The following is a 57,671-nucleotide window of genomic DNA, read 5'->3' on the forward strand; positions in this document are numbered from 1 at the left end:
CGCCGCCCCGCGGTCTTCACGGCCTCGACGGTGCCGGTGGTGTACGCGGCGCCCGACCCGGCGTATCCGACGAGGCGCGAGGAGGAGGACGAGGCGCTCGCGGACACGGTGCTCGACGTGATCGTGCGCCGGCTGGAGGGCCAGGGCGTGCCGGCCCACCAGGTGTGGCTGCCGCCGCTGGACCAGGCTCCGTCGCTGGACCAGTTGCTGCCGGGGCTCGCGCGGACCGCGGACCGCGGTCTGACGGCGACCGAGTACACGCGGCCAGGTGGGCTGACGGTGCCGCTGGGCCTGATCGACAAGCCCTTCGAGCAGCGCCGGGAGGTGCTGTACCGGGACTTCTCCGGGGCGGCGGGGCACATGATGGTGGTCGGCGGTCCGCAGTCGGGCAAGTCGACGCTGATGCGGACGCTGATCGCGTCGTTCGCCCTCACCCACACGCCGGCCGAGGCGCAGTTCTACGTACTGGACTTCGGTGGTGGCGGCATGGTGTCGCTGGCCGACCTGCCGCATGTCGGCGGGGTCGCCTCCCGGCTGGACCCGGAGCGGGTGCGGCGGACGGTCGCGGAGGTGCTCGGCGTGCTCAACCGGCGCGAGGAGTTCTTCCGTTCACACGGCATCGACTCGATCGCCACCTACCGGCGCAAGCGGGCCGCGGGCGAACTCCCGGGCGAGGCATGGGGCGACGTGTTCCTGCTCGTCGACGGTTGGGGCGGTTTCCGCAACGACTACGACATGCTGGAGCCGGTGGTCTCGGACATCGCGGCCCGCGGTCTGGGCTACGGCATCCACGTGGTCATCACCGCGGCCCGGTACATGGAGGTGCGGGCCGCGCTCAAGGACCAGATGCTCGGACGTCTGGAGCTGCGGCTCGGTGACGTGATGGACTCCGAGTTCGACCGCAAGGTCGCGGCGAACGTCCCGCCGGGCGTGCCGGGCCGTGGTCAGGTCCCGGAGAAGCTGCATTTCATGGGCGCGCTGCCCCGGATCGACGGGGCGAGTTCGGCGGCGGACCTGTCGGACGGTACGGCGGCGTTCGTCCGGGCGGCGAAGAGCGCGTGGTCGGACGCGCCGGCCCCGGCCGTGAGGCTGTTGCCGCGGCGGCTTCCCGCGGAGCAGCTGCCGAAGGGCTTCGAGCACCCGCAGCAGGGCATCGCGATCGGCATCGACGAGACGAACCTGGAGCCGGTGTTCGTCGACTTCGAGACCGACCCGTTCTTCCTCGTCTTCGGTGAGAGCGAGTCCGGCAAGACGGCGCTGCTGCGCCTGATCGCGAAGCAGTTGTGCGAGCGGTACACACCGGAGCAGGCGCGCATCGTGGTCGGTGACTACCGGCGCACGATGCTGGAGGCGGTCGCGCCCTCGCACCTGCTGGAGTACGCGCCGATGGCGTCCGCGATGCAGATGCACATGGACGCGATCAACACGGTGATGACGAAGCGCGCCCCGAAACCGGACATCACGCCGCAGCAGCTGCGGGACCGGAGCTGGTGGACGGGCCCGCAGCTGTTCGTCCTGATCGACGACTTCGAGCTGGTGGCGACGAATTCGGGCAACCCGCTCCAGGTCCTCGTGGAGAACCTGCCGTTCGCGCGGGACGTCGGGATCCGCTTCATCGTGGCGCGCAGCGCCGCCGGCGCCTCGCGGGCCATGTACGAGCCCTTCATGCAGCGGGCGAAGGAACTGGGCGCGCAGGGCGTGATCCTCTCCGGCGATCCCGGCGAGGGCGACATCCTCGGCAACGTCCGTGCCCGCCCGATGCCTCCGGGCCGCGGCACCTTCGTCTCGCGCAAGCGGGGCACTCCGCTGGTCCAGCTGGGCTGGCTGCCGGACCGGACATAGGGCGGACCCGGCCGCCGCTCCGTCGTGGTGCGGAGCGGCGCCGGCCGGGGCGGAGCGGCCCGTTCGAGTGATCCGCCGGGGTGGGGTGCTTGCCCTAGGCTGGCGGGGCAGCTCGTTCGTACGACCGCGAGGGGACCCATCATGGCCGACGCCGCAGAGAAGGAACGTCAGAAGGAAGCGCTCTACGCGCTCGACATCTCCGGGGTCGAGTGGCTCGGTGCGCCCGGGACGAGTCCGGACGAGGAGCGGGTGGAGATCGCCTACCTGCCCGAGGGGGCCGTGGCCATGCGGTCGTCGCTCGACAAGGAGACCGTGCTCCGGTACACGAAGGCCGAATGGGACGCCTTCGTCCTGGGGGCCAGGGACGGCGAGTTCGACCTCACCTGAGTCCCGACGAGGTGTACGCGTGAGGGGGTGGCCCGTCGAACGGGCCACCCCCTCACGGGTGTCGGGCGGGTGCTCAGCCCATGTTCATGCGGAACCGGGCTGCGTTGCCCTTGTCGGTGTCCTGGTACCCGATGACCGACTCGTCCAGCAGCCGAGCGATGCGCATCAGGTCCTGGTTCATGCCCGCCATGTCCCGGGTGAGGCGGTCCTGGCTCTCGCGGTACGCGATCTTCGCCTCACCTTCCCAGTTGGAGGCGACCCGGTTGACCTCGGTCATGAGGTCTTCGAGCTTCTGGCTGAGCTGGGTGGAGGTCAGGCGGACGTCGCCCGCCGCCTGCGTCACGGTGTCGTAATTGACGGCAGTCGTCATGATGATGGCTCCTGGTGTGAGTGACGGGAGAGGAAGTGGCCGGGCCCGGAGCCTCAGGCCATGCCGAGGATGGCGCTCTGGCCCTGCGCGGTGTCGTCCATCTTCCGGAAGCCGCGGATGCGGTCCTCCTCCTCACGCGTGAAGCCGTCGGCGCTCATGCGCATGACCTCTTCGAGCTTCACGAGCTCGACACGCATGTTCTTCAGACGCAGGTTGAGGTCGTTCTGGACCCGGTCGTACTCCTTGCTGGCCGCGCCCTGCCAGCCCGCCTGGATGCGGTCGACGACGCCGTTGAGCGAGGTGATGCGGGCCTGAAGCTCGTCGTGGAAGTCCTGGATCCGGCCGGCGAGCTTGGTCTGCTCGGCACTGGTTACGTTCAGATTCTTCGACATCTTGCCCCTTCTTCCTTCGGTGGCCTCGACGGACGAACCGTCCGGCCTGCCGGTGCTGATGCGGACGGGTATCTCCTGATGCCGCCCCCGTGCTGGGTCACCGCACTGCCGTGCCCACGACGGTCACTCTAACCAGTTGGTACGACAGTTCCAACTGCAAAGCAATGGGACGGCACTTGGCGGTCCGGATCACCGGGCGCCTCCGCGGCGACCCCTGCTGTCACGGATCACGACGGCGGTCGTGGCGACCACCGCGACCAGGACGCCACCGATGCCGAGGGCGTAGGTGGCGAGTCGTTCCGTCCGCTCCTGCGGCGTCTCCGTCAGGGCGAGATGGGCGGGTTCGGGCGCGGGCGGCTTGGGCGGGCCGGGGTCCGGGAGGGGCCGCGACTGTCGTTCGGCACCGTCGGCGAGCGCGCGGACCGGGTCCACGACACCCCAGCCCACGTGGTTGTCACGGCCGTTGACGGACCGTACGGCCGTCTGCTCGATGCGCGCCACGATCTCGGCGGCCGTCCAGTCCCGGTGCTCGGCCCGCAACAGGGCGGCGACGCCGGAGACGTACGGGGCGGAGAAGCTGGTGCCGTTGTCGACGCACTGGCCGCCGCCGGGGACGGTCGAGACGATGTCGACGCCGGGCGCCGCCACGCCGACGAAGGTGCCGGACTGGGAGAACGGGGCACGTTCGTTGTTGCGGTCGGAGGAGGCGACGGCCAGTACCCCGGGGAAGGCGGCGGGGTAGGTGCTCTTGAGCGTGCCGTCCATGCCGTCGTTGCCCGCGGAGGCGACGACCACGATGTTCTTCGCCAGCGCCCTGGCCACCGCCTTGCCCATGTCGGAGTCGGGGCTGAGCGGCTGGGTGGTGTCCTGCGAGATGTTGATGACGTGGGCGCCCTTGGCGACCGCGTGGTCGATCGCGAGCGCCATCGTGTCGGACTTGCCGCTGTTCCGCTCGTCGTTCTGGCGGATCGGGATGATCGTCGCCTCGGGCGCGAGCCCGACGAAACCGGTGCCCGGACGGGGGCGGGCGGCGATGATCCCGGCGACCTTGGTGCCGTGACCGACCTCGTCGACCGTGCCGTCCGTCCTGCCGCGCGTCTCGTCGCCGGGTCCGGGGTTGTCCTTGTCCGGCTTGAGGTAGTCCTTGCCGGCCGAGGCGTCCACCGCGGTCTTCAGCTGCGGGTTGACGTCGTCGACGCCGGTGTCGATGACAGCGACCCGGATGCCCTTGCCCTTGGTGTCCTGCCAGAGCTCGTCCAGGAGTACCCGCTGGAGCGGCCAGGGGATGCCCTCGATCTGCTTCTTCATCGGAAAGGTGCACTCGCCGCTGCCGTCGAGACCGCCGGCGGAGAAGCCGGCTCCGTCTCCGCCGTCCCGCGTCGCGGCGGCGGCCTCGGCGCAGGCGGCCGGGGCCAGCACGAGGAGTCCCACCAGGGCCGTGGCGGCCGACAGGGCCGCGCCTCGGTACGTCGTCAACGCTGCCACCCCTTCTACGAGCCCTGCGGCTGGCGGGCGCTGTTGGTGTCGAGCCGCGGCCCCTTGGAAAGGAACTCCGACCAGGCCATCGGGACCAGCACCGGCGTCACCTTCTCGTAGCCGAGACGACTCTGCGCCTCGCTCGCTTCCGGACGTCCGTCCGTCTGCCCGCCCTGACCTCCGGCGCCGATGTCGGAGCGGGCGGCGTCGCTGTCGCCGTTCGCCTGGACCGCGTAGCGCAGCCCGGTGTCGGTCACCAGGAAGAGCGAGCCGTCCGGCTTGGCCTGGTTGCCCTGGACCTGGGTGTAGAGCAGCCCGCTGCCGGGGGTGACGTACGTGCTGGTGCCGCCGGCCGTGATCTCGGCCGGGTACCGGGTACCGGCCCAGGTGGTCAGCGTCGTACGGCCCTTGTCGTCGACCTTGTCGAGGACGCTGCACACCGTGTCGCGGGCGCCCGCGCCGCTCGTGGCGTTGACCTGGGCGGACTTGCGGGAGGGCCAGCGCAGGTCGGCGGCGAAGGCGGCGGAGTCGGGGGTGAAGGAAGCCGCGTCGACGGCGGTCGCGCGGCCGTCCATGTCGAGAGCGTCGGTCTGCGGGGAGTTGATGAGCAGCCAGGCCGTGAACTCCGAGACCGGCTGGACCTTGCCCGGCAGGACCACGTAGTGCTGCGGCCCGGAACCGGTCTGGGCGAGCAGGACCATTCCCACCCGGTCCTCGGTCTGGCTCAGTCCGCTCCCGGCGTCGCCGCCGATGCCGGCCGCGGTGCCGACCTCGCCGGGGATGCGCGGGAACTCGACGGGGCTGCCGGTGTGCAGGGTGGCGAGCCAGTCGTCGGTGACCGGCTGCGGCTGCCGGTTGAGGCCGACCAGCGCGGTGGCGAGTCCGGCGGACCGGGCCGGGTCACCGGGGATCAGGTACTTCGTGCCGGTGTGGTCGACGAGGTAACGGGCGTTGTCCTTCTGGCCCTTGACGTACAGGATCTGCCCGTCGACGAGCTTCTCGCCCTTGCCCTCGGTGCGCCTGAAGTCCCGGTCGGCGAAGACGAAGGTCGCCTTCTGCACGCTGGCCCCCTTGCCGCCGCCGGGCTGTTCGCAGACGGCCCAGCGCTTGGCCCGGCCGGCCTCGTCGGCGCTGGGCAGTCGGTCGGGCGCGTAGGGGATGCCGAGGATCGGGCCACGCGGCGGCTTACCCGCGTCGAGGACCGTGTCGTCGACCTGGATGACCGAGAACTCCTGCGGGGTGAGCAGGAGTCGGGCGGAGGCGAGGTTGAGCACGGGGTGGAGGAGTGTCTTGCCGCCCTCGCCCTTGCCGGTGGTGAGCACGACGTACCGGGTGGTCGACTGCTTGCCGACGATGACCTTGGTGCCGGGCTTGTCCCACCCCTTGGGGGCCTTGGGGCTGAACATGCCCCAGGCACCGAAGCCGGCGAGCACCAGCGCGCCGACGATCAGGCCGGGGACGACCGCGCGCAGCGGCTTCGGCGCCCCCTCCTCCGTACCCGAGGGAGAGGGTTGGAGAAATGCGGCCACCGTGCGCTTCTTCGCAAAGGTGTACGCGTTGAGCTCGTCCCGCCGTGATGCCATGAGTCCCCATTTTCGTCAGGCGCAGTCTTCACCGACGGGTCCGGGGAGCATGGCACCCGGGCCCCGGCTGTCGGACCGGCCCCCTACTATGCCTGCTGTCCGGCGGCGCGTGTGGGGCGGGTAGGGTGATCCAGCCGCCAATGCCCCGGCGGACCACGGGTGATCGGGACGAATGGGGGGGATTCTCCGTGATGGCATCCGCGACGCGGACACGGTCCACGGCGGGAGCACCCTCCGCGGCGTCTCCGGCGCGGCCGACGGCAGCGGACACCGGAACCTCGGCACCGGTCGCCCCGCGTCTGCGCGGGCGCCCGGGACACTTCGGGTCGTTCCGATTGCAACAGCTCGTGCTGATCGAGATCGCGGCGGCTTCGCTCCTCGTGGCCTGGGTCGTCGAACCCCTGCTGCTGGTCCCCGCGGGCGTGTTCGCGACCCTGCTGGTCCTGCTCGCCCTGGTGCGCAGGCACCGGCGCTCGATGCCGGAGTGGCTGACCACCTTCCTGGCACTGCGCGCACGGACCCGCCGGGCGGCCTCCCTCACCGTCCCGGAGGGCACGGAACCGGGTCTGGCGCCGCTCGTGGAGTGCGATCCGGCCCTGCGGACCTACGCGTACAGCGACCGGGACCGCCGGCCGGTCGGGATGATCGGCGACGGAACCTTCCTGACGGCGCTGGTGCGCGTCGAGTCCGAGGGCACGGCGCTGCGCCCGGACCGGGCGGCCCGGCCGCTGCCGGTGGCGCTCGTCCGGGACGTGCTGGAGGTCGACGGCATCCGGCTGGAGTCCGCCCAGATCGTGCAGCACACCCAGCCCGCGCCCGCCCCGCACCTGCCGGAGCAGTCGATGGCCGCGCGCAACTACGCGCCGCTGCAGGCCCAGACGGGGTCGCCGGCCCTGCGCATCACGTGGATCGCGCTGAAACTCGACCCCGAGCTGTGCCCGGAGGCGGTCGCCGCGCGCGGGGACGGCCTGGAGGGCGCGCAGAAATGCGTGGTGCGAGCGGCGGACCAGTTGGCCAGCCGACTGGCCGGTGCCGGGTTCCGGGCGACGGTGCTGACCGAGCAGGAGCTGATCGCCGCGCTCGCGACCTCGAGCTGTGCGAGCCCGATGGCCATCGCCCAGGCGGGACGGGGGCAGGCGCAGGCGCGCAGGACCCAGGAGACCGCACGGACCTGGCGGATCGACGACCGCCGGCACACCACGTACTGGGTGGGCCGCTGGCCCCAGTTGGGCGGCGCGGGAGGCGCGGGCGCCTCGATGCCCCAGCTCGTCGCGCTGCTGACGTCCCTTCCGGCGCTGGCGACGACGTTCAGCCTGACGCTGAGCGGCGGCGACCGCCAGGAGGTGACGGTCGCCGGACACGTACGGATCACCGGGCGCAGCGACGAGGAGCTGGTGGCGGCGCGGCACGAACTGGAGCGGGCGGCACGCGGGGTGCGGACCGGTCTGGTCCGGCTGGACCGTGAGCAGGTTCCGGGCATGCTGGCCTCGCTGCCGCTCGGAGGTGCGCGCTGATGTCCTTCTCCTCTCCTTCGCCCTACTCGTCCTCTTCGGCCGGCTCCGCGCCGTCCACGCGCGGCGGGAGCTCCCGCGCCGGCTCCGGCCGGCGGGCGGGGCGTCCGGCGACGCCCCGGTTCGGCTTCGGGCTGGTGGGCCCGCGTCGCGACCGTCACGCCGTGCCGCTGGAGCAACTCGGCGCGCTGGCCCTGCCGGTCGGCGACGACGGCATGGTCATCGGCGTGGACGCCGAGAGCCGGCCGGCCGTCCTGGGCATCAACCGCCCCACCCCGTACGACATCACCCTCATCGGCGGGCTGTGGACCGCTCAGATCATGGCGCTGCGGGCCGCCGCGACCGGGGCCCGCGTCGCGGTGGAGACCGGTCGGGCACCGGCGTGGACGGCCCTCGCGCAGGCGGCCGGGGGTGGCCAGCCGTGCATCACGCTGCACGATGTCGGCCGGGTACCGCCGCAGGGCGCCTCCGCGGGCAGCCCGGTGGTGGTGGTGCGGGACTGCGGCATGCGCCCCCCGCGCGGCCGGGTCGTGTCCGGCCCCTGGCAGTCGGTGGTGACGCTGCTGCCGTATCTGAGCCCGGTGGCGCCCAGGTTGCTGGAGAAATCGTCGCTCGTCGGCGTACAGCGGGTGTCCCCGGACGAGGCCGCGCAGATCGGTCGGATCATGGGATTGCCGCTCGCCGAGTCGGAGGCCCTGTCCACGCTCGCCGACGGGGTGACCCTGTGGTGTACGTCGGGTGACCGGCAGTTCGTGATGACACAGGCGACCGACGCCGAGACCGGATTGTTGGGCAGCGCCCGCCGTATGGACTGAGAACGCGCCACCCTTCAACTCGTCCGACTCTGTACCGTTTTGGAGCACCGTCCGATCGCCGGGGTGTGCGCTCGGCGAGGCGGGCGGGGCACGTGAGGACGGACGTGACCGCGGGTACGGGTGCGGGGCGGGCCGACGGCCTGCCCCGACGACGAGGATGGCGATTAGGGTGGGAAGGGCCCGCCCACGACGGCACACAAGGGTGCGCGACCACACCAGGAGGCAAAGTGAACGGCGATCGGGACGAGAGCCGCGGGGGCTGGAATCCGCCCGTCGACGATCAGTCCGACGCGGATCCCGCCGAGATGACGGGTGAGTTCACCATCGACTACACCCCTCCGGCCTGGTACACCCGGAACGCCACGGGAGGTACCACGACCGGAGGCGCGACGGCGCCGCCGCCGACCGGCGCGCCCGTGGCCGTTCCGGGACCGCCCGCGGGCAGCGGTTTCGAACCGACGTGGGGCCCCGTGCGACAGGCACCCGGGGCGCCCGTCCCGGCGACGTCCGAAGCGTCCGGTGCGCCCGTCCCTCCGGTACCCGGGACGCAGGGGCCGGTGCCGCCTTCCGCCGCGCCCGCGCAGGTACCCGAGCACTCCACCGCGCAGACTCCGGACGCACCGGCGCCGGTGGCGCGGCAGGAGCCCGCCGACGGAGGTTCCTTCGGGGGCGGAGACCTGGAGAGCGGTGCGACGATGCGCTTCTCCCCCGCCGCGCTCCGGCGCGAGATGGCGGAGATCACCGAGCGGGCGGAGAACTTCCGTTCCGAGGCGCGGCAGGCCGCGTCCGGCATGGACGCTGCGGCCGGTGCCACCCCCACGGGACCCGGCGACACCCGCGACACCGGCGACTTCCTCATGGCCGGTCCGGGCGAAGCCGCGACGGGTACGGGTGTGGGCGCGGATCGTGGCACGGAGCCGCACGGCCCGGACACGGACACGACCGCACCGGCCGCCCCGACGGCAGGTGCACCGGAACAGGATCCGTCGGGCGGGTCGTCGGACGCTCCCGGGGACCAGGAGTCCGGCGGGGCGGCCGAGGTGTCCGACGGACTCGCCGTCGATGCCCCGGGCGCTGGTCCGGAGGCCGCCGCCGCGTCCGGCGAGCAGCCTCCCGCCACGCCGTCCACCCCGGAGGCGACCGAGCCCGGCGCGCAGACGGCTGGTGCCCGGACTCCCGGTGCGCAGACGGCTGCTGAGCAGGTGCCCGTACGCGATGCCGACGATGCCGCCGCAGCGGCGGCCGAGGCCACGCCCGTGACGGACGCGGCTCCGGGGGCGGCGCTTCCCGGACCGGCGGACGCCGCGTTGGCGCCGGCTCCGGAGACGTGGGGCCCGAACGCGCCGCGGGGTGGCGCCGGACTCCCTCCGCTGCCGCCGTCGTTCCAGCCGGCCGCGCCGGCCTCCGCGCCGCAGTGGCCCATCCCGTCTCCGGAGGACAGCGGGCCCACGCCACAGCAGGGCGCACCGCTGCCCGCCGCCGCGTCCTGGCCCGCGGCCATGCCGCCGAACGCCCAGGCTCCCGCACAGCCCCAGACCCCGCAGGGCGGTTACGGCTTCCCCCACCCCGGCGCCCAACCACCCGCCACACCCCACCAACCGGCCATCCCCGCACAGCCCCAGACCCCACACGGCGGATACGGCTTCCCCCACCCCGGCGCCCAACCACCCGCCACACCCCACCAACCGGCCGCCCCCGCACAGCCCCAGACCCCACACGGCGGATACGGCTTCCCCCACCCCGGCGCCCAACCACCCGCCACACCCCACCAACCGGCCGCCCCCGCACAGCCCCAGACCCCACACGGCGGATACGGCTTCCCCCACCCCGGCGCCCAACCACCCGCCACACCCCACCAACCGGCCATCCCCGCACAGCCCGAGCCCGCGCAGCACCCGGTCGACCCGCGGACCGGTGCGGCCTGGCCCATGGCGCTCACGCACGACCAGCGCGAGCGTTCCGTGCCAGGTGCGCCGCTCGGGTACACCGCGGCCGTGGAGCTGTCCTCGGACCGACTGCTGCGCAACAACAAGCAGAAGGCCAAGTCGAGCCGGAATCCCGGTGCCTCGGCCCGGTTCAAGCTCGGTGGCAAGAAGGAGGAGGCGGAGCGGCAGCGGAAACTCGAGCTGATCCGCACGCCCGTCCTGTCCTGCTACCGGATCGCGGTCATCTCACTCAAGGGCGGTGTCGGCAAGACCACGACGACCACCGCCCTGGGCTCGACCCTGGCGACCGAGCGTCAGGACAAGATCCTCGCGATCGACGCCAACCCGGACGCGGGCACGCTCGGCCGGCGGGTCCGGCGTGAGACCGGGGCCACGATCCGCGACCTCGTCCAGGCGATCCCGTACCTGAACTCGTACATGGACATCCGCCGCTTCACCTCGCAGGCGCCCTCCGGTCTGGAGATCATCGCCAACGACGTGGACCCGGCGGTGTCGACGACGTTCAACGACGAGGACTACCGGCGGGCGATCGACATCCTGGGCAAGCAGTACCCGATCATCCTTACGGACTCGGGCACCGGTCTGCTCTACAGCGCGATGCGCGGCGTGCTCGACCTCGCCGACCAGTTGATCATCATCTCGACGCCGTCCGTCGACGGCGCCTCCAGCGCGTCGACCACGCTGGACTGGCTCTCGGCGCACGGCTACGCGGAACTCGTCCAGCGCTCGATCACCGTCATCTCGGGTGTCCGCGAGACAGGAAAGATGATCAAGGTCGACGACATCGTGCAGCACTTCCAGACGCGCTGCCGCGGGGTCGTCGTGGTGCCCTTCGACGAGCACCTCTCGGCGGGCGCCGAGGTGGACCTCGACATGATGCGGCCGAAGACCCGGGAGGCGTACTTCAACCTGTCGGCGATGGTCGCGGAGGACTTCGTACGGGCGCAGCAGGCGCAGGGGCTGTGGACCGGTGACAACCAGGGCGGTCTCCCGCCGCACATGGCCCCGCCGATGCCGGGTCAGCCGCAGGCGTACCCCGGGCAACCGGGCCCTTCGGCCCCGCAGCAGCCCTATCCGCCGCACCCGGGACACCCAGGACAGCCCGGCCTGCAGCAGGGGTACGCCCCACAGGCCCCGCAGCCGTACCCGCCGCACCCCGGTCAGCCCGGACACACCGGCGGGCAGCCCTACCCGCCGCAGCCCTACCCGCCCCAGCAGGGACAGCCGGGCATGCCGCAGGGCTGGCAGCAGCCGCCCGCGCCACCGGAGGGCGAGCAGCCCCCGGGCTCCGTGCCGCCCGCCGGATGGCCACAGCAGCCGCCGCAGGCGCCGCCGACCTCTCGGCAGTAGGGCGTCGGAGGAGTGAACCCACGAGGCTCCGTACCGGTTGTCCGGTACGGAGCCTCATCGCGTTCCCCGCAGCAGCCCACGGTGGCTTCCAAGCAGTCTTGCTCGACGCCCGAGGGCACGGCCCATGGACACGGCCACGAAGGTTCCGCCCGTCCGGTCGCTCCGGGCGGACCCATCCGCCTCCACCTCACGGCCGGTATCAGCGCCACGGCGCTCGTGGTCACCCCCGGGCCGCCCCGGAATCCGGCGGCGGGAGCGGCGGCGGGAGGCCACTCGACAGGCGCTCAGCCGCGGTCGTAGGACTCCGTCAGCTCGCGGCAGCGCTTGACGTCGGCGGCCATGGCCACCAGCAGGTCGTCGAGCGTGTCGAACTTCGACATCCCACGGACGTAGACGAGGAAGTCCACGGCCACGTGAAGGCCGTACAGGTCCAGGCCCTCGCGATCGATCGCGTACGCCTCGACGGTCCGCTCCGTGCCGTCGAACTGAGGGTTCGTCCCGACCGAGATCGCCGCCGGCATCCGCTCGCCGTCCGCCGTGAGCCAGCCCGCGTACACGCCGTCCGCCGGAATCGCCGTGTGCGGCAGCGTCTCGACGTTCGCTGTCGGGAAGCCGAGTTCGCGGCCTCGCTGCGCGCCCCGCACGACGACACCCTCGACGCGGTGCGGCCGGCCGAGGATCTCGGCGGCACCGGTCATGTCGCCCTCGGCGACCAGCCGGCGAGTGAGGGTGGAGGAGAACGGCTTTCCGCCGCCGGCCACACCGCTCACGTACAGGTCGATGACCTCGACCTCGTAGTCGTAGGTCGCTCCGAGTTCCCGCAGGAAGTCGACGTTCCCGGCCGCCCGGTGCCCGAAGCGGAAGTTGGGGCCCTCGATGACGGCCTTCGCGTGCAGCTTGTCGACCAGGACCTTCACGATGAAGTCGGCCGGGGACAGCTGGGAGAACGCGGCCGTGAACGGCAGGACCAGCACCGCGTCCACTCCCAGCTCCGCCATCAGCTCGGCGCGACGGTGGTGCGGCGCGAGCAGCGGCGGGTGACTGCCCGGTCGCACGACCTCGGAGGGGTGCGGGTCGAAGGTGACGACGACGACGGGGGCGTCGAGCTCGCGGGCCCGCTCCACGGCCCGCCCGATGATCAGCTGGTGTCCGCGGTGCACACCGTCGTAGGAGCCGATGGTGACGACGCTGCGCCCCCAGTCCTGGGGGATGTCCTCCAAGCCACGCCAGCGCTGCACTGTGACCGCTCCTCGTCCGCCTGTTCGCCGATTACGCAGGTCTAAGACTGCCATGCTCCCGGCCGTCCGTTCGCATCGGCATGGAACTGCCGAGGCTCACCACCGTACGACGGGTACTCGGGCCGACGACCACGGCCCAGTCGTCGGGGGCGGACTGGAGCCAGCCCGCCATCAGCGCGGCGAAGCGGGGGACTTCGCGCGCCAGCTCACTGAGCCGCCGGTCGAAGCGGGTGGCGCCCGCCGGGGTGCGGACGAGGAGCAGCCCGGTGCGGCGGACCAGGTCGCGGGTGCGGATCTCGGTCCGCCGGTCGCAGTCGGCGGCGGCGGCGCGCAGCAGGGCGTCGAGGAGCCGCGGATCGCCGGACCGGTCCTGTTCGTGGCGCAGCAGCACGTCGAGGAGCTCGGTGCGCAGGAGCCGGGAGGCGCCGGTGCCGGGCGCGGCGACGACGGGTGCCAGGGCGCACCGGACCTCCCCGGGCGAGCGCAGGAGCAGGTCCGTGGCGAGGGGGAAGAGGACGGCGCGGGCGGCGGGGCCGTGTTCGAGGCGCCGGTCGACGAAGGCGGCCACCCGTTCGGCGTCCTCGGGGTGACGGCTCGCGTGGTCGCGGACAAGTGCGGCGGCCTGTCGGGCGAGCGCGGGTGTGGTGACCTCGGCCAGCGCGCGCAGCACCTCACCCGCCCTCTCCGGACCGCTGTCGAGTCGTTCACGGAGGGCGGTGATCACCGGCTCGGGGTCGGTGACGAGGGCGGCGGCGAGCGCGTCCGCGGGGACGCTCGGCTCGGCCAGCGCGCGCGGAAGATGGCGGCCACGGGTCAGCGGGTCGCGCACGAGGAGACCGAGCGCGGGGCCGTGTGGTCCGGGGTCGGCGTGGCGGGCCAGCAGGGCGAGCGCGGCGTAGCGCAGCAGCTCGCGGTCGGGTCCGGCGGTGACGTGTCGGGCGACGAGTGCGCCGTACCGCGCCGCCGCGGCCCGCCGGTCGGGACGGGTGTCGTCGTGCGCCCAGCGATCGACCGCCCGGCAGAGGGCGGACGGCTCGTCCTCGGCGAGCGCGGTGAGGAGTCCTTCGGCGAGCGGGTGGGCGGTGGCGATCAGGGCCTCACAGAGGTCGTCGACGGCGAGGCTGCGATGGGTGTGCAGCAGCGCCTGGGCGGCGGTCGCGACGGTGGCGTGCGGGGCGGCGGCCAGCGGTCTGCCGTCGCCGAACCAGCGGCACAGCAGGGGCTGCACGTCGCGGGGCCGCGCGGCCAGCCTCGCGGCCACCGTGTCGAGGTAGCGGGCCGGACGCTCCGGTCCGCCGCACGGGGGGTCGGTGGTCACCAGGCGCCGCAGCAGGTCCACGCGCTCGTCCTCACGGACGCGCAGGGCCTCCCAGAACGAGGGGCCGAAGCGGGCGAACGCCGCCGGGACGCCGGGCCGTCGTCCGGTGCCGTCCGCCGGGCGGGCCTCGGGCCGGGAGCCGGCCGCCGGGCGTCCGTGGGGGCCGCGCGGCTGGGGGACGGTGGGTGCGTCCGGGTCCCCTTCGGGGCGTTCCGGCCGCCTGCGGCCGATGAGGTCGGCCAGCAGACGCAGGACCGGGAGGCACGGCCTGGGGTCGGGAAGCGCGAGGAGGGTGCCGGCGAGCAGGCGCGCCGCCCACCACGCCTCGTCACTTCCGGAGCGGTCCGCGTCCGCGTACCGGTCCAGCGCCCGCGCCAGGCCCTCCAGCCGGGGCAGCAGGGCCTCGGGGCCGCGGTCGCGGGCGAGCAGCAGCAGGGCCTGGAGGACGGGGCCGACGCGGTGGCGCGGGACGGGCGGCGTGGCCCGCTCCGTCCCCGGGCCGGCCGGCCCGGGGACGGCGAGGTGGCGCAGGGCGGCGTCGACGTCCAGGTGGGCGCCCTGGAGCCAGTCGGCGACTTCCTCGTGGCCGAACCGGTAACCGTCCCCGGCCGGGACGACGATTCCCTCGGTCAGCACGGCCCGCGCCCAGCCGTCGCGCCAGGGAAAGAGTTCCTCGAAGGACTCCCGGTCGAGCGCGCCCTGGCCGGGTCCGAGACTGCGGCGGGCGGCCTCGTGGACCCGCCCGGAGACCTTCGCCGCGAGCCGGCGGACGGCGGCGCCCCGCGGGGCGGCCGGGGAGCCGGCGGCGATCCGCACGGCGGTCCGCAGGCACTTCAGGTCCAGGTAGGCGGTGAGGATCTCGTCCCGGCCGGGCCGCCCCGGCACCTCGCCGGGAAGTGCCCGGCGCACCTCGGCGAGCAGCCGCAGCGCGAGCGGGTGCCGGGCGTCCTCGGCGGCCAGGCCGGCGTCGCCCAGTCCGTACCGTCGTCGCGCGGTCCGCGCCTCCGCCTCGGTCAGGTCGCCGAGCGGGACGGGGTCGTCGACGCTTCCCGGCGGGTAGAGCGGGCGGGCCTGTTCCCAGTGCTCCGGCCGGCAGCCGAGTACCAGGCGGGCGCCGTGCGCGCGCAGCCATCGTCCGGTCCCGGTCGTCCACACGGTGAGCCGCTGGGCGAGGCCGGGCGGCATCTCCTCGGGGCCGTCGAGGACGATCAGCAGGGGCCGGCCGGCCTCGCGGGCCAGGGCGGCCACCCGCTGGGGCGTGGCCGTGGTGACGTCGCCGGGCGCGCCGGAGGCGGCGACGACGCGGCTCGCGCGGCCCAGGGCGCGGCCGACGGCGTCGGCCACCGAGTCGTCCCCGTCGCGCAGGTCGGCGCCGCGCAGCCAGACGGTGGGGGCCGGTGTTCCCCGGGCGCGGCGGGCACAGTGCGCGGCGAGGGCGGTGGTCCGGCCGCTGCCGGGAACGCCGACGACGGCGAGGACGAGGGCCGGGCCGTCCGTGAAGCGGGCGAGGCGCCGCGCGCACTCGGCCCGTTCGACCGGTGCGGGGCACGTCGTGGCGGGGGCGGCGGGGCCGGGCGGCTCGGCAGAGCCGGCGAGGTCGGCGGGATCGGCGAAATCGGCGGGATCGGGCGGGAAGGCGTCGCAGTCGGTGGCGGCGGCCGTGGCCGTGGCCGTGAGCTCCAGGACCCCTGCGAGGTTCAGGTCGCGGCCGTGGCAGGGGACGGTGGCGGCGTTGTGGCGGAGCAGTTCGCTGAGGGGCTCCGCCGTCGCCAGGGGCACCGCGTATCCGGCGGCCGGCCGCTCGCCGCGCAGTGTGGTGCCGAGGACGGCGAGCACCGCCCCGGTGGCGGGGTCCAGGACGGGTCCGCCCGCGGCGCCTCCCCCGGGCAGCAGCGCTTCGGCGCCCTCGGTGCCGAGGGCGAGTCCCAGCGCGTCCCGGAGCACATGGAGGTGTCCGCCGGTCCGGTAGGTGACGGAGACGGGTCCCTGGACGCGGGCCTCGCGCCAGCCGTGCGCGGCGATCCGGACGTAGCCGCCGGGCCGGGGCTCGGCCGGGCGGGCGATGGGCAGCGGAGGTACGCCGAGCCCCTCCGTGCGGATGAGTGCCAGACCGTGTGCGGGCAGGGACGTGATGGCGTCCGGGCCGGCGGGGCAGGCACGGCCTCCGGGGGCGTGGACCGCGCATGCGGCGAGTCCGTCGACGGTCTCGTGGCTGGTGACGACCGTTCCCCGGTCGTCGGCGAGGAAGCCGGTCCCGCGGGTCCGGCCCGCCGGATCACAGATCCGCACCAGTGTCGCCAGGTCCCCGCGTGCCATGGTGTCGACGGTAGGTCCGCGGTGATCACCACGAGAAGCACGCGAGGCGAACGCGCCCCCGCACACTCCCCTGGTTCGCTCCGAGCGCCCGCCCGAAGGGGTGAGTGGCGGCGACCGGAGTGGAAAGACAGTCCACGGGGAGGGGCCGTGGGGTGGGCACGCGTGCGTGCCCACCCCACGTTGACCGCCCGCGGACCCGCACGCCGGTGCCCCGGGGGTCGACGTGCCCGCGACGGATCCTCACGGCCTGTCGGCCGAAGGCCACCCGGCAGGCTCTCAGCCGAAGACGGCCAGGCTCCTGGCCTTGCCCTTCTGGTCCTCGACCAGGGCGAGCAGCCGACCGTCGGGACCGAAGACGGCCACCGGACCCGCCGGGTAGGCCGGCATCTCCAGGCGGACGCCGTTCAGCAACAGCCGGGCCCGCCTCTCGTCGACGTCCCAGCGGGGGAACGCCGCCGCGGCGGCGTCGGCGACCGGCATGACCGTGAGCTCCTCCTGGAGCCGCTCCAGGGTCTTCGCCGCGTCCAGTCCGTACGGACCGACCCGGGTCCGGCGCAGCGCGGTCAGGTGACCGCCCACACCGAGTCCGGCGCCGAGGTCGCGGGCGAGGGCCCGGATGTACGTCCCGGAGGAGCAGACCACCGAGACGACGAGGTCGACGACGGGCGTACCGTCCTCGGCGACGGCCTCCCGGACGTCGTACACACGGAACGAGGAGACGGTGACCGGCCGGGCCGGGATCTCGAAGTCCTCGCCGCCGCGGACGCGCGCGTACGAGCGCTTGCCGTCGATCTTGATGGCGGAGACCTTCGACGGCACCTGCATGAGGGCGCCGGTCAGCTCGGCCACGCCGGCGTCGATGCCCTCGCGGGTCACCCCGGAGGCGTCCGCGGAGGCGGTGATCTCACCCTCGGCGTCGTCGGTGACGGTGCTCTGGCCGAGCCGGATCGTGCCGAGGTACTCCTTCTCGGTCAGCGCCAGGTGACCGAGCAGCTTGGTCGCCCGTTCCACACCGAGCACGAGGACGCCCGTCGCCATGGGGTCGAGGGTGCCGGCGTGGCCGACACGACGGGTCCTGGCGATCCCGCGCATCTTGGCCACGACGTCGTGCGAGGTGAAGCCCGACGGCTTGTCGACGATGACGAGGCCGGACAGGGGGCCCCTCCCGGCGGAGGCCGGGGGGGTCTCGTTCTGCTTGCTCATTCGGCGGTCGTGCCGTCCTCGTCCTCGTCCTCGCCCGGCTTGCGGTACGGGTCCGCCCCGCCCGCGTAGGCGGCGCCGGAGGACGCCTCCCGCACCCTGGCGTCCGAGGCCCGCGCCTTGTCGAGCAGGTCCTCGATGGTCTTGGCGGTCTCCGGAAGGGCGTCCGCGACGAAGGTCAGCGTCGGCGTGAACTTCGTCCCGGCGGCGGCACCGACGGCGGAGCGCAGGATGCCCTTGGCGCTCTCCAGGCCGGCCGCGGCGCTGGCCCGCTCCTCGTCGTCCCCGTAGACCGTGTAGAAGACCGTGGCCTCCCGCAGGTCGCCGGTGACGCGGGTGTCCGTGATGGTCACGTGCGTGCCCAGGCGCGGGTCCTTGATGCCGCGCTGCAGCTTCTCGGCGACCACCTCCCGGATGAGGTCCGCCAGCTTCTTCGCCCGCGCGTTGTCGGCCACTGGTCCTTCTCCTCTTTCGTACTTCTCGTACGACTCGTACGTCTCTTGACGCTCTGATTCAGTCTTCGTCGTTGTGGAGCCCGCGTCGAACCGACAGCAGTTCCACCTCCGGCCGGGCGGCGACCAGGCGCTCGCACCGGTCGAGTACGCCGCTGAGGTGCCCGGGGTCCCCCGAGACCATCGCGACGCCGATCCGGGCCCGTCGGTGGAGGTTCTGATCGCCGACCTCCGCCACGCTCAGCCCGAACTTCCGCTGGAGTTCGGCGACGATCGGCTTGACGACGGAGCGCTTCTCCTTCAGCGAACGTACGTCACCGAGGAGCAGATCGAAGGACAGCGTCCCCACATACATGTGTGCCCGGATGTCCCGCCGGTTCGGGTTCAGTGGCCCCGCCGACGACTCGGCAGAGGCTTCGAAACCGACCGTACACGCAACGGCCGGGGCCGATCGACGGAATAGTTTCCGCCGACCGGCCCCGGCTCACTGCGATCAGGCGCGCGGCTTCTCGCGCATCTCGTACGTCGCGATGACGTCGTCGATCTTGATGTCGTTGTAGTTTCCGAGGTTGATACCGCCCTCGAAGCCTTCACGAATCTCGGTGACGTCGTCCTTGAAGCGGCGCAGACCGTGGATGGTGAGGTCCTCCGCGATGACCTTGCCGTCGCGGATGAGGCGCGCCTTGGTGTTGCGCTTGACCTCGCCGGAGCGGATGAGGACACCCGCGATGTTGCCCAGCTTGGACGAGCGGAAGACCTCGCGGATCTCCGCCGTACCGAGCTCGACCTCTTCGTACTCCGGCTTGAGGAGGCCCTTGAGCGCCGCCTCGATCTCCTCGATGGCCTGGTAGATCACCGAGTAGTACCGGACGTCGACACCCTCGCGCTCCGCCATCTGCGCGGCACGGCCGGCCGCACGGACGTTGTAGCCGATGACGATGGCGTCGGAGCCCATCGCCAGGTCGATGTCGGACTCGGTGACCGCACCCACACCACGGTGCAGGACCCGGATGTCGACCTCTTCACCGACGTCGAGCTGGAGCAGCGAGGACTCGAGAGCCTCGACCGCACCGGACGCGTCGCCCTTGATGATGAGGTTGAGTTCCTGGACCAGACCGGCCTTGAGCACCTTGTCGAGGTCCTCGAGGGACACCCGGCGGACGCGCTTGGCGAAGGCGGCGTTACGCTCCCGCGCCGCGCGCTTCTCGGCGATCTGACGGGCCGTACGGTCCTCGTCGACGACCAGCAGGTTGTCGCCGGCACCCGGGACGTTGGTGAGACCCAGGACCAGGACGGGAGTCGACGGGGTCGCCTCCTCGACGTTGTTGCCCTTGTCGTCGAGCATGGCCCGGACGCGGCCGTAGGCGTCGCCGACCACCACGGTGTCGCCGATGCGCAGCGTTCCGCGCTGGACCAGGACGGTCGAGACGGCACCACGACCGCGGTCGAGGTGGGACTCGATCGCGATGCCCTGCGCGTCCTGGTCCGGGTTGGCCCGCAGGTCGAGCGAGGCGTCCGCGGTGAGGACCACGGCCTCCAGCAGAGAGTCGATGTGCAGACCCTGCTTGGCGGAGATGTCGACGAACATCGTGTCGCCGCCGTACTCCTCGGCCACCAGACCGAACTCGGTCAGCTGACCGCGGACCTTGGTCGGGTCCGCGCCCTCGACGTCGATCTTGTTGACCGCGACGACGATCGGGACGCCGGCGGCCTTGGCGTGGTTGAGCGCCTCGATCGTCTGCGGCATCACGCCGTCGTTGGCCGCGACCACGAGGATCGCGATGTCGGTCGACTTCGCACCACGGGCACGCATGGCGGTGAACGCCTCGTGACCCGGGGTGTCGATGAAGGTGATGCGACGCTCTTCACCGTTGACCTCGGTACCCACCTGGTAGGCACCGATGTGCTGGGTGATGCCGCCGGCCTCGCCCGCGACGACGTTGGTCTTGCGGATGGCGTCGAGCAGCCGGGTCTTTCCGTGGTCGACGTGACCCATGACGGTGACGACCGGCGGGCGGGAGACCAGGGCCTCTTCGCCGCCCTCGTCCTCGCCGAACTCGATGTCGAAGGACTCGAGCAGCTCGCGGTCCTCCTCCTCGGGACTCACGATCTGAACGGTGTAGTTCATCTCGTCGCCGAGCATCTGCAGGGTGTCGTCGGAGACGGACTGCGTCGCCGTGACCATCTCGCCGAGGTTCATCATCACCGCGACGAGCGACGCCGGGTTGGCGCCGATCTTCTCGGCGAAGTCGGTGAGGGAGGCACCGCGCGACAGGCGAATGGTCTCGCCGCCGCCGCGGGGCAGCATCACACCGCCGACCGACGGGGCCTGCATGGCCTCGTACTCCTGGCGCCTCTGCCGCTTCGACTTGCGACCACGACGCGCGGGACCGCCGGGACGACCGAAGGCGCCCTGCGTGCCACCACGGCCACCCGGGCCGCCGGGACGACCACCGAAGCCGCCGGGACGACCACCGAAGCCGCCGCCGGGACCACCGGGACGACCGCCGCCGCCACCACCGGGACCACCGGGACGGCCGGCGAAGCCGCCGCCACCGCCACCAGGACCGGCCGGACGGCCGGCGAAGCCGCCGCCACCGGGACGACCACCGCCGCCGCCACCGGGACGACCACCGGGGCCGCCGCCGGGACCACGACCGCCGGGGCCGGGACGCGGGCCGGCAGCGGGACGCTGCGGCATCATGCCCGGGTTCGGACGGTTACCGCCGGGCGCGCCGCCCGGACGGGGGGCCTGCGGACGCGGCATGCCACCGGGGGTGGGACGCGCGCCGCCCTGGCCCTGCGGGCGCGGGGCGCCACCGGGGCCACCCTGCGGACGCGGGGCACCCGGAGCGGCACCGGGGCCGCCGGGACGCGGGGCGCCGCCACCCGGACGGGGCGACTGCGGGCGCGCCATGCCGGTGGAGCCACCCGAGGTGAACGGGTTGTTGCCCGGACGGGGACCGGACGGACGGCCACCGGGACGCGGAGCGCCCTGACCACCCTGCGGACGCTGGCCCTGCTGCCCCGGACGGGGAGCCTGCTGGCCGGGACGCGGAGCGCCCTGACCACCCTGCGGACGCTGGCCCTGCTGCCCCGGACGCGGACCGGCGGCCGGAGCCGCCGTGAACTCGGGGGCGGCCGGGGCCGGGGTGGCCGGCTTGGGCGCGGGCTTCGGGCCCGGGCGGGGGCCCGAGGCGGCCGGAGCCGGGGAAGGGGCGCTGCTCGCCGGGGTGACCGGAGCCGAAGGCGCGGCGGGGGCCGGCTTCGGGGCCGGGGCACCGGGCTTCGGGGCAGCGGGACGTGCCGCGGCGGCCGGAGACGGCGCCGCGGGCTTCGAGGGGGCGGCCTTACGAGGCGCGCCCGGCTTGGCAGCGGACTTGCCGGCGTTGCCGCCGGGCCCCTGCAGTGCATCAGTCAACTTGCGCACGACCGGCGCCTCGATCGTCGAGGACGCCGAACGGACGAATTCACCGAGTTCTTGGAGCTTGGCCATGACGACCTTGCTCTCCACACCGAACTCCTTGGCGAGTTCGTATACCCGGACCTTAGCCACTTCGCTCCTTTTAGGTCCGGTTACCGCCGGACCGTCGCTACTTCATGGGCGTACTCATCGCGTACTCATCGAGTGCTCATCGCAATCTCGACCTACTTCCAACTCGCGAGGTACCTGACCGCACGGTGTTCCGTGCCGTACTTCTTCCTACAGTGGTGCCGCCTGCTCCACGAACCGTCGGACCGACGCCGACTCGAGCGGTTCCCGGACCTTGAAGGCCCTGGAGAACGCCTTGCGGCGGACCGCCAGGTCGAGACAGACCGAGGCGGGGTGCACGTAAGCACCCCGGCCGGGCAGCGTACCGCGCTGGTCGGGGACACATTCACCCTCGACCGCCACGATGCGCAGCAGATCGCTCTTGGCCGCTCGCTCCCGGCATCCCACACAGGTTCGCTCAGGGCATGAGCGGGCAGGCGTCCGGCCAGACACGTTCAAGTCTACCTCCCCGTAACGACCCAACCCGTTGGGGGGAAAGATCGAACGGCTGTTTGTCGTGATCTCACCGTGGCACAACGTCACCTCGGCGCGATCTGTTCCCTCGGAAGGACGTCAGTCCCGGTCGCGACGGTCGGGCCGCTCGGCCCCCGGCTGCTCCGTGTCGGGCCGGATGTCGATGCGCCAGCCGGTGAGCCGGGCGGCCAGCCGGGCGTTCTGGCCCTCCTTGCCGATGGCGAGGGAGAGCTGGTAGTCGGGCACGGTCACCCGGGCCGAACGGGCGGCGAGGTCGACGACCTCGACCTTGGACACCCGGGCCGGGGACAGCGCGTTGGCCACCATCTCCGCCGGGTCGTCCGACCAGTCGACGATGTCGATCTTCTCGCCGAGCAGCTCCGCCATGACGTTGCGGACCCGGCCGCCCATCGGGCCGATGCAGGCGCCCTTGGCGTTCAGACCCGAACGGGTGGCCCGGACGGCGATCTTGGTGCGGTGACCGGCCTCACGCGCGATCGCCGCGATCTCGACCGAACCGTCGGCGATCTCGGGGACCTCCAGCGCGAAGAGCTTCTTCACCAGATTGGGATGGGTGCGCGACAGGGTGACGGACGGGCCGCGGACGCCCTTGGCGACCCGGACGACGTACGTCCGCAGCCGCAGACCGTGCGTGTAGTCCTCGCCCGGCACCTGCTCCTGCACCGGAAGGATGGCCTCGAGCTTGTCGTCCAGCTTCACCAGGACGTTCTTCGGGTCCTTGCCCTGCTGCACCTGGCCGGCGACGACATCGCCCTCACGGCGCGCGTACTCGCCGAAGGTGACGTCGTGCTCGGCGTCCCGCAGCCGCTGCTGGATGACCTGGCGGGCGGTGCTCGCCGCGATCCGGCCGAAGTCCGACGGCGTGTCGTCGAAGTCCTTCGGCTCCTGGCCCTCCTCCAGCTCGGCCGGGTCCTCCTTGGCCCACACGGTCACGTGGCCGGTGTGCCGGTCCAGCTCCACGCGTGCGTGGCGCCGGGCGGAGGGGGTGCGGTGGTAGGCGATGAGGAGGGCCGACTCGATCGCCTCGACCAGCAGGTCGAAGGAGATCTCCTTCTCTTGTGCCAAGCCCTTCAGGAGCTTCACGTCGATGTCCACGGCTACGCCTCCTCTTCCTTCTTGTCCTTGCGGTTGAACTCGATCTCGACACGCGCCTTGGCGATCTCGGCGAACTCCACGCGCCGGGCGGTGGGCTTGCGCCCCTTCACACCGGGCACCTCGAGGTCGAGGCCGTCGTCGTCCACGGTCAGGATCCGCGCGACGACCTCGCCACCGCCGGCGGCGTCCGTCAGCCTCAGCTTGACCAGACGGCCGGTGGCGCGCACGTAGTGGCGGGTCTGCGTCAGGGGGCGGTCGGCGCCGGGTGAGCTGACTTCCAGGACGTACTCGCCCTCGCCCATCGCGTCCGTCTCGTCGAGCTTCTCGGAGATGGCGCGGCTCAGCTCGGCACAGGCGTCCAGCTCCACGCCCTCGTCGCTGTCGACGATGACCCTCAGCAGTCCCCGGCGACCGGCCCGGGACACTTCGATCTCCTCGAGATCGAGGTCCTTCGCGTGGACGAGCGGCTCCAGGAGTCCGCGCAGCCTGTCGCTCTGGGTGGTGCTCATCCGGGTGACTCCTCGGCCGCGTGTGCTGTTGTGGGTTCGTCGCGTGTCAGACCAAAGGGTATCCGGTCCCAGGGGGTGTTGCCGTCCACGCTCCCGGGGCCCACGGGTACGCTCGCCTGCGGTGATCTTCGATCGAGGCCGGAGGAGTGAACGTGGGGCGCACGGGGACGGTGGGCAGGCGTGCGCTGCTGCTGGCCGGGGCGGCGGCGCTCGGCGGCTGCACCGCCGCGCCGGCCCGGGACGCCGGCCCGAAGCCGCTCACCGCGACGGAACGCGCGGCACGCGCCGAAGCGGAGCTGCGGCGGCGGTCGGCGACGGCCGGGCGGGCCCTGCTGGAACGGTACGACCGGGTGCTCGCCGCGCACCCTTCGCTCGCCGCCCGGCTGACGCCGCTGCGGACATCGGCCGCGGCCCACGCGCGGGCGCTGGCCGAGGGGGTGCCCGCCGCGGGTGCCGGTCCGGCCGGCCCCTCCCCCGTGCCCGCCGCGTCCGGCGCCACCGGGCCGGTGACCACCGGACCGACGGGCGCCCCCACGCCCGCCACGGCCACCCCGCCGGTCACCGCGTCACCGGCACCGCCCCCCGTGCCCACCGACCCGGCCGCGGCCCTGCGCGAGCTCGCCGCGGACATACGGCGGACCGCAGAGGCGCACACGGCCGCCCTGCTCGACGCCCCGCCCGAGTACGCCCGGCTGCTCGCCTCGGTGGCGGCGGCCGGCGCGGCGCACGTCTATCTGCTGACCGAGGGAGGCCGGCCGTGAGCGACCAGGACACCGCGCTCGCCGCCGCCCAGGCCGCGCTCGCCGCGGAACACGCGGCGGTCTACGGATACGGTGTCGTCGGCGGCCGGATCGGCCTCGGACGGCGGCCGGAGGCCACCGCGGCCCACACCGGCCACCGGGCCCGCCGGGACGTGTTGCGGCGGACCGTACGGGACCTGGGCGGCGAGCCGGTCGCCGCGGCGGCCGGCTACGCCCTGCCGTTCCCGGTGCCCGACGCCGACGCCGCGGTCCGGCTCGCGACCGCTCTGGAGGACGGTGTCGCCGGGGCGTACGCCGATCTCGTGCGGGCCTCGACGGGACCGCTGCGACGGGACGCGGCGGCGGCGCTCGGCGAGGCCGCGGTCCGGGCCGTCCGCTGGCGCGGCAGCGACGTAACCTTTCCTGGGCTCGCCGAGCGGGTCTGAGCCGCTCGGCCCCGACCGGACTTCTCCGAACTGCGAAGGAACAACGCACGCATGGCTTTCGAACCGCCGCAGCGACTCGTGCGGGCGCTGGGCGAGACGTACGGGGAGGCCGTCGCGGCCGAGTGGCTCGGGAGACTCCCCGGACTCGCCCACAGCGCGGTGGAGCACTCCGCCACGGAGGTCGAGCGGACGGTGGCCCCCGGCGGACGGGGCAGCCTGGTGCTGCTCGTCCGGCGGCCGGACGGCACCCCCGCGGCGCTGAAGATCGCGCCCTCCGCCGCCCGGCCGGACGCCGAGGCCCGGGCGCTGGCGCACTGGGACGGCTGGGGCGCCGTCCGGCTGCTCGACACGGCCGACGACGGCTCACTCGTACTCGAACGGCTGCACCCGGAGGTGTCCCTGCGCTCCCTTCCCGAGGCGAAGGCGCTGCTGGAGGCAGCCGGGATCGTGCGGCGGCTCTGGGTCGAGCCGCCCGCGGAGCACGGCTTCGAGACGGTCGCCGACCGTACGTCCGCGCAGGCCACGGCCATGGAGCCGCACCGCGCCGATCCAGCGGCCGGCGCCCTGACGGAAACGGCGCTGGAGACGCGCGCCGCACTGGTCGCCCACTCCCCCGAGACCCTGCTGCTGCACGGTTGCTTCCGGCAGGGCAAGGTCCTGGCGGGTGACCGGGCGCCCTGGCTGGCCGTCGGCCCCGAACCCCTGGTCGGTGAGCGCGCCTACGACCTGGCGCGCCTGGCGAGGGACCGGGTCGAGGACCTGGTGGCGGCCTCGGCGGGGGCCTCGGCGGCCCGTCGGCGGGTGAACCGGCTGGCGGACTCGCTGGAGGTGGACCGCGAGCGGCTGCGGGGCTGGACCCTGTTCCGGGCGGTCGAGTCGGGCACCCGGGCCCTGACGGCGGGGCGGAGGCAGGACGCCGAGTTGCTGCTGGAGTTCGCCGGCTGGCTGTGACCGGGGCGGTTCGGCCGGGCCCGGAGTCCGGGTGGCGAGGGCGCTTTCCGGGGCCCTCCACAGGGGAATAACCTGGATGTAATGCTCGAATCGGACGCCCGTCAGGGGGTCGTGATGATCGAAGTGCTGTTGACGGTGGCAGCGGTGGTGGCCGCCACGGCGGCGGTGTACACGGCCGCGGCGCTGCGTGTGGTGAAGCAGTACGAACGAGGCGTCGTGTTCCGTCTCGGGCGGCTCGCGGACACGGTGCGGACCCCCGGCCTGACCATGATCGTCCCGGTGGTCGACCGCCTGCACAAGGTGAACCTCCAGATCGTCACGCTGCCGGTGCCGGCCCAGGAGGGCATCACCCGGGACAACGTGACCGTGCGGGTGGACGCGGTGGTGTACTTCAAGGTGGTCGACGCGGCGGACGCGCTCGTCCGCGTGGAGGACTACCGGTTCGCGGTCTCCCAGATGGCACAGACCTCGCTGCGGTCCATCATCGGCAAGAGCGATCTGGACGACCTGCTGTCCAACCGCGAGAAGCTCAACCAGGGCCTCGAACTGATGCTGGACAGTCCCGCCATGGGCTGGGGCGTCGCCATCGACCGCGTCGAGATCAAGGACGTTTCGCTGCCGGAGACGATGAAACGTTCGATGGCCCGGCAGGCGGAGGCGGACCGTGAGCGCCGCGCCCGGGTGATCAACGCGGACGCGGAGCTGCAGGCATCGAAGAAGCTCGCGGAGGCGGCGGCGGTGATGTCGGACCAGCCGGCGGCGCTGCAGCTGCGGCTGCTGCAGACGGTGGTGGCGGTGGCGGCCGAGAAGAACTCGACGCTGGTGCTGCCGTTCCCGGTGGAGCTGCTGCGCTTCCTGGAACGCGCCTCGCAGAGCCAGCCCGCCGCGGGGCCCGTACAGGAGCCCCTGCCGGGTGTGGCCCCCGCGTCGCCCCCGGAGGGGCTCGCGGACGCCCTGGGCTCCGGCGGAGGCAGCAGCCTGACCGCGCGGCCCGGGGGCGGCCCGGACGTCGTGGGCGCCGACGGCGCGGCGCACGTCACCCGGGTCGAGGATCTGGCGGGCGCGCCGGTCGACCCGGCGCCGCCGGAGGGCTGACGCGGACCGCACGGACGCAGGGCGGTGCGGACGGGGCCGTCGCCCCGTCCGCACCGCCCTGCGGTGTCCGGTCCGTCAGGCGCTCAGGCGCGCGATCGCCTCGTCGACGGTCAGCTCCTCGCGCTCGCCGGTGCGGCGGTCCTTGAGCTCGACGACGCCCTCGGCCGAGCGGCGGCCGGCGACGAGGATCTTCGGGACGCCGATGAGTTCGGCGTCGGTGAACTTCACACCCGGGGAGACGCCCGCACGGTCGTCGACCAGGACGCGCAGACCGGCGGCCTTCAGCTTCTCGGAGACCTCCAGCGCCAGCTCGGTCTGGAGCGCCTTGCCGGCCGCGACGACGTGGACGTCGGCCGGGGCGACCTCGGCCGGCCAGCACAGGCCCTTGTCGTCGGCGTGCTGCTCGGCGAGGGCCGCGACGGCGCGCGAGACGCCGATGCCGTACGAGCCCATGGTCACGCGGACAGGCTTGCCGTTCTGGCCCAGCACGTCGAGCTGGAAGGCGTCGGCGTACTTGCGGCCGAGCTGGAAGATGTGGCCGATCTCGATCGCGCGGTCCATCTTCAGGCCGGTGCCGCAGGCGGGGCACGGGTCGCCCTCTTCGACCACGACGACGTCGAGGTAGTCGTCGACCTCGAAGTCACGGCCGGCGACGACGTTGCGGGCGTGCCTTCCCTCCTGGTTGGCACCGGTGATCCAGGCGGTGCCGGGGGCGATGCGCGGGTCGGCGATGAAGCGGACCTTCTCCAGTCCCTGGGGGCCGACGTAGCCCTTGACCAGGTCGGGACGGCCGACGAAGTCCTCGGCGGTGACGAGCTCGACGACGGCCGGGGCCAGGTGGTCCTCCAGCTTGCCGAGGTCCACCTCGCGGTCGCCCGGGACGCCGATGCCGACGATCTCTCCGTCGACCTTGACCAGCAGGTTCTTCAGCGTCTCGGACGCCTGGACACCGAGGTGCGCGGCGAGCGTCTCGATGGTCGGGGTGTCAGGGGTGTCCAGCACCTCGACCGGGGCGTGCGCGGAGCCGTCCGCGGCCTCGGCGGAGAAGGTGACGGCCTCGGTGTTCGCGGCGTAGGCGCAGTTCGGGCAGTACACGAAGGTGTCCTCCCCGGCCGCGGCCGGGGCGAGGAACTCCTCGGAGGCCGAGCCGCCCATGGCACCGGAGATCGCGGAGACGATCTTGTGCTCCAGGCCGAGTCGCTCGAAGATCCGGACGTACGCCTGGCGGTGCAGGGCGTATGCCTCGGCCAGCCCCTCGTCAGTGGTGTCGAAGGAGTAGGAGTCCTTCATCTGGAACTCACGGCCGCGCAGGATGCCCGAGCGCGGGCGTGCCTCGTCGCGGTACTTCGTCTGGATCTGGTACAGGATGACCGGCAGGTCCTTGTAGGACGTGCACTGGTCCTTGACGAGCTGGGTGAAGATCTCCTCGTGGGTGGGGCCCAGGAGGTAGTCGCCGCCCTTGCGGTCCTGGAGGCGGAACAGCTCGGCGCCGTACTCCTCCCAGCGGCCGGACGCCTCGTAGGGCTCCTTCGGCAGCAGGGCGGGCAGCAGGACCTCCTGGCCGCCGATCTCGTCCATCTCCTCGCGGACGACACGGCTGACGTTCTCCAGCACCTTCTTGCCGAGCGGCAGCCAGGACCAGATGCCCGCGGCGTTGCGGCGGACGTAGCCGGCGCGGACGAGCAGTTTGTGGCTGAGCGTCTCGGCGTCCGCCGGGTCGTCGCGCAGTGTCTTGACCATCAACCGGGACATGCGCTGGACCTGGGCCATGGGGAACTCTCCTGCGGTGAAAAGTGTGATGGCTAGGAGGTTAGCCGGGTGGCCCCGGGTGGGTGAAATCAGTTCCGGCGCGGAAGCGGCAGCGGCGCGCCCATCACGGCGTAGGGACGGGGCGCGCTCGGGAAGTGGACCTGCCGGGCGAGGTCGGTGTAGCCGAGGGACCGGTAGAGGCCGCGGGCCGGGCTCTCGGTGTCGATGGCGGAGAGGATCGAGCGGGGCTGGAGGGCGCCGTCGGTGAGGGTGGTGATCAGGGCGCGGCCCACGCCCCGGCCCTGGAAGCCGGGGTGGACGTGGAGTTCGGTGATGACGAAGGAGTCGTCGAGCCAGTCCGCGGTGCCCGTGGCGCGCAGGTAGGGCTCGACGATGGAGGACCACCAGTGGGCGCGGTCGTTGGGCATTCCGTAGACGAAGCCGACGAGGCGGCCGCCGCGGGTGGTGGCGCCGTAGGCCCTGGCGCCTGGGCTGAGCAGGTGGCGGAGGACGATGTGCCGGCGTACGACGATCTCGTCCTCGCTGAGCCCGAAGGCGACGGCCTGGACGGTGAGGGCGTCGTCCACGCGTGCGGCGAGATCGACCGGTCCGATCATGACGTCGTCATCCATGCGCGCACCTTACAAGTGGATCAGAAGAGCACGCTCATGAAGGCGCCGACCTCGCGGAAGCCGACGCGGCGGTAGGCGGCCCTGGCGGGGGCGTTGTAGTCGTTGACGTACAGGCTGACCAGGGGGGCGACGTCGGCGAGGGCGAGGCGGAGCACAGCGGCCATACCGGTCTCGGACAGGCCCTTGCCGCGGTGTTCGGGAGCGACCCAGACGCCCTGGATCTGGCAGGCCCGGGAGGTGGCGGCCCCGATCTCGGCCTTGAAGACGACCCTGCCGTCCTCGATGCGGGCGAAGGAGCGGCCGGTGCCGACGAGCTCGGCGACCCGGGCCTGGTAGAGCAGTCCGCCGTCGCCGGACATCGGGGAGACGCCGACCTCCTCGGTGAACATCGACACGCAGGCGGGCATGATCACGTCCATCTCGTGCCTGCCGACGCGACGGACCAGGGGGTCGGGTTCGATCTCGGCGGAGGGGGCGTCGGCGACCATCAGCGGCTGGTGGGCGCGGACGTCGCGGGCGGGGCCCCAGCCGGGCTCCAGGAGGCGCCAGAGCCGGGCGGTGGGTTCGGCGGGGCCGACGATGGAGGAGCAGCGCCGTCCGGCGCGGCGGGCCCGGTCGGCGAAGGCCCGGACGGCCTCCGGGGTGGCGCAGAGCGGGACCAGGTTGGCGCCGGAGTAGCACAGCGAGCGCAGCCGGCCGTCGGCGTACCAGCCCCACATCTCGCCGCCGAGGCGCCAGGGGTCGAGCCCGGCGGCCTTGACACGGGCGGTGACGAAGGCGTTCTCGACGGGGGCGCTCTCCAGGACGGCGAGCGCGGCGTCGAGGTCGGCGGGTTCGAGGACCCGGGTGGTGGTCTGCGTCAACACGAGGGGGCCTCACCGTACGGTCTGCTGATTCTCCGCACTGTACCCGGCCGGTCGCGCGGGTGTCGGGCGGGCGGACGAACCTCGCCAGGGGAACGCCGGAGCCCCTGCCGTCCGGGGACGGGCAGGGGCCCGGGGTGGTTTCCGCGTGGTCAGCCCGCGACGGCGACGGTGGGCTCGCCGCTGGTCACACCGTCCTTCTCCATCTGCTCGGCGATCTTCATCGCCTCTTCGATCAGGGTCTCGACGATCTTCGACTCCGGGACGGTCTTGATGACCTCGCCCTTCACGAAGATCTGGCCCTTGCCGTTGCCGGAGGCGACTCCGAGGTCGGCTTCGCGGGCCTCGCCCGGACCGTTGACGACGCAGCCCATGACCGCGACCCGCAGCGGGACCTCCATGCCGTCCAGGCCCGCGGTGACCTCTTCGGCGAGCTTGTACACGTCGACCTGGGCACGGCCGCAGGACGGGCAGGAGACGATCTCCAGGCGGCGCTGGCGGAGGTTCAGCGACTCCAGGATCTGGATGCCGACCTTGATCTCCTCGGCCGGCGGGGCCGACAGGGAGACGCGGATGGTGTCGCCGATGCCCTCGGCGAGCAGTGCGCCGAAGGCGACGGCCGACTTGATCGTGCCCTGGAACGCCGGGCCGGCCTCGGTGACGCCGAGGTGCAGCGGGTAGTCGCACTGGGCGGCGAGCTGACGGTAGGCGTTGACCATCACGACCGGGTCGTTGTGCTTGACCGAGATCTTGATGTCGCGGAAGCCGTGCTCCTCGAAGAGGGACGCCTCCCACAGGGCGGACTCGACGAGCGCCTCGGGGGTGGCCTTGCCGTACTTCTTGAGCAGGCGGGCGTCGAGCGAACCGGCGTTGACGCCGATCCGGATCGGGGTGCCGGCCTCGGAGGCCGCCTTGGCGATCTCCTTGACCTTGTCGTCGAACTGCTTGATGTTGCCCGGGTTGACCCGGACCGCCGCGCAGCCGGCGTCGATGGCCGCGAACACGTACTTCGGCTGGAAGTGGATGTCCGCGATGACCGGGATCTGGGACTTCTTCGCGATCACCGCGAGGGCGTCCGCGTCGTCCTGCGTGGGGCACGCCACCCGGACGATCTGGCAGCCCGAGGCGGTCAGCTCGGCGATCTGCTGCAGCGTGGCGCCGATGTCGGAGGTACGGGTCGTCGTCATCGACTGCACCGAGACGGGTGCGTCACCGCCGACGGCGACGGTGCCGACCTGGATCTGGCGGCTCTTGCGCCGCTCGGCGAGCCGGGTCGGAACGGTCGGGATACCGAGAGAAATCGCGGTCATCTGAAGTGCAACCTCGAGGTTGTGCGTCGGCGGGCTCGGGTCTCCGAGGTTACCGCCCTCGGGGGAAGGGGCCGGACACCGGCGGTGTCCGGCCCTTCACGGGTCAGGTCAGCTTCACCGGGTTGACGATGTCGGCGGCGAGGACGAGCAGGGTGAAGCAGACGAAGACACCCGCCACCACGTAGGCGGCCGGCATCAGCTTGGCCACGTCGAACGGCCCCGGGTCGGGGCGCTTGAAGATCCGGGCGGCCTGGCGGCGTACGGACTCCCACAGGGCGCCCGCGATGTGGCCGCCGTCGAGCGGCAGCAGCGGGAGCATGTTGAAGAGGAACAGCGAGACGTTGAACATGACCAGTACGTTCATGAACATCACGAGGATCCGCTCCGGCGGGGCCTCGACGGTCATGAGCTCTCCGGTGAGCCGGGCGGCGCCGAAGACGCCGACCGGGGAGTCCGCGGCCCGTTCGCCGTCGCCGAAGGTGGCGTTCCAGAGACCGGGGATCTTGCCGGGCAGGGCGAGGACCGAGTGGACGCCGTTCGCCATCAGGTCGGTCATCCGGTCGGTGGTCTCGCCGAAGGTGAGGGGCGCGACCTCCGTCTGGGAGGCGAAGCCGAGGTAGCCGGCCTTCACGTACTGCACGGGCTGGACGACCCGGCCGTCCTCGTCCTTCTTGAGGACCTCGTTGGCGACGAGGTTCGCGTTCAGGTCGAGGCGTCGGCCGTCCCGCTCCACGGTGACGGTGGCGGGGCCGATGGTGTCGCGGATCCGGTCGGAGAGCGTGTTCCAGTCGTCCACCGGGGTTCCGTCGAAGGCGACGATCCGGTCGCCCTGCGCGAGTCCCGCCTGGTGGGCCGGGGACTCCGGGTCTCCGGACCGGCAGCTGTCGCGCTTCTCGCTCTGGTCGATGACGCACTTCTGGACGCCGGCGACCTTCGTCGTCTGGCCCTCGATGCCCAGGGTCATCATCGAGCCGAAGAAGAGCGCCGCCGCCAGGACCAGGTTCATGAAGGGTCCGGCGAACATGACGATCACGCGCTTCCACGGCTTGCGCGTGTAGAAGAGCCGGTCCTCGTCGCCGGGCTGGAGCTCCTCGAACGACGCCTCGCGGGCGTCCTCGATCATGGACCGCCAGGGCGAGGTGGAGCGGGCCTCGATCCGGCCGTCGTCGCCGGGCGGGAACATCCCGATCATGCGGATGTAGCCGCCGGCCGGGATGGCCTTGATGCCGTACTCGGTCTCGCCCCGCCTCCTCGACCAGAGGGTGGGGCCGAATCCGACCATGTACTGCGGCACGCGGATGCCGAACAGCTTGGCCGTGGACAGGTGGCCGAGTTCGTGCCACGCGATGGAGACGAGCAGTCCCAGCGCGAACAGCGCGATGCCGAGGATGTACAGGAGTACGGTCATGCGCGCGCCTCCGCGGTCGCCTTCGCTGCGAGTGGTGCCAGTTCGCGGGCCCGGGCGCGGGCCCAGGTCTCCGCTTCGAGGACGTCGGACACCGTCAGGGAGGTTCCCCGGGCGGGGGTGCCGTGTTCGGTGACGACTGCCGTGACCGTATCCATGATTCCGGTGAAGGGCAGCCGTCCGGCGAGAAACGCGGCGACGCACTCCTCGTTCGCGGCGTTGAAGACGGCCGGTGCGGTGCCGCCGAGTCCGCCGACGTGCCGGGCGAGTCCGACCGACGGGAATGCCTCCGTGTCGAGCGGGAAGAACTCCCAGGTGGAGGCTCGGGACCAGTCGAAGGCGGGCGCCGCGTCCGGGACGCGCTCGGGCCAGCCGATGCCGACGGCGATCGGCCCGCGCATGTCCGGCGGGGTGGCCTGGGCGAGCGTGGAGCCGTCCGTGAACTCGACCATCGAGTGGACGTACGACTGGGGGTGGACGACGACCTCGATCCGCTCGAAGGGGATGTCGTAGAGGAGGTGTGCCTCGATGACCTCCAGGCCCTTGTTGACCAGCGTGGCGCTGTTGACCGTGATGACCGGTCCCATGGCCCAGGTCGGGTGCGCGAGCGCGTCCTCACGGGTGACGTGCGCCAGCTCCGCGCGCGTACGGCCGCGGAAGGGGCCACCGGAGGCCGTGACCACCAGCTTGCGGACATCGGCCCGGGTGCCGGCCGCCAGTGCCTGGAAGAGGGCGGCGTGCTCGGAGTCGACGGGGATGATCTGGCCGGGCCTGGCCACCGCCTTCACCAGCGGGCCGCCGACGATCAGCGACTCCTTGTTGGCGAGGGCGAGCGTGCGGCCGGCCTCGAGCGCGGCGAGGGTCGGTGCGAGGCCGATGGAGCCGGTGATGCCGTTGAGCACCGTGTGGCACGGCGAGGCGGCGAGAGCGGTGGCCGCGTCGGGCCCGGCGAGGATCTCGGGGAGCGGCTCGGAGCCGTACCGCCCCGCGAGCGCCTCGCGGAGCTCCGGCACCACGTCTTCGCGGGCGACGGCGACCCGGGCGACCCTCAGCCGGTGCGCCTGCTCGGCGAGCAGGCCGACCCGCCCGCCGGAGGCGGCGAGGGCGGTGACGCGGAAGCGGTCGGGGTTGCGCAGGACCAGGTCGATGGCCTGCGTGCCGATGGACCCGGTGGAGCCGAGGACGACGATGTCCCGGCGGCCTTCGGCTGGATCGAAGGCGATGTGCGGGTCGGCGAGAGGAGAGGGGCGGTCGCTCATGCCCCCCATTCTTGCCCCAAAGGCCGGACGGTCCGACAGCGCGTCCGCCCCGGACCGTACGCGACCTTCCCGGCGCGGTCCCTCGGGACCCCGCGCCGGGAGAGTCGCGCGCGCTCCCCGTGTCGGCCGGCGGGGCTTGTCGGCGTCCCGCGCACCGGCTCGGGCGGGCCCGGTCAGACGCCGCCGCGGAACTCCTCGAACACGCGGTGGAACTCGGGGAAGGTCTTGCGCACACAGCCCGGGTCGTCGAAGGTGACGCCGGGCGCGCGCAGCCCGGTGACCGCGAAGGACATCACGATCCGGTGGTCACCGTGGGTGGCGATCTCGACGCCCGCTCCGTCGGGGGTGCCGGGCCAGATCTCGATCCAGTCGGGCCCGGTGGCGACGTCGACACCCATCCGGCGCAGGTTCTCCGCGCAGGCGTCGAGACGGTCGCACTCCTTGACGCGGGTGTTGGCGACGTCCTCGATGCGGACCGGTCCGTCGGCGAAGGGCGCGATCGCGGCCAGCGTCGGCATGGTGTCGGAGATGTCGCGCATGTTGACGGTGAGGCCGCGCAGGGTGCCGGTGCCCCGGACGGTGGTGCCGGACGCGGTCACGTCCACCTCCGCGCCCATCCGGCGCAGGACGTCGACGAAGCCGAGGTCGCCCTGGAGCGCGCCGGTGCCGAGGCCGGGGACGGTGACGGCACGGCCGGCTTCGAGGGCTGCGGCGGCGAAGAAGTAGCTGGAGGTGGAGGCGTCCGGCTCGATGGCGTAGGTGGTGGCGCGGTAGCCGGTGGGGGCGACACGGTAGGTGCGGTCCTCGCGGGTCACCTCGGCGCCGAAGGCTCGCATCATGGCGAGGGTGATCTCGACGTACGGCTCCGAGACGAGGTCGGTGACGGTGATGTCGAGGCCCTCGGCGGTGAGCGGGCCGAGCATGAGAAGCGCGGTGAGGTACTGGGAGGACTGGCCCGCGTCCAGGGTGAGCGCGCCGCCCTTGATGCCGTCGGCGTGGACCGTGACGGGGTGGTGGCCCTCGGCCAGCGGATGGCGCAGGTCCACACCGAGGGTGCGCAGCGCGGTGGTGAGGGGCCCGAGCGGGCGGCGGCGCATCTGCGCGGAGGCGTCGAAGCGGAAGGTGCCGTGGCCCGCGGCGGCGAGGGTGGGCAGGAAACGGGCGGTGGTGGCGCCGTCGCGGCAGTACACGTCCGCGTCCTCCGCTCCGGGTCCTTCGGGGCGGCCTTCGATGTGCCAGGCCCCCGCTTCCCGGCGGACCTCGTAGCCGAGGGCACTCAGCCCCTCGGCGAAGCCCTCGGTGTCGTCCGAGACGAGGGGCTTGAGGAGGGTGGTCGTCCCGTGCGCCGCCGCGGCGAGGAAGAGCGCGCGGGCGGTGACGGACTTGGAGCCGGGGATGTCGATGACGGTCACGGCACCATGGTGCCGTGCGCGGGGGCGTCTCGGGGGCGAAGTCCGCCGTTCGGACAGGACCCGGCCCGCCCGGGGCGGCCCCGGGGGCGCCCCGGGCGCCCAGGGGCCCTCGCCGGTTCGGAGCCTGTCGGATGGCCTCCGCCCCGGCGGCGAAGGTCATCCGACGGGCCCTGAGCTCAAGCTCAGCCGATGCGCCGGTGGACGTTCTCGTGGAGGGAGGGTCCCGGCGGGGTGTCCGCGATCCAGGGGGCGTCGCCGCTCGGGTCGACGATCCCGGCCTCCAGCCACTCGTACGCGCCCGCGAGGACACCGTCCACCATGGCCCGGTCGACCTCGTCGGTGTTGGACCACAAGCGGCCGAAGAGCTCGTCCACCCGCAGTCGGGCCTGCCGGCAGAAGGTGTCCGCGAGCCGGTGGGCCTCCCGTCCGTGGTCTCCGGTGGACCGCAGGAGTTCCGCCCGGACACACGCGGCGCTCATCGCGAAGAGCTCCGCGCCGATGTCCACGATCCGGCCGAGGAACGCCTGCTTGAGTTCCATCCGGCCCTGCCACCGCGACATCGCGTAGAAGGTCGAACGGGCCAGCTTCCTCGACGTCCGCTCGACGTACCGCAGATGTGTGGCGAGGTCGCCGAATTCCCGGTAGGCACCGGGTACCTGCCCGGGGCCCGCGACGAGCCGTGGCAGCCAGCGGGCGTAGAAGCCGCCCGCCCGTGCTCCCGCCCTGGCCTTCTCGGCGGCCGTCCTGTCCGGGTCGATGATGTCGCCGGCGACGGCGAGGTGGGCGTCCACGGCCTCGCGGGCGATGAGCAGGTGCATGATCTCGGTCGAGCCCTCGAAGATGCGGTTGATGCGCAGATCGCGCAGGAGTTGCTCGGCCGGCACCGCCCGTTCGCCGCGCGCGGCCAGTGAGTCGGCCGTCTCGTATCCGCGTCCGCCGCGGATCTGGACCAGTTCGTCGGCGATGAGACAGGCCATCTCCGAACCGTAGAGCTTGGCGAGGGCGGCCTCGATGCGGATGTCGTTGCGGTCCTCGTCGGCCATCTGCGACGCGAGGTCGACGACCGCCTCCAGGGCGAAGGTGGTCGCCGCGATGAAGGAGATCTTCGTGCCGACCGCCTCGTGCCGGGCGACGGGCTTGCCCCACTGCTCCCGCACGGAGGCCCATTCGCGGGCGATCTTCAGCGACCACTTCCCGGCGCCGACGCACATCGCGGGCAGCGAGAGACGGCCGGTGTTCAGGGTGGTCAGGGCGATCTTGAGCCCGGCGCCCTCGGGACCGATCCGGTTCTCCGCCGGCACCCGGACCCGGTGGAAGCGGGTGACGCCGTTCTCCAGACCGCGCAGCCCCATGAAGGCGTTGCGGTGCTCGACGGTGATGCCAGGCGAGTCGGCCTCGACGACGAAGGCGGTGATGCCGCCCGGGTGCCCCTCGGACGCGGGCACCCGCGCCATGACGACGAGGAGGTCGGCGACGACACCGTTGGTCGTCCAGAGCTTCACGCCGTCCAGCACGTAGGCGTCACCGTCCGGGACCGCCGCGGTGGCGAGCCGGGCCGGGTCGGAGCCGACGTCGGGTTCGGTGAGCAGGAAGGCCGAGAGGTCGGTCCGGGCCAGCCGGGGCAGGAAGGCGTCCTTCTGCTCGCGGGTGCCGAAGGTCTTCAGCGGCTGCGGTACGCCGATCGACTGATGGGCGGAGAGCAGCGCGCCGACGGCGGGGCTGGCGGTGCCGATGAGGGCGAGCGCGCGGTTGTAGTACACCTGGGTGAGTCCGAGACCGCCGTACTCGGGGTCGATCTTCATGCCGAGTGCGCCGAGTTCCTTGAGGCCGGTGACGACCTCGTCGGGGATGCGGGCCTCGCGTTCGATGCGGCGGCCGTCGATCCGGTGCTCGCAGAACTCCCGGAGCCGGGCGAGGAAGTCCTCGCCGCGCCGCACGTCCTCGTCGGCGGGCAGCGGGTGCGGGTGGATGAGGTCGAGCCGGAAACGGCCGAGGAAGAGTTCCTTGGCGAAGCTCGGTTTGCGCCAGTCCTGCTCGCGCGCGGCCTCGGCGACCTGCCGGGCCTCGCGTTCGGTGACCTTGGGCGGTGCGGAGGACGGGGCCCGGTCGCCGCTTCGCGTGCCGGGGGGCTGCTCGGGGTCCTGGGGTGTGCGGGGCTTGTGGGTGGGGGCCGGCATGAAGGGCTCACCTCGCCGCTGATCGGGGGATCGTGTGGGCTCGTGGCTGCGCGTGCCACGACCGGCGGTGTGCGTCCGAGGGGGCCGCGACGCCGGGAGGGGCACTCGTCCGTAGTACCCGATTTCGCCGCGCTCGGAAAGACGACAAGACGGCCGGGGCCTCCGCGCGGTGGCATCCCGGCAGGCGCCCTCGCCGGCCCGTGGCGGGGACCGATCAGCGTACGCTCGCGGCGAGGCCGTACTCCGGCAGTGCGATGTCCCCGGCCTTGGCGAACTGCGCGGCGAGCAGGTTCCGCATCGGCCAGCGGGTCATCTGCCGCATGGAGAGGTCCCGCAGGCGAATGCCGAGCCGGCCCGAGGGTGCGAACCCCGAGGCACCGCCCGGCGGGAGCCGCTGGGCCTGACGCACGTACGGGCGCATGACCTCGTCGTAGTGGCGGAAGGCGATGCGGTGGTCGCCCCCGGCAGCGGCGAGTTCACCGGCCAGGACGTATGCGCCGACCAGAGCCAGGCTGGTCCCCAGGCCGGTCAGCGGGGTCGCGCAGTATCCGGCGTCGCCCAGCAGCGCCACCCGACCGCGCGACCAGCGGTCGAGGCGGACCTGGCCCATGGAGTCGAGGAAGAAGTCCGGGGCGGTGCGCATGGCCCGCAGCAGGCGTGGGGTCTCCCAGCCGACTCCGGCGAAGCGCTGGGCCACGAGTTCCCGCTGGGCGGCGGCGTCGCGGCGGTCGTAGGCGATCGGTGGCGAACGGAAGCTGAAGCCGGCCTTGATCTCGCCCGGGAGACGGCCGGGCCGCGCGGAGACGACGAGGCCGCCGGGCGCGTTGTGCATCAGGAACCAGCCGTCCAGGTCCAGGTCGTCGTCGGCGGCGGTGAACCAGGCCGTGTAGAGGCCGAGCGGGTGGACGAACTCCTGCTCCGGGCCGAAGGCCAGCGTGCGGATCACGGAGTGTGGCCCGTCCGCGCCGACGACCAGCCCGAACCGGCGCGGCGCGGCCCTCTCGAAGGTGACGGTGGCCCCGTCCGCGTCCTGGTCGATCCCGGTGACGGTGTCGTCGAACAGGTACTCCGTGTCCGGCAGGGTGGTCTCGTACAACAGACGGGCGAGGTCTCCGCGGAGGATCTCGATCTCGGAGACGATTCCCTCGCCGCCGAAGCTGTCGGCGGGCACCCGTGCGGTGGTGCGGCCGGCGTTGTCGACGAGCGCGAGGCCGCGTTGGTCCACGCTCTCCGCCCTGGCCCGATCCATCAGACCCATCCGTTCGATCACCGTGCGACCGGCGCCGCGCAGGTCCACGGTCTGCCCGCCGGGCCGAGGTGCCGGCGCGCGCTCCACGATCGTGACCGTGAAGCCTCCCTTGCGTAGCCAGTACGCCAGTGCGGGCCCCGCGACGCCGGCACCACAGATGAGTATCTCGTTGCTCGCCATGACGTGAATGTACGGCGTACGCATGAGAGTGCGCAAGCTCAATCCCCCTTTCCTAGCAGAGTTTCGGCCAGCACTGCACTAGTACAGGGATGTGCGGCGAACGTTCGCGCGCAGCGTCGCCCGGCGTCGGCGGCTAGGATGGCACCCGTCCAGGTGCACTAGTGCGGAGGGTGTCAGTGAGCGGACAGGCGGTGTCGCGCTACAGCCAGATCGTCGCCGAACTGCGGCAACGGATCGAGACGGGCGAACTGGCGCCGGGCGACCGTGTGCCCTCGACCCGGGACATCACCAAGCGGTGGGGCGTCGCGATGGCGACCGCGACCAAGGTGCTCACCGAGCTGCGCCGCGAGGGCCTGGTCCGGGCCGTCCCCGGCGTCGGGACGGTCGTGCGGACCCCGAGCCGCCCGGTCCGCAACGCCCGCCCCGCGGCCACCCCACGCCCGGCCGGGTCGTCCGAGGCGTCTTCGGGCCAGGTGGCGCTTACGCTCGGACGGATCGTCGCCGCCGCCGTCACGGTCGCCGACGCGGAAGGGCTGGCCGCGGTCTCGATGCGCCGGGTGGCCGCCGAGCTGGCGGTGGCCACCATGTCGCTGTACCGGCACGTGGCCGACAAGGAAGACCTGCTGACGCGGATGATGGACACGGTGATCGCGGAGCGCCCGTTGCCGGCCGAACCCCCGGGCGGCTGGCGTGAGGCGATCGAGCTGGCGGCCCGGCAGCTCTGGGACCTGTTCCGCCGCCACCCGTGGCTCGCACCGGCCCTGTCGGTGACTCGCCCTCAGATGATCACCTCGGCACTGCCGTACAGCGAGTGGATGCTCACCGTCTTGCAGGCGCACGGACTCGACCTGCGGTCCGCCTTCACCGCGCACCTGATGCTGCTCAACTACGCCCGTGGAATCGCCGTCAACCTGGAGACGGAGCGGGAAGCCGAGGCACACAGCGGCCTCGACAGCGAGGAGTGGATGGACACCCAGGAGCCCACGCTCCTGGCGATTCTCGCCACCGGCCGGTTCCCCGCGCTCTCCCGCCTCGCCACGGCCGGTTACGACCTCGACCTCGACGCCCTCTTCGAGTTCGGCCTCCAGCGCCTCCTCGACGGCCTCGCCGCACTCCTCGACGAGAGCTCCGCCGACTGAACGCAGGACGCGAGAGGGCCCGGCGTCGCGCCGGACCGCGCACCGGCCGGACCTCGCACCGGCGTCACCGACGGCACCTCCCAGGCCCGGTGACACCACCCGGGTCACCGGTTCGGCAGGAGACATCGTCAAGCCCGGCCCGGCGGCCCTGTTCTCGCGGTGCGGCGTTCTCGCGGTGCGGCAGGGCCGAAAGGAAGACGGCCGGAGCCCCCGCACAGTGGGCGCTCCTCACCCCCTCTGACCTGCGGTCTTTCCCTGACCAGCACCGGAGCAGAAAAAGTCAGCCCCGTTCAGCCGGTCCTGGGCAATCCTAGGGCCCAATGGGCTACCTCCGTGTTCCCACGGGAACATCCGAGGGAACGCGTATCTCCCAGGGATACGAGCCGTCTGGGAGACGTTCCCGACCGTCGACACGCCGCTGCCCCGGCGTCCTTGCTCACAGGGTTACCGCCCACCCTCAGACCGGGCCGGCGGCGGTCGGGACGGCCGGCCCACAGCAGGCACACCACGGCCCCGGCACCAGAGGAACGGTGCCGGGGCCGTGGCATCAGACGGACTCAGCTCGCCGGGGCCGACACGGCGGCGTGCAGCTCCCGGACACCAGCGGCACGGGGGTGCCGCTGCGCGAGCTCCGTGACGATGTTGCGGATCGCGAGCCGGTCCCGTACCTCGCCGGGGCTTGCACGGTGGGCGTCGAGCAAGGCGCGGGCGGTCTGCTCCGGGCGGCCCCACGCCTACCAGGCACGGGCCATGTCGGTCCCCAGACGCGCCTTCCGCTCAGCCGTGGGGAAGTGCTCGGGCCGAAGGTTCCGCCCGGCCTCCAGCGCCGCGCCTGCGTCCCCCAGGGCCCAGTGGACCCCAACGGTGTAGAGGTCCACGGCCGCCGGGTTGATCGGGAAGAGACGGCCGGCGGGCGCGATGACCGGCAGTCGGCGGGCGGCGTGCCGGGCCTCCTCTGCCATGGCCAGGGCCTCGGCGCGTCGGCCGCCCCGGGCGGCGGTGTAGGCCAGGGTGCACAGCATCTGCGCGTAGGCCGAGGACGCAGCGTCGGTCCGGAGCCCCGTTGCCTCCACCCGGGCCGCGGCCGACTCCATGAGGGTCTGGGCTTCCTCGCCCCGGTCCTGGTGGCGCAGCACGATCGCGAGCTCGCGGGAGGCAGCGGCAGCGGCGAGTGGGGACCCGGACACCTCGGCCCAGGTGCGCGCGGTCGGCGGTGAGGCGGGCCTGCTCGTACGAGCCGAGCTTGATCAGCAGGGCGGCGCTCAGGCTGTAGACGGAGGACATTCGGGCCTGGTCCAGCTCGCGGCGCGAGGAGGCAGCGGCGTGCCCGTCGGCGAGGAGGCCCGGCAGTAGCCCGAGGAGCTGCGTGTGGGCGCCCTTGTCGTACAGGTCCCGGGCGGAGGCCACGCGGGCGTCCAGGGCGCCCCTGCCCGTGGGCGGCGGGGTGTCGGCCAGGGCGCGATCCATGCCGAGCAGCATGGCGGCCGGGACGGTCGCCGTGGCGGCGAGCATCGAGCGGCGGCGCATCGGGTCCTCCTCGGCGTGCGGACTGGCCGACACTCTAGTGCCGGCCTGTCCGGAAGGGGCCGGGGGCGCCAGAGAACTCACCAGGACGTGTCGAGGAACGCCCACCGTGGACGCGGCCCGGTGAATGAGCGTCAGGTCGGTGACCTGGGCGCGGCGTTCCATCCGCGAGACCGTCGCCGCCGAGCACCCCAGGTGCTCGCCGAGTTCCGCAAGCGTCCATCCTCGGTGCTCACGACCCAGCCGTACGAGTCCGCCCGGTTGACGCCGAGCGACTAACTCCCTGACCTTCGCACTGTTCCAGAGCGGGTCACCGGGCATTGGCCCCTCCCCTGCTACATGACCGGGGGCCACCACGGTACGGGCGCGGTGCGGCACCCGTCGAGACCGCTTGCAGGATGTGCAAATACCTTGCACAACAAGCTAGTTGATCGCTGCCGGGGGCCGGATGCGGTGTTCTCGTTACATCGCCCCGCACCTCGTGGGGCACCGCCCAAGGGAGGCACCATGGCAACCGCAGCCGACACCCCCGTCACCACCAACCCGATGACCGGGCCGGCCCGCTCCCCCCGCGACATCGTGCCGGCGGACCTCTGGGAGAAGCAGGTCGGCCTGCTGATGCGGGACTACCCGTACGACTCCGTCATGGCCACCCGCGTCCTCGGCCAGGGCTACGCCTACCTGCTCACCGCCATGTCCCTCCGGGGCCAGGGCCTGGGACTCGCCCCGAGCAAGCTGGTCGACATCGGCGCCCACACGATCATCCTGGACACCGTCGCCTACGCCGAGCTGTGCGACAAGTACAACGGCGGGCACTTCCTGCACCACGTGCCGAAGGTCGAGATGAAGAACGACGGGTCGGTCATCAAGACCGCCCACCTCGTCGCCCGCGCGGGCTGGGAGGTGGACCTCCCTCTGTGGGAGGACGCCGCCGAGTGTGGCCCCTGCCACCCGGGCAACGACTCGCACTGACCCCCACGTGACGCCCTCGGCGGTCCGGGCCCATGGCTCGGGCCGCCGAGGCACGCCCGGGTGACTTTCGCCCGAACCGGCAGCAGCCCCCGCGCGGTGCCGTCAGGATGACGCGGGTGACGACCACGACCACAGACCTTTGGCACCACTACGGCCGGGCCCGCGCCGCGCAGGACCACGCCGTCCCCGACTCCTTCCGCTGGACTTGGGACCAGCAGGACGGGCCGGGCCCGGAAGTCCTCGGCGACCTCACCGGCAAGGCCCTGGCCGACCTCGGGGCCGGCGCCGCCCGCCACGCCGCGCACCTGGCCGTGCACCACGCCCCGGCCCGGGTCGATGCCGTGGACGCCTCCCCAGCACAGCACGGCATGGCGACCACCCTCTACGCCTCGCTCGCCCCGCGCCTGAACCTCGTCCACCAGGACGTGGTCACCCACCTCCGCGTGAACCCGGACGCCTACGACGTGCTCTACAGCGTCTTCGGGGCGGTGGACTTCACCGATCCCCGCGAACTGCTTCCGGCCGCGGCCTGCGCGCTCCGCCCCGGCGGGCGCCTGGTCTTCTCCACCCTCGCCCACTATCTGTCCGGCGCCCCCGCGCAGCCGGACGTCACGGCCGCCGAGGTACCGGCGAAGGCCCCGGAGGGCGAGAGCGCCACCATGCACCGATGGGTGTTGCAGGAGCACGTGTGGACCAAGGTTCTGGACGGGGCCGGGTTCACCGACATCCACACCACGGAGCTGCCCGCCGGTGACGGCCCCCGGTCCGCCGCCACCCTCCTCGTCACGGCCGAGCTCACCGCCTCCTGAGCCCAGACGTACCGCTGCCCCGGCCTCAGTCTCCTAGGTGCCGGGGCAGCGGTCAGTGAAAACGGTGTGGTCGGTCAGGCGGCGTCCCGGAGACTGCCGCCGTCGTTGGGGTGGAGTTCGTGCTCGACGCCGCCCAGCCGGGTGGCCAGTCGTTCCCGGACTCCTCGACTGCGGCCTTGAACACCTTCGCCGCGTCCTCGTCGTCGAAGCGCTCGATCTGCCATCCGGCACCGCCGGGGTCTCGCTACTTCACCTGGCAGCTGGCGATCTCCCCGGCCTTGTTTGTACGCGGAACTACGCTCGCCATGTGCGGAGAGTGTCCCTTCGTGTTCCCGCGACCTCGCGGGAAGCGAGCTGGATTCGACTGTCTCCTCAGGTCAGGCCAGGTAAAAGAGAAGACGGCCCGAGCCCCCGCACAGTGGGCTCCGGCCGTCCGGTCCGGTGGGTACGTGGCGGTTACAGCGCGAGGCCCGTGAGGACCAGCACCCGCTCGTACGTGTAGTCGTCCATGGCGTACCTGACGCCCTCGCGGCCCACGCCGGACCGCTTGGCGCCGCCGTAGGGCATCTGGTCGGCGCGGTAGGACGGGACGTCACCGATGATCACGCCGCCGACCTCCAGCGCTCGGTGGGCACGGAAGGCGGCCTGGAGGTCGTGGGTGAAGACACCCGCCTGGAGGCCGAAGTCCGAGTCGTTGACCGCGGCGAACGCCTCGGCCTCGCCGTCGGTCCTGGCGATGGTCAGGACCGGGCCGAAGACCTCGGCGCGGGCCAGGGTGACGTCGGACGGCAGCTCGGTGAGCACGGTCGGGGCGTAGGTCGCGCCCTCGCGCTCGCCGCCGGCGAGCAGCTTGGCGCCCGCCGCGACGGCCTCGTCGACCCATGCCTCCACGCGCCGGGCGGCGTTCTCGTCGACCAGCGGGCCGACATCCGTGGCGCTGTCGGAGGGGTCGCCGGTGACCTGGGCCTCGACGGCGGCGACGATCTTCGGCACGAGCCGGTCGTAGACGGACGTGTCGGCGATGACGCGCTGCACGGAGATGCAGGACTGGCCGCCCTGGTAGTTGGAGAAGGTGGCGATCCGGGTCGCCGCCCAGTCCAGGTCCTCCTCGCCGGACCAGTCCGGCAGCACGACGGCGGCGGCGTTGCCGCCGAGCTCCAGGGTGCAGTGCTTGTGCGGCACGGACTCCTGGATGGCGTAGCCGACCTTGTCGGAGCCGGTGAAGGAGATGACCGGGAGTCGCTCGTCCTGGACGAGCGCGGGCATCCGGTCGTTGGGGACGGTCAGGACCGACCAGGAGCCGGCCGGCAGGTCGGTCTCCGCCAGCAGCTCGCCCAGGATCAGGGAGGAGATCGGGGTGGCCGGGGCGGGCTTGAGGATGATCGGGGCGCCGACGGCGATGGCCGGGGCGACCTTGTGGGCGCTGAGGTTCAGCGGGAAGTTGAACGGCGCGATGCCGAGGACGACGCCCTTGGGAATGCGGCGGGTGAGCGCGAGACGGCCGACGCCGCCCGCCTCGGTGTCGAGCCGCTGGGCCTCGCCTCCGTTGAAGCGGCGGGCCTCCTCGGCGGCGAAGCGGAACACGGAGACGGCGCGGCCGACCTCGCCGCGGGCCCACTTGACGGGCTTGCCGTTCTCGGCGGAGATCACCTGGGCGATCTCCTCGGTGCGCTCGGCGAGCCGCTTCGATACGTGGTCCAGGGCCGCGGCACGGACGTGTGCCGGGGTGGCGGCGAACTCGTCGACGACGGCGTGCGCGGCGGCGACGGCCTCCTCGACCTGGGCCTCGGAGGGCACGCTGACCTTGCCGACGAGACGGCCGTCCCAGGAGTTGGTGACGTCGAAGGTGGCCTCGCCGGTGGCCTCGCGGCCGGCGAGCCAGAAGCCGTGGGTGGCAGTCATTGCGTCCCGGCCCTTTCGTATCGATGAGTGTCGCTGACGTGTCTGGGTGCCACGTTAGGGCCGGTGGGGCGCAGGTTGGTTTGTCCGGTGTGGAGTGATGGATGGTGCCGGTCTGCCGGATTGGCCGAACCGGCGGTCGGACGGCGCAGTCTCAGCCGCGCCGCTCGGTCGACACGATGAGGCAGACGCCTCCGACGACGACGGCACCGCCGAGGGCGATCGGCCAGGTGAGCGCCTCGTCGAGGACCAGAGCCCCGAGCAGGACGGCGACGACCGGGTTGACGTACGCGTAGGTGGCGACGAGCGACAGCGGGGCGGTCTGGAGCAGCCAGGCGTACGCGGTGAAGGCGATCAGCGAGCCGAAGACGATCAGGTAGCCGAGCGCGGCCCAGGAGCGTCCCGAGACCTCGGCGAGGTCCAGGCCGTGCTGCTCGCCCCGGAGGAAGCCGACGGCGAGCCCCCCGAGGCCGCCGGCGACCATCTCGTAGGCACTGGCCGTGAAGGGGTTCGCCGGCATCGGGATCCGGCCGGAGGAGAAGGAGCCGACGGACCAGAGCAGGGTGGCCAGGATGACCAGGGCGACGCCGCCGGTCCGCACGTCGCCGCTGAGGCCGGGCAGGGTGAGGACGGCGAGCCCGGCGAGCCCCAGGAGGACACCGGCGACGGCCCCGGCGGTGGGGCGTGTGCCGGAGCAGGCGCGCAGGACGACGACCCAGGCGGGCACGACGGCGATGAGGAGCGCGGCGAGGCCGGACGGCACGGAGGTCTCGGCGAGGACGACGAGCCCGTTGCCGCCGAGGATGAGCAGCAGGCCGACGACGACCGCCGAGGCGAGTTCCCGCCGGGACACCCGGAGGACCCCGGGGCCCTTCTTCCAGACGAGGAGCCCGGCCAGGACCAGTCCGGCGGTGACGAACCGGGTACCGGCCGAGAGGAAGGGCGGCAGGGTCTCGACGACGATCCTGATACCGAGGTACGTGGAACCCCAGACGACGTAGACGATACCGAGCGCGGCCCACACGACGCCGGATATCCGACGGGGGGCGGGCGGCTGGGCACCGGCGGGCAGAGGAGCGGAGGGGGCCGCCCGGACCTCGGGGGCCGGATCGACGGCGGGACGTGTCATGTCCAGGAGATTAGGGATCGAATAGCCGGATGACCAGGTATTTTGCCCGGGATCGGGCAGGATGGGGGATCTTCGCCGCGTCGAAGGGGCCGGGCACGGATCACGTCGGCCTGCCGGGCGGTGGCCTCACACCGGTGGGTACGGCGCCCGGTACCGGTGTCCACGGGTCGCGCCCGTGCCTGCCGCTCCCCCGTGCCGCCGGTGCCTACCGCTCCCCGGTGCCGCCCGTGCCGGTCGCCTTGAGTGCCAGCCACAGCTCCATCCGGACGTCCGGATCGTCCAGGGAGCGGCCCAGGATCTCCTCCACCCGGCGCATGCGGTAGCGCAGCGTGTGGCGGTGCACTCCGAGGTCCGCCGCCGCCGCGTCCCACTGGCCGTGCCGGGACAGCCAGGCGCGCAGCGAGGCGACGAGATCGCCCCGTCCCGTGGCGTCGTGTTCGTACAGGGCGCGGAGCATGCCGTCCGCGAAGGCGCGGACGGCGTCGTCGGCGAGCAGTGGCAGCACCGAACCGGCCGCCAGTTCCTCGTGCTCGACCAGCGCCCGTCCCCTGCGGCGCGCCACCGACAGGGCCTGCTCGGCCTGCTTGTAGGCCGCCGCCGCCGCGATCGGGCCGGCCGGGGCCGAGAGACCCACGACGAGGCCCGTCTCCTCCGCGTCCCGTTCCGTGTAGGCCCCGCAGGCCGCGACGACGGCTCCGCCGTCCCCGGCCAGGACGAGCAGCCGGTCGTCGCTCTCGGGCACGGCGAGGACCGTCTCGCCCGCGCGCGCCGCCGCCGAATCCAGTGCCTCGGCCAGGGCCGGGAGCGGCGGTTCGCCCTCCCGTTCGCCGGGTACCGTCTCCGCGATCAGCAGCCGGAACGGGGCGTCGAGCAGTCCGCCGTAGAGGTCTCCCGCCACCGCGCGGGCGTGGTCCGGCTGCCCGGAGAGCATCATGCGCAGCACCGCCGCGCCGAGTCGCTGTTCGGCCGCCTGGAGCGAGCGCGAACGTTCCGTCGTCAGTGTCAGCAGGGCGATCGCGGAGTGTACGGCGTAGCGTTCCGCCGTGCCGAGCGGCGCCCCGGTGCCGACCGCGAGGGCGCCCCGCACCCGCCGCCCGGTGCCCAGCGACTGGAGTTCCACCCGGTCGTCGGTGCCGCCGACCACCGCGCTCGCGGGCGCCGGCCGGTCCCGGAGGCGTTCGACGTCGGGGGTGAGCCGGGCGGCCCTGCGGGCCGCCCACTCGGGCGCGGCGGCCAGCACGGCTCCCGAGGTGTCGTACAGCGCAGCCCAGCCGTCCACGTGTGCCGCGAGTCGGGCGACCACCGCGTCCGGGCCTTCCGTGAGCGCCGCCCGGGTCAGTTCGCGCTGGGCTTCGAAGCCGGCGGTGACCGCGCGGTACTGGTCGGCGGCGATCGCCGCCGACACGGCCTTGCTGATGGCGAGGAAGGGGGTACGCCGGGGCACTTCGAGCAGCGGCAGGCCCTCCGCACGGGCCGCCTCGACCAGCGTCGGCGGCACGTCCTCGTAGTTGACGCCGACGGCGAAGCCGAGCCCCACCACTCCGGCACCGAGCAGCCGCCGGACGTAGCGCCGCATCGCCTCGGCGTCCTCCGCGTCCAGCGTCAGTGCCGTGGTGAGCAGCAGTTCGCCGCCCTCCATGTACGGCACGGGGTCGGCCAGCTCGCTGACGTGGGCCCAGCGCACCGGGGCGTCCAGGCGGTCCTCACCGGCACGGACGGTGAGTTTGAGCGCCGAGTGCTGGACGAGCGAGGCGAGGGTGGGCGGCATGGACCGTCGAACCTTAGGCAGGGGACTGCGGGGCGACTGCGCACGCAGCGGGGAGGCGCCGCTCCGACGAACGACGCACCCGATTGTGCCAGGGCCCACCGTGTCGCGCGTCAGCTCCGCAGATCCACCAGGAGCGGGGGCGTGTGCTCGCCGCGCACATGGGTCAGCGAGAGCACCGCGTGCCCGGCGGGGACGGCGTGCGCGAGGTCGGAGGCCGACCAGCGCTGGCGTTCCACCTCGCGGACGGTCACCGCCTCGGCGGTCGCCGCCTTGCCGGTGACGACGCGCCGCATGAAGTGCAGGGCCTTGGTCATGGGTTCGTCGGAGATGATCTGCCGGTTGGTGACGTCGCGGGTCTGCACCCATTCGGTGCCCCAGGTCTCCGCGAAGCGCCCGCCGTCCCAGGGGGCGATGCCGGCGAACGCCATCCGGCAGCCGACGGCCCCGAGCAGCGGTCCGCGCAGCGGCTCCGGCACGTCCTCCAGACCGCGCAGGGCGAGGACGACACCGGCGTTGGCGGAGCGCAGCCGCTGGACGGCCCGGACGGACTCGGCGGTGACGGTGTACGTGGCGTCGTCCAGCACCAGGCAGGCGAAGAGTGACCGGTCCCGGCGGCTGAGGACGGCCTCGGCGAACTGGGCGAGCAGCAGCCGCGAGACGATCCGGGACGCTTCGGCGTGGCCGCGTTCCGGCAGGTCGACGCGGACCCGCAGCGGGTGTTCGACGGCGTGGAGGGAGAACTGCCGGGTCTCTCCGTCGGTACGGAAGAAGCGGGCGAAGGCGGGCCGGTCCAGGCAGGCGACCCGCTCGGCGAGGAGCACGCCGATGTCGTCTCCGGCGCGGGCGGCCTGCCGTTGCCGGGCGTCGAGCTCCCGGAGCTGGGCGGGGTCGGCTGCGACGGCCGCGCGCAGCGCGTCGAGGGCGCTCGGCGTGCCTGCGAGCAGCTCGCGCAGCTCGGGCACGGCCGGGAAGTGTCCGTAGCCGGCTCGGAAGGGGCCGATCAGCTGGGCGAGCGCGGTGGCGGCGCGGCGGCTGTCGGCGACCAGGTCGCCGACGAGGGCCTCGGCGAGGATCCGCGCGGCCTCGTCGGGGTCGTCGGCGCCGCCGTAGAGGTCGAGGTCGTGGGTGGAGTCGGGACGGCCGACGGAGACGACGACGTCGAAGGACTCGTCGGGGCCGACGGCGGTGCCGTGGGAGGTGACGGCGACGACGGCCGCGCGGTTCGCGAGGGCCTGGAGGCAGAGCGACTCCACGACGGGCCGGACCAGTCGCACGGTCTTCCCGGAGCCGGCCGGGCCGACGGCGAGCAGCGAGGTGCCGAGCAGGCCCGGCTCCAGGGCGACGCCCGTGGTGCGGCGGGCGTAGGGGTTGCGGGGGTGGTCGGCGGCCGTCCCGATGAGCACCTGGGCGGTGGCCAGGTCGTGGGTGGCGGTACGGACGGGCAGGTCGCGGACTCCGGAGGGGTGACCGCAGGCGGCGGCGCCCCGGGTGCGCACGGCCTCGGTGAAGGCGGCGAGCCGCTCGGGCCGGGTCCGTACGCCCTGCCAGGCGCGCCGGATACGGGCGTAGTCGACGTCTCCGAGGGTGCCGCGGCGGGTGGCGTCGGCGAGGGTCGCGGCGGCCTCGGTGAGCCCGGCGTCGCGCAGTTCGGGCCAGTCGGCCGGGTCGGCGGCCGGCGGGGGTGACGGGGGCGGGGTCGGCTTCCCGCGGGTGTAGCGGCGCCAGATGTCCGGTACGTGGCCGATGCGGGCGAAGAAGACGAGGAAGCCGCCGCCGACGAGGGTGTAGTAGGTGTAGCTGGCGGCGGCCCAGGTGTCGGCGTCGGCGCGCCAGGAGTCCGGGGTGAGGACGAGCAGGGGCCAGAGCCAGTAGCGGCCGAGGTAGCCGTTCCACAGCAGGGACCACAGCAGCCAGCCGCTGAGCAGGGAGATGACGGCGCCGGCGAACAGCCGGCGGGCGGGTACGGGTTCGGGCTCCTCCTGCGGACGCGGCCGGTGGCCGAGCCGCCAGACGCCGGGTTCGACGGCGGGGCGGGGGATGCGGAGCCATTCGGTGACCCCGACGCGGGTGGGCGCGTGCGCGGGTGGCGGCGGGACCGGTGGTCCGGCCGGGCCGGTGCCGGGGGGCGGGGGGACGGCCGGCGCGGTCCGCGGGACCGCGGCGGGCTCGGGGCCCGGGTGCCCGGGTGCGGCCGGGCGGGCGGGCCGCTCGGGATCGGGGCCCGCCGGGCGGGCGGCGGCCTCCGTGCCCCGGCCCTCCGTCGGGGCACCCGGGCCGGCCGTGAACCCCGCGGGGCGCGGCACCGCGTTCCCCCGCGTGTCGCGTGACTCGTACGTGCCTTCGGTCTCCATGAACCCCTGCCCCCTGACCAGCCAGGTCGCCGCATCCGTGCAAGCGTCAATCTAGTGGTCCCGGGCGGTCCGGGAGCCGTTTCGCCGGCCCGCGCGGAAGCGTGCCTCGCGCGCCCCGCCATGTCCGCGGCGGACAACGACACACCCCGCAACACTCCCGATCGGCGCATGCCCGTGCGGCTCCCGCGCGCCTAGCCTGCGGAAGAAACCCGCACCGTGCGTCCAGACCCCCCTCAGGAGCCCCGCATGACCGCCCTTCCGCAGGAGCGCCGCGTCGTCACCGCAATTCCCGGCCCGAAGTCGCAGGAGCTTCAGGCCCGCCGCCTCGACGCGGTCGCCGGTGGCGTGGGCTCCGTGCTTCCCGTGTTCACCGCCAGGGCCGGCGGCGGCATCATCGAGGACGTCGACGGCAACCGTCTGATCGACTTCGGCTCCGGCATCGCGGTGACCTCCGTCGGCGCCTCCGCCGAGGCCGTGGTCCGCCGGGCCGCCGCCCAGCTCGCCGACTTCACGCACACCTGCTTCATGGTGACGCCGTACGAGGGCTACGTCGAGGTCTGCGAGGCGCTCGCCGAGCTGACCCCGGGCGATCACGCGAAGAAGTCCGCGCTGTTCAACTCGGGCGCCGAGGCCGTCGAGAACGCCGTCAAGATCGCCCGTTCGTACACCAAGCGCCAGGCCGTCGTCGTCTTCGACCACGGCTACCACGGCCGCACCAACCTCACCATGGCGCTGACGGCGAAGAACATGCCGTACAAGCAGGGCTTCGGGCCGTTCGCCCCGGAGGTCTACCGGGTGCCCGTCGCCTACGGCTACCGCTGGCCCACCGGCGCGGAGAACTGCGGTCCCGAGGCAGCGGCTCAGGCGATCGACAACATCACCAAGCAGATCGGCGCCGAGAACGTCGCCGCGATCATCATCGAGCCGGTCCTGGGCGAGGGCGGCTTCATCGAGCCGGCCAAGGGCTTCCTGCCGGCGCTGGTGGAGTTCGCCAACGACAACGGGATCGTGTTCGTCGCCGACGAGATCCAGTCCGGTTTCTGCCGCACCGGCCAGTGGTTCGCCTGTGAGGACGAGGGGGTCGTGCCCGACCTGATCACGACCGCCAAGGGCATCGCGGGCGGTCTGCCGCTCGCCGCCGTCACCGGCCGCGCCGAGATCATGGACTCCGTGCACGGCGGCGGTCTGGGCGGCACGTACGGCGGCAACCCGGTGGCCTGCGCGGGTGCGCTGGGCTCGATCGAGACGATGAAGGAGCTCGACCTCAACGCCAAGGCGCGGCACATCGAGGCGCTCATGAAGGCGCGCCTGTCGGCGATGGCGGAGAAGTTCGAGGCCATCGGCGACATCCGGGGCCGCGGCGCGATGATCGCCATCGAGCTGGTGAAGGACCGGACGACCAAGGAGCCGAACCCGGAGGCCGCGGGCGCGCTGGCGAAGGCATGCCACGCCGAGGGTCTGCTGGTCCTCACCTGCGGCACCTACGGCAACGTGCTGCGGTTCCTGCCGCCGCTGGTCATCGGTGACGATCTGCTGAACGAGGGCCTGGACATCATCGAGAGCGCGTTCGGACAGATCTGACGCCCCGTGTGAAGAAGCTGTGGGGGGCCGATGGCGGGATGGCGATCCGGCTGCCGGTCCCCCTCGCGGAGGCGTACGGTCTTCCCGGATGAGAGAGACACCCCGCCCGCGGGGAACCGCGGGTGAGTCCAGGGCGGCGCGATCGCGGCCTCTCCCTGGCCGTGCCCTCGCGCACAGCACCGGGGCCCCCGGCTCCGGAACTCCTCACCGATCGGACGGCCGCCCGCCCCACACCCCCCGGGGCGCGCGGCAGCCCGATCCCGTCGGCCGTCCCGGAACCACCCCCCCTGTTCCGGGACGGTCGGCCTTCTTCTGCGCGCTCGTGCTGCTGGCCCTGGTCACCTGGCAGGTGCTCGTCGGCGGGCCGCTGGCCCGTCTGGACGAACGCGTCTCCCGTTCCCTCGTCGGCGCCGTCCCACGCGGTCTTTCCGAGCTGGGCGCCGACCTGGGCGGCATGACGGTCGCCCTTCCGGTCCTCGCCTGTGCGATGGCCTGCGCGGCCTGGCGGGGCCGGCGCGCGGAGGCCCTGTACGCGGGCCTCGCGATGGGCCTGGTGCCGCTGCTGGTGATCCCGTTGAAGGAGTGGACCGCCCGTCCGGGTCCGCTGGAGCCCTGGGCGGCCGGCTACTACCCCTCGGGCCATACCGCCACGGCGGTGGTGGCCTATTTCGGCGCGGCGTTCCTGGTGTCCGCCCGGCTGCTGCCCGTCGCCGCCGTGCTGACGGCGGCGACGGGCGCCGGGCTGGTGCTGCGCGGCTACCACTGGCCGCTGGACGTGGTGGCCAGCCTCTGCCTCGGCGTGCTGGTCCTGGCGGTCAGCTCCAGTCGTACGCGTCGAAGTTCCGGCTGAACTGACGGTTGTCGAATTCGTCCCAGTTGATCGACCAGGTCATCAGGCCGCGCAGGCCGGGCCAGGTCCCGTGGGTCCGGTAGCCGCCGCATCCGGTCTTCTTCGTGAGGCAGTCGAGCGCCTTGTTCACCTCCGCCGGGGAGGTGTGGCCGTTCCCGGCCTGGGTGGAGGCGGGCAGACCGATGGCGACCTGGTCGGGGCGCAGGGCCGGGAAGACGCGGGCGGTGTCTCCGGCGACCGGGAAGCCGGTGAGGAGCATGTCGGTCATGGCGATGTGGAAGTCGGCGCCGCCCATGGAGTGGTACTGGTTGTCGAGTCCCATGATGGGGCCCGAGTTGTAGTCCTGGACATGGAGCAGGGTGAGGTCGTCGCGCAGGGCGTGGATGACCGGGAGGTACGCTCCGGCGCGCGGGTCCTGACCGCCCCAGGGGCCGGAGCCGTAGAACTGGTAGCCGAGCTGGACGAAGAAGGTCTCCGGGGCCATCGTCAGGACGAAGTCCGGGCCGTACTTCGCCTTGAGGGTCTTGACGGCGGAGATGAGGTTGACGACGACCGGGGTGGTGGGGCCGCGGAAGTCGGTGTCGCCGGTGTTCAGCGCGAGCGAGTGGCCCTCGAAGTCGATGTCCAGGCCGTCGAGGCCGTACTCGTCGATGATCTTCGAGACGGAGGAGACGAAGGTGTCGCGGGCGGCTGTGGTGGCGAGCCGGACCTGGCCGTTCTGTCCTCCGATGGAGATGAGGACCTTCTTGCCGACCGCCTGCTTGGCCTTGATGGCCGCCTTGAACTGCGCCGGTGACTCCGCTCCCGGGCACGCGGCGGCCGGGCAGAGGCTGAAGCGGATGTCGCCCGAGGTCACCGAGGTCGGCTCGCCGAAGGCGAGGTTGACGACGTCCCAGGAGTCGGGCACGTCGGCCATCCGGGTGTAGCCGGACCCGTTGGCGAAACTGGCGTGGAGGTAGCCGACCAGGGCGTGGTCCGGCAGCCCGGGGTCGCCGCCGCCCCCGCTGGTCGTGGTAGCCGTGACCGCCGCCGACTTGGGCGACTCGCCGGCGCTGTTCACGGCCGAGACCTGGAAGCCGTACGAGGTGGCGGCGGCGAGTCCGGTCACGGTGGCCGAGGTGCCGGTGACCGTGAGGACCTGGGAGCCTCCCTGGTAGACGCGGTAGGAGGTGGCTCCGGGGACGGCCGTCCAGCCGAGCGGGACGCTGGACGAGGTCGGGGAGCCGGCTGTCAGTCCGGTGGGGGTGCCGGGGATCTCGACGGGTGCGCCGCCGGGGCCGGTGAGGCTGAGGTCGTCGACGTGGTAGCCGCCGGTGCCGTACCAGCCGTGGGTGTAGATCGTCACCGAGGTCGTCGACGGACCGGTGGTGAAGGTGGTGGCGAGTCGCTGCCAGTCGGGGGCGGACTGGGTCCAGGTGGACACGTCGGTGGTGCCGGTGCCGGACGCGCCGAGGTAGACGTAGCTGCCGCGGACCCAGCCGCTCAGCGCGTAGGCGGAGTTCGGTGCGACGGTGACGGTCTGGGAGCACTGGGCGCGGTCGCCGCCGGCCGGGGTGGCCAGCAGGGCCTTCGTCCCGCCGTGCACGGGCGAGGAGACGACGGTGCCGCTGCCTGCCGTGCAACTCCAGCCGTCCAGGCCGGATTCGAAGCCTCCGTTGCGGGCGAGTTCGGTGTCGGCGGCCTGGGCCGCCGGGGTCAGCGCCACGAGTCCGCCGGCGGCGAGCAGGCCCGCCATCGCGAGGACAAGGGGTCGGGAGCGGTCCACAACTGCCTCCGGGTGTGGGGGAATCGAGGTGGAGCGCGCCACAGCATGGTCCAGACCAATCAAGTGGTCAAGACCTCTGCCCGCACAGGCCCCGCCCGGATGACCCCGCCCCCGGGGCGGCGGGCCGGCGGGGCGAACCCCGCCGACCCCGGTGTCACCCCTCCGGATACCGCCACTGCGCACGCGCCAGGCGCCCGACCACCTCGTGCATCGCCAGCTCCAGGAGACCGGCGTCCGTCAGCGTTCCCGTACCGTCCGGAGCCACCAGCCAGCGCGTCCCGCCGACCACCCGGCCGGGGTGCGGCACCACGATCCAGCTGCCGCGGCCCGCACCCCGCACCCCCGTGCCGAGCCAGTGGGCGGCCGTGCCCGGCGGCACGAAGAACCCCGTCCGCGCGCCGCCGGAATCAGCGAGGACCGGCCCCGGCCGCTCCACCATCCGGGACAGCACGTCGAGCGCGGGGCGGCCGAGCGCCCCCGGAAGGATCAGCACGTCCCAGCCCCTACCCGCGGGCAGCAGCGCGGTCCCGGACGGGTTGCGCTCCCACTCCCACCGGCACACGCCGGGATCCGGCGCCACCGCCGCCAGCCACTCCACCGCACCCCTGACCCCCGTAGCGTTCATCGTCAACAGCCCTCCTGCCGCGCCCGGACACGATGTCCGGGCCTACGGGAGAGCGCTCCGGGCGGCGGTCATGACGCGACTTCGGACCCCCAGTCGGACGTGATGTGCGTCACATCAACGCGGCCCTCGCGCGCATTCGACCGGACGCGCCCGTTCGGGTGGAGGCGGGCGGCCTGGCTCGGCGGATCCGTCGCCCGTCCGGCCGGGCGTGTTCGTATGGGCCTCCGCGACGCCGCCGCCCGCCCCGGTGCCCGCCCACCCGCGCCGCCCCACGCAACGGGAGTACCCATGCCGTTCCCGCAGTCCCCGGACCCCTCGCACAGCGCCCCGGGCACACCGGCCGCCGGGAAGGCACCCGGCGCCGGCAGGGGCCTCCTCCGGCGGATGGGCGAGTGGTCGGCCCGTCACTTCGTGATCGTGCTGGTCGCCTGGGTGGTGGCGCTCGCGGGCCTGTCGGTCCTGAACAACACCTACGGCGGCGACTACTCCGACAACTACGCGCTGCCGGGAACCCAGTCCCAGGAAGGGCTCGACGTCCTGCGGGCCCACGAGCCCGCGGCCGGCGGCTACAGCGCCCAGGTGGTGCTGTACGACGGCGCCAAGCCCCTCACCGAGGTCGGCGACCAGGTCTCGTCCACCGTGGACTCCCTGAAGAAGCTGCCGCACGTCCTCGACGCCACGAGCCCGCTGCCGCCGCCCGGCACCCCGCCGCCGGCCGTTCCCCCCGGCACCCCGGACGTCGGCCCGCTGTCGTCCGACGGCAAGACCGGATACATCACGATGCGTTTCGACGTCCAGCCGAGCACCCTCGGCGACACCTACCTGACCGGGGTGGACAGCGCCGTGGAACCGCTGCGCGCCGCCGGAGTGGAGGTCGAGTACGGCGGGACGCTGGGAGAACTGGCCCGGCCCAAGCCGGACGACCGGGTCAGCGAGGCCATCGGCTTCGGGGTCGCGATCATCGTGCTGATCATCGGCTTCGGCAGCCTGATCGCCGCCGCGCTGCCCCTGGTCACCGCCCTGGTGGCCGCCGTCTGCGGGCTCGCGCTGCTCGGCCTGCTCGCCGCCGTGTGGACCTTCGCGACCGTCTCCCCGACCCTGGCCACGATGATCGGCATCGGCGTCGGCATCGACTACGCCCTCTTCCTGATCACCCGGCACCGGCAACTGCTGATGAACGGCCACGACCCGGTGTCCGCGGCCGGGCTGGCCACCGCCACCAGCGGCCGTGCCGTCCTGGTCTCCGGCTGCACCGTCGTCATCGCACTGTCCGGACTGTGGGTGTCGGGGCTGTCCTTCATCGGACTGCTCGGCCTGGCCGCCACCGCGACCGTGGTGACCGCCGTCGTCGGCGCGCTCACGCTCGTCCCCGCCATGCTCGGACTGATCGGCCGCCGGATCGACCGGCTGCGTCTGCGCACCCCGGTCGCCGAGACCGAACCCGGCACGGAGGTCACACACGGCACCTGGCACCGGTACGCCCTGCGGGTGGAGCGCCGACCCTGGTGGTTCCTGGCCGCCGGCGTCGTCGTCCTCGGCGTGCTGTCCATCCCGCTGTTCTTCATCCAGCTCGGGCACATCGGCGACGGCGCGGACCCGAAGTCCTTCACCGACCGACGCGCGTTCGACCTGATGTCCTCGGCCTTCGGCCCCGGCTCCAACGGACCGCTCACACTGGTCATCGACCAGACGTCGGTCCCCGACTCCGACCGCGCCGCACTGGCCGACCAGGCCCAGAAGGCGCTCACCGGCGTCCCCGACGCCGCCCTGATCACCCCGCTGACGCCGACCTCGGACGGGGACGTCCTGATCGCCACGGCCTACTCGGTCGCCGCACCACAGGACGAGGACACGACCTCCCTGGTCAACCACCTGGCCGACGACGTGCTGCCCCAGGCCGTCAGCGGCACCAGCGCCTCCACGTACGTCACCGGTACCACCGCCGCGCAGGTCGACTTCCTCGA

45 protein-coding genes and 1 pseudogene (2 of these 46 running past the window's edge) are annotated in these 57,671 nt (G+C 73.0%); 15 read left to right on the forward strand and 31 right to left on the reverse strand.

Going from position 1 to position 57,671, the window contains the following annotated elements:
* Positions 1–1,842, forward strand: partial view of a type VII secretion protein EccCa gene (eccCa, locus tag OG393_RS07410; protein ID WP_327373832.1) — the final stretch only. Its footprint begins 2,112 nt before the window's first position; 1,842 of the gene's 3,954 nt are visible here — the last part of the coding sequence; the start codon falls outside the window, past its left edge; it ends in the stop codon at positions 1,840–1,842.
* A 141-nt stretch (positions 1,843–1,983) separates the two neighbouring features.
* Complete coding sequence (locus tag OG393_RS07415) at positions 1,984–2,229, forward strand: DUF397 domain-containing protein (protein ID WP_327373833.1); 246 nt, start codon at positions 1,984–1,986, stop codon at positions 2,227–2,229.
* Between the two features lie 73 nt (positions 2,230–2,302).
* Here OG393_RS07415 and OG393_RS07420 read toward each other — a convergent pair whose 3' ends face one another.
* The 4 genes from OG393_RS07420 to eccB all read right to left on the reverse strand — a co-directional run bounded on the left by OG393_RS07420 (position 2,303) and on the right by eccB (position 6,050).
* Positions 2,303–2,599, reverse strand: a complete 297-nt coding sequence (locus OG393_RS07420; protein ID WP_327373834.1) for a WXG100 family type VII secretion target — start codon at positions 2,597–2,599, stop codon at positions 2,303–2,305.
* A gap of 53 nt (positions 2,600–2,652) precedes the next feature.
* Positions 2,653–2,991 carry a WXG100 family type VII secretion target gene (locus OG393_RS07425; protein WP_327373835.1) on the reverse strand — a complete coding sequence of 113 codons (339 nt, stop codon included), beginning with the start codon at positions 2,989–2,991 and terminating at the stop codon, positions 2,653–2,655.
* A gap of 189 nt (positions 2,992–3,180) precedes the next feature.
* On the reverse strand, positions 3,181–4,467 hold the full coding sequence (gene mycP, locus OG393_RS07430; protein ID WP_327373836.1) for a type VII secretion-associated serine protease mycosin: 1,287 nt from the start codon (positions 4,465–4,467) through the stop codon (positions 3,181–3,183).
* 14 nt (positions 4,468–4,481) lie between these two features.
* A complete protein-coding gene (gene eccB, locus OG393_RS07435; RefSeq protein ID WP_327373838.1) occupies positions 4,482–6,050 on the reverse strand; it encodes a type VII secretion protein EccB in 1,569 nt (522 codons plus the stop codon).
* Positions 6,051–6,241: 191 nt separating this feature from the next.
* Here eccB and eccE point away from each other — a divergent pair, with 191 nt between their 5' ends.
* From eccE to OG393_RS07450, 3 genes are all read left to right on the forward strand, one after another.
* Positions 6,242–7,564 carry a type VII secretion protein EccE gene (gene eccE / locus OG393_RS07440; RefSeq protein WP_327373839.1) on the forward strand — a complete coding sequence of 441 codons (1,323 nt, stop codon included), beginning with the start codon at positions 6,242–6,244 and terminating at the stop codon, positions 7,562–7,564.
* Positions 7,564–8,376, forward strand: coding sequence for a hypothetical protein (locus tag OG393_RS07445; protein ID WP_327373840.1), 813 nt, complete (start codon positions 7,564–7,566; stop codon positions 8,374–8,376). Before eccE ends, OG393_RS07445 begins: the two co-directional genes overlap by 1 nt.
* Positions 8,377–8,603: 227 nt before the next feature.
* A complete protein-coding gene (locus tag OG393_RS07450) occupies positions 8,604–11,672 on the forward strand; it encodes an SCO5717 family growth-regulating ATPase (protein ID WP_327373841.1) in 3,069 nt (1,022 codons plus the stop codon).
* 284 nt (positions 11,673–11,956) lie between these two features.
* Here the strand turns inward: OG393_RS07450 and OG393_RS07455 are convergent, their stop codons facing one another.
* The 9 genes from OG393_RS07455 to rimP all read right to left on the reverse strand — a co-directional run bounded on the left by OG393_RS07455 (position 11,957) and on the right by rimP (position 23,827).
* On the reverse strand, positions 11,957–12,910 hold the full coding sequence (locus OG393_RS07455; protein WP_327373842.1) for a bifunctional riboflavin kinase/FAD synthetase: 954 nt from the start codon (positions 12,908–12,910) through the stop codon (positions 11,957–11,959).
* Between the two features lie 31 nt (positions 12,911–12,941).
* A complete protein-coding gene (locus OG393_RS07460; protein WP_327373843.1) occupies positions 12,942–16,544 on the reverse strand; it encodes a trypsin-like peptidase domain-containing protein in 3,603 nt (1,200 codons plus the stop codon).
* A gap of 276 nt (positions 16,545–16,820) precedes the next feature.
* Positions 16,821–17,747, reverse strand: coding sequence for a tRNA pseudouridine(55) synthase TruB (truB, locus tag OG393_RS07465; RefSeq protein WP_327373844.1), 927 nt, complete (start codon positions 17,745–17,747; stop codon positions 16,821–16,823).
* A complete protein-coding gene (gene rbfA, locus OG393_RS07470) occupies positions 17,744–18,199 on the reverse strand; it encodes a 30S ribosome-binding factor RbfA (RefSeq protein ID WP_327373845.1) in 456 nt (151 codons plus the stop codon). Before rbfA ends, truB begins: the two co-directional genes overlap by 4 nt.
* A gap of 58 nt (positions 18,200–18,257) precedes the next feature.
* Positions 18,258–18,551: a DUF503 domain-containing protein gene (locus tag OG393_RS07475; RefSeq protein WP_327373846.1), complete on the reverse strand. Its 294-nt coding sequence runs from the start codon at positions 18,549–18,551 to the stop codon at positions 18,258–18,260.
* 138 nt (positions 18,552–18,689) lie between these two features.
* Positions 18,690–21,752, reverse strand: a complete 3,063-nt coding sequence (gene infB, locus OG393_RS07480) for a translation initiation factor IF-2 (RefSeq protein WP_327373847.1) — start codon at positions 21,750–21,752, stop codon at positions 18,690–18,692.
* Between the two features lie 147 nt (positions 21,753–21,899).
* A complete protein-coding gene (locus tag OG393_RS07485) occupies positions 21,900–22,181 on the reverse strand; it encodes a YlxR family protein (RefSeq protein WP_327378341.1) in 282 nt (93 codons plus the stop codon).
* 120 nt (positions 22,182–22,301) lie between these two features.
* Complete coding sequence (nusA, locus tag OG393_RS07490; protein ID WP_327373849.1) at positions 22,302–23,318, reverse strand: transcription termination factor NusA; 1,017 nt, start codon at positions 23,316–23,318, stop codon at positions 22,302–22,304.
* 2 nt (positions 23,319–23,320) lie between these two features.
* Positions 23,321–23,827, reverse strand: a complete 507-nt coding sequence (gene rimP / locus OG393_RS07495; RefSeq protein ID WP_327373850.1) for a ribosome maturation factor RimP — start codon at positions 23,825–23,827, stop codon at positions 23,321–23,323.
* A 152-nt stretch (positions 23,828–23,979) separates the two neighbouring features.
* Between rimP and OG393_RS07500 the strand changes: the two genes are divergently transcribed.
* From OG393_RS07500 to OG393_RS07515, 4 genes are all read left to right on the forward strand, one after another.
* Complete coding sequence (locus OG393_RS07500; RefSeq protein ID WP_327373851.1) at positions 23,980–24,588, forward strand: hypothetical protein; 609 nt, start codon at positions 23,980–23,982, stop codon at positions 24,586–24,588.
* Complete coding sequence (locus OG393_RS07505) at positions 24,585–25,013, forward strand: ferritin-like domain-containing protein (protein ID WP_327373852.1); 429 nt, start codon at positions 24,585–24,587, stop codon at positions 25,011–25,013. The genes OG393_RS07500 and OG393_RS07505 overlap by 4 nt, the downstream gene beginning before the upstream one ends.
* Before the next feature lie 51 nt (positions 25,014–25,064).
* Complete coding sequence (locus OG393_RS07510; RefSeq protein ID WP_327373853.1) at positions 25,065–25,964, forward strand: aminoglycoside phosphotransferase family protein; 900 nt, start codon at positions 25,065–25,067, stop codon at positions 25,962–25,964.
* Positions 25,965–26,078: 114 nt separating this feature from the next.
* Positions 26,079–27,059: a slipin family protein gene (locus OG393_RS07515; RefSeq protein ID WP_327378342.1), complete on the forward strand. Its 981-nt coding sequence runs from the start codon at positions 26,079–26,081 to the stop codon at positions 27,057–27,059.
* 75 nt (positions 27,060–27,134) lie between these two features.
* Here the strand turns inward: OG393_RS07515 and OG393_RS07520 are convergent, their stop codons facing one another.
* The 9 genes from OG393_RS07520 to OG393_RS07560 form a co-directional block, all read right to left on the reverse strand.
* Positions 27,135–28,829, reverse strand: coding sequence for a proline--tRNA ligase (locus OG393_RS07520; protein ID WP_327373854.1), 1,695 nt, complete (start codon positions 28,827–28,829; stop codon positions 27,135–27,137).
* A gap of 68 nt (positions 28,830–28,897) precedes the next feature.
* Positions 28,898–29,440, reverse strand: a complete 543-nt coding sequence (locus OG393_RS07525) for a GNAT family N-acetyltransferase (RefSeq protein ID WP_327373855.1) — start codon at positions 29,438–29,440, stop codon at positions 28,898–28,900.
* 20 nt (positions 29,441–29,460) lie between these two features.
* Positions 29,461–30,306, reverse strand: coding sequence for a GNAT family N-acetyltransferase (locus OG393_RS07530; protein WP_327373856.1), 846 nt, complete (start codon positions 30,304–30,306; stop codon positions 29,461–29,463).
* 149 nt (positions 30,307–30,455) lie between these two features.
* Positions 30,456–31,613, reverse strand: a complete 1,158-nt coding sequence (gene ispG, locus OG393_RS07535; RefSeq protein WP_327373857.1) for a flavodoxin-dependent (E)-4-hydroxy-3-methylbut-2-enyl-diphosphate synthase — start codon at positions 31,611–31,613, stop codon at positions 30,456–30,458.
* Between the two features lie 103 nt (positions 31,614–31,716).
* On the reverse strand, positions 31,717–33,021 hold the full coding sequence (locus OG393_RS07540) for a M50 family metallopeptidase (RefSeq protein WP_327373858.1): 1,305 nt from the start codon (positions 33,019–33,021) through the stop codon (positions 31,717–31,719).
* Entirely contained in the window at positions 33,018–34,277 is a 1,260-nt protein-coding gene (dxr, locus tag OG393_RS07545) for a 1-deoxy-D-xylulose-5-phosphate reductoisomerase (protein WP_327373859.1), read from the reverse strand. Before dxr ends, OG393_RS07540 begins: the two co-directional genes overlap by 4 nt.
* Positions 34,278–34,450: 173 nt before the next feature.
* Positions 34,451–35,689, reverse strand: a complete 1,239-nt coding sequence (aroA, locus tag OG393_RS07550; protein WP_327373860.1) for a 3-phosphoshikimate 1-carboxyvinyltransferase — start codon at positions 35,687–35,689, stop codon at positions 34,451–34,453.
* Between the two features lie 182 nt (positions 35,690–35,871).
* Positions 35,872–37,866 (reverse strand): acyl-CoA dehydrogenase family protein, encoded by a 1,995-nt coding sequence (locus OG393_RS07555; protein WP_327373861.1) that lies wholly within the window; start codon positions 37,864–37,866, stop codon positions 35,872–35,874.
* A gap of 214 nt (positions 37,867–38,080) precedes the next feature.
* Positions 38,081–39,295: an FAD-dependent monooxygenase gene (locus tag OG393_RS07560; RefSeq protein ID WP_327373862.1), complete on the reverse strand. Its 1,215-nt coding sequence runs from the start codon at positions 39,293–39,295 to the stop codon at positions 38,081–38,083.
* 176 nt (positions 39,296–39,471) lie between these two features.
* Between OG393_RS07560 and OG393_RS07565 the strand changes: the two genes are divergently transcribed.
* The gene (locus tag OG393_RS07565; protein ID WP_327373863.1) at positions 39,472–40,434 is read left to right on the forward strand and encodes a TetR/AcrR family transcriptional regulator C-terminal domain-containing protein; all 963 of its coding nucleotides are present in this window, start codon (positions 39,472–39,474) and stop codon (positions 40,432–40,434) included.
* 557 nt (positions 40,435–40,991) lie between these two features.
* On the opposite strand, the gene OG393_RS35435 is transcribed toward OG393_RS07565, so the two are convergent.
* The 3 genes and pseudogenes from OG393_RS35435 to OG393_RS35445 form a co-directional block, all read right to left on the reverse strand.
* A complete protein-coding gene (locus tag OG393_RS35435) occupies positions 40,992–41,135 on the reverse strand; it encodes a hypothetical protein (protein ID WP_442817273.1) in 144 nt (47 codons plus the stop codon).
* A gap of 33 nt (positions 41,136–41,168) precedes the next feature.
* Positions 41,169–41,621: a hypothetical protein gene (locus tag OG393_RS35440; protein WP_442817443.1), complete on the reverse strand. Its 453-nt coding sequence runs from the start codon at positions 41,619–41,621 to the stop codon at positions 41,169–41,171.
* Positions 41,622–42,105: 484 nt separating this feature from the next.
* Positions 42,106–42,279, reverse strand: a pseudogene (locus OG393_RS35445) (helix-turn-helix domain-containing protein); the annotation flags it as partial.
* A gap of 186 nt (positions 42,280–42,465) precedes the next feature.
* Here OG393_RS35445 and OG393_RS07575 point away from each other — a divergent pair.
* Together OG393_RS07575 and OG393_RS07580 are read left to right on the forward strand one after the other, a co-directional pair.
* The gene (locus OG393_RS07575; protein WP_327373864.1) at positions 42,466–42,930 is read left to right on the forward strand and encodes a hypothetical protein; all 465 of its coding nucleotides are present in this window, start codon (positions 42,466–42,468) and stop codon (positions 42,928–42,930) included.
* Between the two features lie 107 nt (positions 42,931–43,037).
* Positions 43,038–43,739 (forward strand): class I SAM-dependent methyltransferase, encoded by a 702-nt coding sequence (locus OG393_RS07580; RefSeq protein WP_327373865.1) that lies wholly within the window; start codon positions 43,038–43,040, stop codon positions 43,737–43,739.
* A gap of 456 nt (positions 43,740–44,195) precedes the next feature.
* Here OG393_RS07580 and OG393_RS07585 read toward each other — a convergent pair whose 3' ends face one another.
* The 4 genes from OG393_RS07585 to OG393_RS07600 all read right to left on the reverse strand — a co-directional run bounded on the left by OG393_RS07585 (position 44,196) and on the right by OG393_RS07600 (position 50,886).
* Positions 44,196–45,641, reverse strand: a complete 1,446-nt coding sequence (locus OG393_RS07585; RefSeq protein ID WP_327373866.1) for an aldehyde dehydrogenase family protein — start codon at positions 45,639–45,641, stop codon at positions 44,196–44,198.
* Between the two features lie 151 nt (positions 45,642–45,792).
* The gene (locus OG393_RS07590) at positions 45,793–46,767 is read right to left on the reverse strand and encodes an EamA family transporter (RefSeq protein ID WP_327373867.1); all 975 of its coding nucleotides are present in this window, start codon (positions 46,765–46,767) and stop codon (positions 45,793–45,795) included.
* 205 nt (positions 46,768–46,972) lie between these two features.
* Positions 46,973–48,535, reverse strand: a complete 1,563-nt coding sequence (locus OG393_RS07595) for a PucR family transcriptional regulator (protein ID WP_327373868.1) — start codon at positions 48,533–48,535, stop codon at positions 46,973–46,975.
* 110 nt (positions 48,536–48,645) lie between these two features.
* Positions 48,646–50,886 (reverse strand): ATP-binding protein, encoded by a 2,241-nt coding sequence (locus OG393_RS07600; protein WP_327373869.1) that lies wholly within the window; start codon positions 50,884–50,886, stop codon positions 48,646–48,648.
* A 246-nt stretch (positions 50,887–51,132) separates the two neighbouring features.
* Between OG393_RS07600 and gabT the strand changes: the two genes are divergently transcribed.
* Both gabT and OG393_RS07610 read left to right on the forward strand, forming a co-directional pair.
* The gene (gene gabT, locus OG393_RS07605) at positions 51,133–52,467 is read left to right on the forward strand and encodes a 4-aminobutyrate--2-oxoglutarate transaminase (RefSeq protein WP_327373870.1); all 1,335 of its coding nucleotides are present in this window, start codon (positions 51,133–51,135) and stop codon (positions 52,465–52,467) included.
* A gap of 322 nt (positions 52,468–52,789) precedes the next feature.
* Positions 52,790–53,317 (forward strand): phosphatase PAP2 family protein, encoded by a 528-nt coding sequence (locus tag OG393_RS07610; RefSeq protein ID WP_442817274.1) that lies wholly within the window; start codon positions 52,790–52,792, stop codon positions 53,315–53,317.
* Here the strand turns inward: OG393_RS07610 and OG393_RS07615 are convergent.
* Positions 53,283–55,052, reverse strand: a complete 1,770-nt coding sequence (locus tag OG393_RS07615; protein WP_327378343.1) for a chitinase — start codon at positions 55,050–55,052, stop codon at positions 53,283–53,285. The two genes, OG393_RS07610 and OG393_RS07615, sit on opposite strands and share 35 nt — an antisense overlap.
* Before the next feature lie 184 nt (positions 55,053–55,236).
* On the reverse strand, positions 55,237–55,707 hold the full coding sequence (locus OG393_RS07620; protein ID WP_327373872.1) for a hypothetical protein: 471 nt from the start codon (positions 55,705–55,707) through the stop codon (positions 55,237–55,239).
* 384 nt (positions 55,708–56,091) lie between these two features.
* Between OG393_RS07620 and OG393_RS07625 the strand changes: the two genes are divergently transcribed.
* Positions 56,092–57,671 carry the 5' portion of an MMPL family transporter gene (locus tag OG393_RS07625; RefSeq protein WP_442817407.1) on the forward strand. It continues 631 nt past the right edge of the window, so only the first 1,580 of its 2,211 coding nucleotides appear in the window; the start codon lies at positions 56,092–56,094; the stop codon falls past the right edge of the window.

The sequence above is a fragment of the Streptomyces sp. NBC_01216 genome (genome assembly GCF_035994945.1).
Lineage (GTDB): Bacteria > Actinomycetota > Actinomycetes > Streptomycetales > Streptomycetaceae > Streptomyces.

Bases quoted from the DNA above. Each gene is read 5' to 3' on its own strand.
- OG393_RS07475 (WP_327373846.1), bottom strand. From the start codon at position 18,551: ATGTATGTGGGGACGCTGTCCTTCGATCTGCTCCTCGGTGACGTACGT.
- OG393_RS07585 (WP_327373866.1), bottom strand. From the start codon at position 45,641: ATGACTGCCACCCACGGCTTCTGGCTCGCCGGCCGCGAGGCCACCGGC.
- gabT (WP_327373870.1), top strand. From the start codon at position 51,133: ATGACCGCCCTTCCGCAGGAGCGCCGCGTCGTCACCGCAATTCCCGGC.
- OG393_RS07525 (WP_327373855.1), bottom strand. From the start codon at position 29,440: ATGGATGACGACGTCATGATCGGACCGGTCGATCTCGCCGCACGCGTG.
- truB (WP_327373844.1), bottom strand. From the start codon at position 17,747: ATGAGCAAGCAGAACGAGACCCCCCCGGCCTCCGCCGGGAGGGGCCCC.
- OG393_RS07615 (WP_327378343.1), bottom strand. From the start codon at position 55,052: ATGGCGGGCCTGCTCGCCGCCGGCGGACTCGTGGCGCTGACCCCGGCG.
- rimP (WP_327373850.1), bottom strand. From the start codon at position 23,827: ATGAGCACCACCCAGAGCGACAGGCTGCGCGGACTCCTGGAGCCGCTC.
- OG393_RS07540 (WP_327373858.1), bottom strand. From the start codon at position 33,021: ATGACCGTACTCCTGTACATCCTCGGCATCGCGCTGTTCGCGCTGGGA.
- OG393_RS07515 (WP_327378342.1), top strand. From the start codon at position 26,079: ATGATCGAAGTGCTGTTGACGGTGGCAGCGGTGGTGGCCGCCACGGCG.
- OG393_RS07425 (WP_327373835.1), bottom strand. From the start codon at position 2,991: ATGTCGAAGAATCTGAACGTAACCAGTGCCGAGCAGACCAAGCTCGCC.
- dxr (WP_327373859.1), bottom strand. From the start codon at position 34,277: ATGAGCGACCGCCCCTCTCCTCTCGCCGACCCGCACATCGCCTTCGAT.
- OG393_RS07590 (WP_327373867.1), bottom strand. From the start codon at position 46,767: ATGACACGTCCCGCCGTCGATCCGGCCCCCGAGGTCCGGGCGGCCCCC.
- OG393_RS07595 (WP_327373868.1), bottom strand. From the start codon at position 48,535: ATGCCGCCCACCCTCGCCTCGCTCGTCCAGCACTCGGCGCTCAAACTC.
- OG393_RS07600 (WP_327373869.1), bottom strand. From the start codon at position 50,886: ATGGAGACCGAAGGCACGTACGAGTCACGCGACACGCGGGGGAACGCG.
- OG393_RS07445 (WP_327373840.1), top strand. From the start codon at position 7,564: ATGTCCTTCTCCTCTCCTTCGCCCTACTCGTCCTCTTCGGCCGGCTCC.
- OG393_RS07415 (WP_327373833.1), top strand. From the start codon at position 1,984: ATGGCCGACGCCGCAGAGAAGGAACGTCAGAAGGAAGCGCTCTACGCG.
- OG393_RS07510 (WP_327373853.1), top strand. From the start codon at position 25,065: ATGGCTTTCGAACCGCCGCAGCGACTCGTGCGGGCGCTGGGCGAGACG.
- OG393_RS07620 (WP_327373872.1), bottom strand. From the start codon at position 55,707: ATGAACGCTACGGGGGTCAGGGGTGCGGTGGAGTGGCTGGCGGCGGTG.
- eccE (WP_327373839.1), top strand. From the start codon at position 6,242: ATGGCATCCGCGACGCGGACACGGTCCACGGCGGGAGCACCCTCCGCG.
- OG393_RS07555 (WP_327373861.1), bottom strand. From the start codon at position 37,866: ATGCCGGCCCCCACCCACAAGCCCCGCACACCCCAGGACCCCGAGCAG.
- OG393_RS07420 (WP_327373834.1), bottom strand. From the start codon at position 2,599: ATGACGACTGCCGTCAATTACGACACCGTGACGCAGGCGGCGGGCGAC.
- OG393_RS07575 (WP_327373864.1), top strand. From the start codon at position 42,466: ATGGCAACCGCAGCCGACACCCCCGTCACCACCAACCCGATGACCGGG.
- OG393_RS07460 (WP_327373843.1), bottom strand. From the start codon at position 16,544: ATGGCACGCGGGGACCTGGCGACACTGGTGCGGATCTGTGATCCGGCG.
- ispG (WP_327373857.1), bottom strand. From the start codon at position 31,613: ATGACCGCGATTTCTCTCGGTATCCCGACCGTTCCGACCCGGCTCGCC.
- OG393_RS07520 (WP_327373854.1), bottom strand. From the start codon at position 28,829: ATGGCCCAGGTCCAGCGCATGTCCCGGTTGATGGTCAAGACACTGCGC.
- eccB (WP_327373838.1), bottom strand. From the start codon at position 6,050: ATGGCATCACGGCGGGACGAGCTCAACGCGTACACCTTTGCGAAGAAG.
- OG393_RS07560 (WP_327373862.1), bottom strand. From the start codon at position 39,295: ATGGCGAGCAACGAGATACTCATCTGTGGTGCCGGCGTCGCGGGGCCC.
- OG393_RS07580 (WP_327373865.1), top strand. From the start codon at position 43,038: ATGACGCGGGTGACGACCACGACCACAGACCTTTGGCACCACTACGGC.